The sequence below is a fragment of the Amylibacter marinus genome (assembly GCF_030160015.1).
Classification (GTDB): Bacteria; Pseudomonadota; Alphaproteobacteria; order Rhodobacterales; family Rhodobacteraceae; genus Amylibacter; species Amylibacter marinus.
Genome location: NZ_BSNN01000002.1, coordinates 115,344 through 173,014 on the forward strand (window position 1 = coordinate 115,344; position 57,671 = coordinate 173,014).

Annotated in this window: 52 protein-coding genes (2 of these 52 cut by a window edge); 35 read left to right on the top strand and 17 right to left on the bottom strand. The window is 51.4% G+C overall.

What is annotated here, in order from left to right; genetic code table 11:
* The 6 genes from QQL62_RS01340 to QQL62_RS01365 all read left to right on the top strand — a co-directional run.
* Positions 1–604: the 3' portion of a CmpA/NrtA family ABC transporter substrate-binding protein gene (locus tag QQL62_RS01340; RefSeq protein WP_284375421.1), read on the top strand. 506 nt of this gene lie to the left of the window's left edge; only the last 604 of its 1,110 coding nucleotides appear in the window; its start codon lies beyond the left edge, outside the window; its stop codon occupies positions 602–604.
* Between the two features lie 204 nt (positions 605–808).
* On the top strand, positions 809–2,149 hold the full coding sequence (locus tag QQL62_RS01345; RefSeq protein WP_284375423.1) for a CmpA/NrtA family ABC transporter substrate-binding protein: 1,341 nt from the start codon (positions 809–811) through the stop codon (positions 2,147–2,149).
* A gap of 55 nt (positions 2,150–2,204) precedes the next feature.
* On the top strand, positions 2,205–3,278 hold the full coding sequence (locus tag QQL62_RS01350; protein WP_284375425.1) for an ABC transporter permease: 1,074 nt from the start codon (positions 2,205–2,207) through the stop codon (positions 3,276–3,278).
* A 5-nt stretch (positions 3,279–3,283) separates the two neighbouring features.
* Positions 3,284–5,002 (top strand): ABC transporter ATP-binding protein, encoded by a 1,719-nt coding sequence (locus QQL62_RS01355; RefSeq protein ID WP_284375427.1) that lies wholly within the window; start codon positions 3,284–3,286, stop codon positions 5,000–5,002.
* The gene (locus tag QQL62_RS01360) at positions 5,002–6,393 is read left to right on the top strand and encodes an NAD(P)/FAD-dependent oxidoreductase (protein ID WP_431355737.1); all 1,392 of its coding nucleotides are present in this window, start codon (positions 5,002–5,004) and stop codon (positions 6,391–6,393) included. The genes QQL62_RS01355 and QQL62_RS01360 overlap by 1 nt, the downstream gene beginning before the upstream one ends.
* Entirely contained in the window at positions 6,386–9,019 is a 2,634-nt protein-coding gene (locus QQL62_RS01365) for a nitrate reductase (protein ID WP_284375429.1), read from the top strand. The genes QQL62_RS01360 and QQL62_RS01365 overlap by 8 nt, the downstream gene beginning before the upstream one ends.
* A gap of 19 nt (positions 9,020–9,038) precedes the next feature.
* Here QQL62_RS01365 and uxuA read toward each other — a convergent pair whose 3' ends face one another.
* Genes uxuA through uxaC form a run of 6 tightly spaced genes read right to left on the bottom strand, consistent with a single transcriptional unit; the run spans position 9,039 to position 14,451 of the window.
* Complete coding sequence (uxuA, locus tag QQL62_RS01370; protein WP_284375431.1) at positions 9,039–10,208, bottom strand: mannonate dehydratase; 1,170 nt, start codon at positions 10,206–10,208, stop codon at positions 9,039–9,041.
* Positions 10,201–11,646 (bottom strand): mannitol dehydrogenase family protein, encoded by a 1,446-nt coding sequence (locus QQL62_RS01375; protein ID WP_284375433.1) that lies wholly within the window; start codon positions 11,644–11,646, stop codon positions 10,201–10,203. Before QQL62_RS01375 ends, uxuA begins: the two co-directional genes overlap by 8 nt.
* Before the next feature lies 1 nt (position 11,647).
* Positions 11,648–11,842 (bottom strand): Rossmann-fold NAD(P)-binding domain-containing protein, encoded by a 195-nt coding sequence (locus QQL62_RS01380; protein WP_284375435.1) that lies wholly within the window; start codon positions 11,840–11,842, stop codon positions 11,648–11,650.
* The gene (kduI, locus tag QQL62_RS01385) at positions 11,839–12,663 is read right to left on the bottom strand and encodes a 5-dehydro-4-deoxy-D-glucuronate isomerase (protein ID WP_284375438.1); all 825 of its coding nucleotides are present in this window, start codon (positions 12,661–12,663) and stop codon (positions 11,839–11,841) included. Before kduI ends, QQL62_RS01380 begins: the two co-directional genes overlap by 4 nt.
* 9 nt (positions 12,664–12,672) lie before the next feature.
* On the bottom strand, positions 12,673–12,984 hold the full coding sequence (locus QQL62_RS01390; RefSeq protein ID WP_284375441.1) for a cupin domain-containing protein: 312 nt from the start codon (positions 12,982–12,984) through the stop codon (positions 12,673–12,675).
* Between the two features lie 60 nt (positions 12,985–13,044).
* The gene (uxaC, locus tag QQL62_RS01395; protein WP_284375443.1) at positions 13,045–14,451 is read right to left on the bottom strand and encodes a glucuronate isomerase; all 1,407 of its coding nucleotides are present in this window, start codon (positions 14,449–14,451) and stop codon (positions 13,045–13,047) included.
* Between the two features lie 81 nt (positions 14,452–14,532).
* On the opposite strand from uxaC, the gene QQL62_RS01400 reads away from it, so the two are divergent.
* Positions 14,533–15,225 (top strand): GntR family transcriptional regulator, encoded by a 693-nt coding sequence (locus QQL62_RS01400; protein WP_284375445.1) that lies wholly within the window; start codon positions 14,533–14,535, stop codon positions 15,223–15,225.
* A 2-nt stretch (positions 15,226–15,227) separates the two neighbouring features.
* A complete protein-coding gene (locus QQL62_RS01405) occupies positions 15,228–16,139 on the top strand; it encodes a sugar kinase (RefSeq protein ID WP_284375447.1) in 912 nt (303 codons plus the stop codon).
* On the opposite strand, the gene QQL62_RS01410 is transcribed toward QQL62_RS01405, so the two are convergent.
* Both QQL62_RS01410 and QQL62_RS01415 read right to left on the bottom strand, forming a co-directional pair.
* Positions 16,136–17,470, bottom strand: a complete 1,335-nt coding sequence (locus tag QQL62_RS01410) for a GH1 family beta-glucosidase (protein WP_284375449.1) — start codon at positions 17,468–17,470, stop codon at positions 16,136–16,138. The genes QQL62_RS01405 and QQL62_RS01410 overlap by 4 nt on opposite strands.
* 15 nt (positions 17,471–17,485) lie before the next feature.
* Complete coding sequence (locus tag QQL62_RS01415; RefSeq protein WP_284375454.1) at positions 17,486–18,532, bottom strand: substrate-binding domain-containing protein; 1,047 nt, start codon at positions 18,530–18,532, stop codon at positions 17,486–17,488.
* A gap of 255 nt (positions 18,533–18,787) precedes the next feature.
* Between QQL62_RS01415 and QQL62_RS01420 the strand changes: the two genes are divergently transcribed.
* The 5 genes from QQL62_RS01420 to QQL62_RS01440 all read left to right on the top strand — a co-directional run bounded on the left by QQL62_RS01420 (position 18,788) and on the right by QQL62_RS01440 (position 25,186).
* Positions 18,788–20,143, top strand: a complete 1,356-nt coding sequence (locus QQL62_RS01420; RefSeq protein WP_284375456.1) for an ABC transporter substrate-binding protein — start codon at positions 18,788–18,790, stop codon at positions 20,141–20,143.
* A gap of 102 nt (positions 20,144–20,245) precedes the next feature.
* The gene (locus QQL62_RS01425; protein WP_284375458.1) at positions 20,246–21,247 is read left to right on the top strand and encodes a carbohydrate ABC transporter permease; all 1,002 of its coding nucleotides are present in this window, start codon (positions 20,246–20,248) and stop codon (positions 21,245–21,247) included.
* Positions 21,247–22,401, top strand: coding sequence for a carbohydrate ABC transporter permease (locus tag QQL62_RS01430; protein ID WP_284375459.1), 1,155 nt, complete (start codon positions 21,247–21,249; stop codon positions 22,399–22,401). Before QQL62_RS01425 ends, QQL62_RS01430 begins: the two co-directional genes overlap by 1 nt.
* Before the next feature lie 46 nt (positions 22,402–22,447).
* Positions 22,448–24,088 carry an alpha-glucosidase gene (locus tag QQL62_RS01435; RefSeq protein WP_284375461.1) on the top strand — a complete coding sequence of 547 codons (1,641 nt, stop codon included), beginning with the start codon at positions 22,448–22,450 and terminating at the stop codon, positions 24,086–24,088.
* Positions 24,089–24,091: 3 nt separating this feature from the next.
* Positions 24,092–25,186, top strand: coding sequence for an ABC transporter ATP-binding protein (locus tag QQL62_RS01440; protein ID WP_284375463.1), 1,095 nt, complete (start codon positions 24,092–24,094; stop codon positions 25,184–25,186).
* A gap of 45 nt (positions 25,187–25,231) precedes the next feature.
* Here the strand turns inward: QQL62_RS01440 and QQL62_RS01445 are convergent, their stop codons facing one another.
* The 3 genes from QQL62_RS01445 to QQL62_RS01455 form a co-directional block, all read right to left on the bottom strand.
* Entirely contained in the window at positions 25,232–26,278 is a 1,047-nt protein-coding gene (locus tag QQL62_RS01445; protein ID WP_284375465.1) for a hypothetical protein, read from the bottom strand.
* Complete coding sequence (locus tag QQL62_RS01450) at positions 26,271–26,582, bottom strand: hypothetical protein (protein WP_284375467.1); 312 nt, start codon at positions 26,580–26,582, stop codon at positions 26,271–26,273. The genes QQL62_RS01445 and QQL62_RS01450 overlap by 8 nt, the downstream gene beginning before the upstream one ends.
* An 85-nt stretch (positions 26,583–26,667) precedes the next feature.
* Positions 26,668–27,339, bottom strand: coding sequence for a sugar transferase (locus QQL62_RS01455; RefSeq protein WP_284375469.1), 672 nt, complete (start codon positions 27,337–27,339; stop codon positions 26,668–26,670).
* A 298-nt stretch (positions 27,340–27,637) separates the two neighbouring features.
* Here QQL62_RS01455 and QQL62_RS01460 point away from each other — a divergent pair, with 298 nt between their 5' ends.
* From QQL62_RS01460 to QQL62_RS01525, 14 genes are all read left to right on the top strand, one after another.
* Positions 27,638–29,635, top strand: coding sequence for a GumC family protein (locus QQL62_RS01460; protein WP_284375471.1), 1,998 nt, complete (start codon positions 27,638–27,640; stop codon positions 29,633–29,635).
* Positions 29,636–29,637: 2 nt separating this feature from the next.
* Positions 29,638–31,686, top strand: a complete 2,049-nt coding sequence (locus QQL62_RS01465; protein WP_284375473.1) for a YjbH domain-containing protein — start codon at positions 29,638–29,640, stop codon at positions 31,684–31,686.
* Complete coding sequence (locus tag QQL62_RS01470; RefSeq protein WP_284375475.1) at positions 31,683–32,228, top strand: YjbF family lipoprotein; 546 nt, start codon at positions 31,683–31,685, stop codon at positions 32,226–32,228. Before QQL62_RS01465 ends, QQL62_RS01470 begins: the two co-directional genes overlap by 4 nt.
* Positions 32,229–32,359: 131 nt before the next feature.
* Positions 32,360–32,848: a hypothetical protein gene (locus QQL62_RS01475; RefSeq protein WP_284375477.1), complete on the top strand. Its 489-nt coding sequence runs from the start codon at positions 32,360–32,362 to the stop codon at positions 32,846–32,848.
* A gap of 121 nt (positions 32,849–32,969) precedes the next feature.
* The gene (locus QQL62_RS01480) at positions 32,970–33,392 is read left to right on the top strand and encodes a hypothetical protein (RefSeq protein WP_284375480.1); all 423 of its coding nucleotides are present in this window, start codon (positions 32,970–32,972) and stop codon (positions 33,390–33,392) included.
* Positions 33,393–33,509: 117 nt separating this feature from the next.
* Positions 33,510–34,940, top strand: coding sequence for a mannose-1-phosphate guanylyltransferase/mannose-6-phosphate isomerase (locus QQL62_RS01485; protein WP_284375482.1), 1,431 nt, complete (start codon positions 33,510–33,512; stop codon positions 34,938–34,940).
* A 30-nt stretch (positions 34,941–34,970) separates the two neighbouring features.
* On the top strand, positions 34,971–36,203 hold the full coding sequence (locus QQL62_RS01490) for a WcaI family glycosyltransferase (RefSeq protein ID WP_284375484.1): 1,233 nt from the start codon (positions 34,971–34,973) through the stop codon (positions 36,201–36,203).
* 39 nt (positions 36,204–36,242) lie between these two features.
* Positions 36,243–37,313, top strand: coding sequence for a GDP-mannose 4,6-dehydratase (gene gmd / locus QQL62_RS01495; RefSeq protein WP_284375486.1), 1,071 nt, complete (start codon positions 36,243–36,245; stop codon positions 37,311–37,313).
* Entirely contained in the window at positions 37,310–38,251 is a 942-nt protein-coding gene (fcl, locus tag QQL62_RS01500; RefSeq protein ID WP_284375488.1) for a GDP-L-fucose synthase, read from the top strand. Before gmd ends, fcl begins: the two co-directional genes overlap by 4 nt.
* Positions 38,252–38,362: 111 nt before the next feature.
* Positions 38,363–39,325, top strand: a complete 963-nt coding sequence (locus QQL62_RS01505) for a sulfotransferase domain-containing protein (RefSeq protein WP_284375491.1) — start codon at positions 38,363–38,365, stop codon at positions 39,323–39,325.
* 2 nt (positions 39,326–39,327) lie between these two features.
* A complete protein-coding gene (locus QQL62_RS01510) occupies positions 39,328–40,224 on the top strand; it encodes a sulfotransferase (RefSeq protein WP_284375493.1) in 897 nt (298 codons plus the stop codon).
* A 250-nt stretch (positions 40,225–40,474) separates the two neighbouring features.
* The gene (locus QQL62_RS01515; RefSeq protein WP_284375496.1) at positions 40,475–41,566 is read left to right on the top strand and encodes a hypothetical protein; all 1,092 of its coding nucleotides are present in this window, start codon (positions 40,475–40,477) and stop codon (positions 41,564–41,566) included.
* A complete protein-coding gene (locus QQL62_RS01520) occupies positions 41,559–42,674 on the top strand; it encodes a glycosyltransferase (RefSeq protein ID WP_284375498.1) in 1,116 nt (371 codons plus the stop codon). The genes QQL62_RS01515 and QQL62_RS01520 overlap by 8 nt, the downstream gene beginning before the upstream one ends.
* Complete coding sequence (locus QQL62_RS01525) at positions 42,671–43,822, top strand: glycosyltransferase family protein (RefSeq protein ID WP_284375500.1); 1,152 nt, start codon at positions 42,671–42,673, stop codon at positions 43,820–43,822. The genes QQL62_RS01520 and QQL62_RS01525 overlap by 4 nt, the downstream gene beginning before the upstream one ends.
* Here the strand turns inward: QQL62_RS01525 and QQL62_RS01530 are convergent.
* Both QQL62_RS01530 and QQL62_RS01535 read right to left on the bottom strand, forming a co-directional pair.
* Positions 43,819–45,354 carry a trimethylamine methyltransferase family protein gene (locus tag QQL62_RS01530; protein WP_284375502.1) on the bottom strand — a complete coding sequence of 512 codons (1,536 nt, stop codon included), beginning with the start codon at positions 45,352–45,354 and terminating at the stop codon, positions 43,819–43,821. The genes QQL62_RS01525 and QQL62_RS01530 overlap by 4 nt on opposite strands.
* A gap of 165 nt (positions 45,355–45,519) precedes the next feature.
* On the bottom strand, positions 45,520–46,446 hold the full coding sequence (locus QQL62_RS01535; protein WP_284375504.1) for a TPM domain-containing protein: 927 nt from the start codon (positions 46,444–46,446) through the stop codon (positions 45,520–45,522).
* A 246-nt stretch (positions 46,447–46,692) separates the two neighbouring features.
* Here QQL62_RS01535 and cysS point away from each other — a divergent pair, with 246 nt between their 5' ends.
* From cysS to QQL62_RS01550, 3 genes are read left to right on the top strand one after another with little or no spacing between them, the layout of a single operon-like run.
* Positions 46,693–48,066, top strand: a complete 1,374-nt coding sequence (gene cysS / locus QQL62_RS01540; RefSeq protein WP_284375507.1) for a cysteine--tRNA ligase — start codon at positions 46,693–46,695, stop codon at positions 48,064–48,066.
* Positions 48,063–49,685, top strand: coding sequence for a citramalate synthase (cimA, locus tag QQL62_RS01545; protein ID WP_284375509.1), 1,623 nt, complete (start codon positions 48,063–48,065; stop codon positions 49,683–49,685). The genes cysS and cimA overlap by 4 nt, the downstream gene beginning before the upstream one ends.
* Positions 49,685–50,449 (top strand): phytoene/squalene synthase family protein, encoded by a 765-nt coding sequence (locus tag QQL62_RS01550; RefSeq protein WP_284375512.1) that lies wholly within the window; start codon positions 49,685–49,687, stop codon positions 50,447–50,449. The genes cimA and QQL62_RS01550 overlap by 1 nt, the downstream gene beginning before the upstream one ends.
* Before the next feature lie 3 nt (positions 50,450–50,452).
* Here the strand turns inward: QQL62_RS01550 and QQL62_RS01555 are convergent, their stop codons facing one another.
* Genes QQL62_RS01555 through cobA form a run of 3 tightly spaced genes read right to left on the bottom strand, consistent with a single transcriptional unit; the run spans position 50,453 to position 53,785 of the window.
* Positions 50,453–51,664: an MFS transporter gene (locus QQL62_RS01555; protein WP_284375514.1), complete on the bottom strand. Its 1,212-nt coding sequence runs from the start codon at positions 51,662–51,664 to the stop codon at positions 50,453–50,455.
* Positions 51,639–52,934: a cobyrinic acid a,c-diamide synthase CobB gene (locus QQL62_RS01560; protein ID WP_284375516.1), complete on the bottom strand. Its 1,296-nt coding sequence runs from the start codon at positions 52,932–52,934 to the stop codon at positions 51,639–51,641. Before QQL62_RS01560 ends, QQL62_RS01555 begins: the two co-directional genes overlap by 26 nt.
* A complete protein-coding gene (cobA, locus tag QQL62_RS01565) occupies positions 52,931–53,785 on the bottom strand; it encodes a uroporphyrinogen-III C-methyltransferase (RefSeq protein ID WP_284375519.1) in 855 nt (284 codons plus the stop codon). The genes QQL62_RS01560 and cobA overlap by 4 nt, the downstream gene beginning before the upstream one ends.
* 96 nt (positions 53,786–53,881) lie before the next feature.
* Here cobA and QQL62_RS01570 point away from each other — a divergent pair, with 96 nt between their 5' ends.
* The 5 genes from QQL62_RS01570 to QQL62_RS01590 all read left to right on the top strand — a co-directional run bounded on the left by QQL62_RS01570 (position 53,882) and on the right by QQL62_RS01590 (position 57,658).
* Positions 53,882–54,931 (top strand): cobalt-precorrin-5B (C(1))-methyltransferase, encoded by a 1,050-nt coding sequence (locus QQL62_RS01570; RefSeq protein ID WP_284377170.1) that lies wholly within the window; start codon positions 53,882–53,884, stop codon positions 54,929–54,931.
* Positions 54,924–55,679: a cobalt-precorrin-6A reductase gene (locus tag QQL62_RS01575; RefSeq protein ID WP_284375522.1), complete on the top strand. Its 756-nt coding sequence runs from the start codon at positions 54,924–54,926 to the stop codon at positions 55,677–55,679. The genes QQL62_RS01570 and QQL62_RS01575 overlap by 8 nt, the downstream gene beginning before the upstream one ends.
* Positions 55,672–56,298: a DNA-3-methyladenine glycosylase family protein gene (locus QQL62_RS01580; protein WP_284375524.1), complete on the top strand. Its 627-nt coding sequence runs from the start codon at positions 55,672–55,674 to the stop codon at positions 56,296–56,298. The genes QQL62_RS01575 and QQL62_RS01580 overlap by 8 nt, the downstream gene beginning before the upstream one ends.
* A gap of 2 nt (positions 56,299–56,300) precedes the next feature.
* Entirely contained in the window at positions 56,301–56,951 is a 651-nt protein-coding gene (locus QQL62_RS01585; RefSeq protein WP_284375526.1) for an alpha/beta hydrolase, read from the top strand.
* Between the two features lie 122 nt (positions 56,952–57,073).
* Positions 57,074–57,658, top strand: coding sequence for an HNH endonuclease (locus QQL62_RS01590; RefSeq protein WP_284375528.1), 585 nt, complete (start codon positions 57,074–57,076; stop codon positions 57,656–57,658).
* Here the strand turns inward: QQL62_RS01590 and QQL62_RS01595 are convergent.
* Positions 57,655–57,671, bottom strand: partial view of a disulfide bond formation protein B gene (locus tag QQL62_RS01595; protein WP_284375530.1) — the final stretch only. Its footprint extends 448 nt past the window's final position; 17 of the gene's 465 nt are visible here — the last part of the coding sequence; its start codon lies off the right edge, out of view — the gene reads right to left on this strand; it ends in the stop codon at positions 57,655–57,657. The genes QQL62_RS01590 and QQL62_RS01595 overlap by 4 nt on opposite strands.

Consider the following 57,671-nt stretch of genomic DNA (forward strand, 5'->3'; position numbering starts at 1 on the left):
TTTCATGGTTGGTGAACCCTGGGGGTCGCTAGCTGTGGCGCAGGGGCTGGGGCAGATTTTTCTAACCAGCAGTGCTGTATGGCAAGGGGCGCCAGAAAAGGTTTTGGCGATTTCGCCCAATGTGCTGAATATGAAATCATCCCAGATATTTGCCTTGATGCGGGCCTGTGCGCGGGCAGGGCGCTGGTTGTCAGAAAATCGTGATCCGGGTGCGGTGGCCGAGTTATTGGCCAAACCCGATCATTTAGATTGTGCAGCGGAGCTATTGGAGCATTCTCTAAGTGGTCGTTTCATCTTAAATGAACAAGGGCACTATGGCATCGACAAGCGCGCGCTTGTTTTTGGCGGCCCAGAGGTTAGTTTTCCGTGGGTTTCACAATCAGCGTGGATCGCTCAAGAGATGCAGATAGATTTGGCGCAATCGCATGTAGGGTTTCGCCCCGACCTCTATCGGGCAGCCTTGGAATCACTTGGCGGGGCTATGCCTGCTGCCAGTTCAAAATTAGAAGGCGCGCTGTGTCACCCGCGCGCGGTTAGCGCGAACAAAGATTTGGTTTTGGGGCCGGATGCCTTTTTTGATGGCCAAATTTTCGACCCTGATTAAAATTTAGGCACAAGTTTTGCGACAGCTTTGTTGACCTTTGTGCTGTTACAGATATCATTCAGACAACAGCACACAACGACGTGTTCTGCTTTCACCCAAATGTTGGGTTCCTTCCACCAAGCAACGCCGCTTGATCACAGTATGGTTCTGTTTTTGCAGAGCTGTGTTTTGGTCAGGCGGCTTTTTTTATTTGGAGACAAAAAAATGAAGAAACAGTTACTGACGCTTTCTGCGGTTATTGCTGGATTTCTGGCAATGCCTGTACAGGCCGAGATGTTAGATGTTGAAAAAGATGAACTGAAAATTGGTTTCATCAAGCTGACCGATATGGCGCCTTTGGCGATTGCCTATGAAAAAGGTTTTTTCGAGGACGAGGGGCTGTATGTAACACTTGAGGCACAAGCCAATTGGAAGGTTCTGTTGGATGGTGTAATTGATGGCACACTGGACGGGGCGCATATGCTGGCGGGTCAGCCATTGGCCGCGACCATAGGTTTTGGCACCAAGGCCGATATTGTGACACCCTTTTCTATGGATCTAAACGGGAACGGAATTACAGTTTCCAATGAAATCTGGGACGAGATGAAGCAATACGTTCCCAAAGATGCCGAAGGAAAGCCAATCCACCCGATTTCTGCCGCAGCGCTAAAGCCAGTGGTTGATCGTTACAAGGATGAGGGCAAGCCCTTTAATATGGGCATGGTGTTCCCTGTATCCACTCATAACTACGAGTTGCGCTACTGGCTTGCTGCCGGTGGCATTCACCCTGGATTTTATACCGCAGACAACATCAGCGGCCAAGTTGATGCAGACGTATTGCTATCCGTAACCCCCCCACCACAGATGCCAGCCACGCTAGAGGCTGGAACCATCCTTGGGTATTGTGTGGGCGAGCCATGGAACCAAGCGGCCGTGGCCAAGGGTATTGGTGTGCCGGTAATTACCGATTACGAAATCTGGAAGAACAACCCAGAGAAAGTCTTCGGCATGAGCAAGTCCTTTACCGAAGAGAACCCTCAGACCACCTTGGCGCTGACCAAGGCCTTGATCCGTGCCGCAAAATGGTTGGATCAAAGCAATGAGAACCGCAACGAAGCCGTGAAGATTCTAAGCCAGCCAGAATATGTAGGTGCTAATCCAGAAGTTATTGCCGCATCTATGACCGGTACATTTGAATATGAAAAAGGTGATGTTCGTTCGGTGCCTGATTTCAACGTGTTTTTCCGCTACTTTGCCAACTATCCGTACTATTCTGATGCGACATGGTATCTAACACAAATGCGCCGTTGGGGCCAAATTACCGATGCGAAACCTGCTGAATGGTACGAGCAAGTTTCCAAGGATGTGTACAAGCCAGCAATCTATCTAGAGGCTGCGAAACTGCTGATCGACGAGGGCCATCTATTAGAATCCGAGGTCCCCTTTGGGACAGATGGTTACAAGCCCGCAACATCTGATTTTCTGGACGGCGTTACCTATGACGGCAAGGCACCTCTCGCCTATCTGGATGCGCTGAATATTGGTCTGAAAGACCAATCCAACTAACCACCCCAAAGTTTTTCGCATCCCCGTGCGAAATAGGAAGTGAAAGGCAAGAGCAATGACATCAATCACAGATCCACAAGTGGACAAAGAAGCCCGTAGAGAGCGCATCTTTGGTCGCATTAATAAGGCCGATAGATACCTTGGTATACTTGGATTAGCATGGCTAACCCCAGTGTTGAAGGTCTGCGCCGGGGATGACTTTGGCCGCAATCTAAAAGACATCTGGCGGTTGTTGGGTGTTCCGGTTCTGGCGATTGTATTGTTCTTGCTTGCTTGGGGGGCGTTGGCCCCCAAGGTTACCACATCTCTTGGCGCTGTTCCGGGGCCTGTTCAGGTCTGGGAACAGTTCAAGACGTTGAATGCAGATCATGACCGCCAAAGGGACAAGGCCGCGGCCTTTTACGAGCGCCAAGATGCGCGTAATGCCAAGCTGATCGCGGCTGGGCGCGAAGATAGAGTGAAAGAACGTGCCTTCACCGGTGCGCCAACATTTTACGACCAAATCTGGACGTCTCTTGGTACCGTGTTCTTTGGGTTCCTGATTGCGACAGTTATCGCCATTCCCTTGGGGATTGCAGGCGGCCTGTCGCCGTTGGTCGGGGCTGGGATGAACCCAATTATTCAAATTTTTAAGCCAGTATCGCCCCTGGCATGGTTGCCAATTGTCACAATGGTTGTATCGGCCACTGTTTCCTCTGCAGACCCTCTGTTTGCTAAATCGTTTCTGGTTTCTGCAATCACTGTAACGTTGTGCTCGATCTGGCCAACATTGATCAATACCACCCTTGGTGTGGCGTCAATTGATCGGGATTTGATCAATGTAAGTAAGGTCTTGAAGTTGGGCACATGGACAAAAATCACCAAGCTGGTTCTACCCTCGGCACTTCCGCTTATCTTTACGGGTCTGCGCCTATCGCTTGGCGTGGGATGGATGGTTTTGATCGCCGCGGAAATGCTGGCTCAGAACCCGGGTCTTGGAAAATTCGTTTGGGATGAATTCCAAAATGGATCTAGCCAATCCTTGGCCAAGATTATGGTCGCAGTACTGACCATTGGATTGATTGGGTATATGCTGGATCGCCTGATGTATGCGTTGCAGTCCATGATGACATTCTCGATCGACAGGTAATCAACATGAGCATTTTATCCTTTAAAAACGTATCAAAATCCTTTGGCGATGCCAAAATCCTTAAAGACATTACCCTAGACGTCGCGGAGGGAGAGTTTATTGCTATTCTTGGGTTCTCTGGTTCCGGCAAAAGTACCCTGATGAATTTGATGACCGGGTTAATTACGCCTGATACCGGAACTGCCACGTTCCGAGGGGCGCCAATTGTCGAGCCCGGCCCAGAACGCGGGCTGGTTTTCCAAAGCTATTCTTTGATGCCTTGGTTGACGGTGAATGGCAATGTGGCCCTTGCGGTGGATGCGGTGCATGCGCATATGCCAAAGGCGGATCGCGCCGCTCTGGTAAAGAAGTATGTGGATATGGTTGGCCTGTCACATGCCACCGATCGTCGCCCGTCCGAGCTCTCTGGCGGGATGCGGCAACGGGTTTCTGTGGCGCGCGCGCTGGCGATGCAACCCGAAGTTCTGCTGTTGGATGAGCCTCTGTCTGCTTTGGATGCCTTGACGCGCGCCAATCTGCAAGACGAGATCGAAACCATCAGCCAGAAGGAAAAGAAAACCATCGTCTTGATCACCAATGATGTAGACGAGGCGATCCTGCTGGCGGATCGCATTGTGACCCTGAAACCGGGCCCAGAGGCAACGCTGGGGCCTGATTTCCAGGTCAACATCCCACGCCCACGTGATCGCACGAAGATGAATGATGATCCGGCGTTTATTAAGCTGCGTGCTGATGTGACAAAATATTTGATGGATATCGGGTTTTCTGCGGCGGCCGAACAAACGCGCAGCATGCCAGATGTTCAGGCCGTTCACCAAATGGCGCCATCTGCGCTGCGCGAAGCAGGGAAATCAGAGGGTTTTAACGACGAGCGTTATCTACAATTTTCCATGGTTCACAAAGTTTATCCCACGCCCAAGGGGCCGCTAACGGTGGTCGAGGACTTCGACATGACCCTGCAAAAAGGCGAATTCGTATCGGTGATCGGGCACTCGGGTTGTGGGAAATCCACCGCCCTAACAATGGCCGCAGGGCTGAACCCGATTTCTAAGGGTGGTATTATCCTAGACGGTAAACACGTCGAGGGCGCTGACCCAGAACGCGCGGTGGTGTTTCAATCACCCAGCCTGTTCCCTTGGTTAACCGCCAAACAAAACGTCGCCATCGGTGTAGACAAGGTCTATCCCAACGCCAGCCAGATAGAGCGCCAAGAGGTGGTGGAATATTACCTAGAACGCGTCGGGCTGGCCGATAGCATGGATCGAAATGCGGTTGATTTGTCCAATGGAATGCAACAGCGCGTTGGGATCGCAAGAGCCTTTGCATTATCTCCTAAGTTGTTGTTACTAGATGAACCTTTCGGAATGTTAGACAGCTTGACTCGTTGGGAGTTACAAGAGGTTCTGATGGATGTTTGGTCTAAAACCAAGGTAACAACAATTTGTGTTACCCATGATGTGGACGAGGCGGTTTTGTTATCTGACAGGATTTGCATGATGACCAATGGGCCGCGCGCAACCATTGGCAAAATGCTATCGGTAGATCTGCCGCGCCCACGCACCCGCAAGGCGCTGATGGAGCACTCCGACTATTATCGCTACCGCGCCGAAGTTTTGCAATTTTTAGAAGACTACGAGCATGGAGACCCAGATACCGTTGTTGAAGAGAGCGCAGCGCAGGATTCCCACGAAACCGCGGCCGCTACAACAGGCGAGGCTGCGTAATGGCGCAGAACCTTGTGATTATCGGGGCGGGTATGGCCTCTGGGCGGTTGATAGAAAATCTGCTGGAGCAAGATCCACAAGCCTATAAAATTACGTTGTTCAATGCCGAACCGCGTGGCAATTACAATCGATTGATGTTGTCACCGGTGCTCAGCGGTGAAAAAAACTACGAAGAAATCATCACCCATAGTGATGCATGGTATGAAGATCGGGGGATTACCACCTATTTTGGTGAACCGGTTCTAGAGATTGATCAGGCCGCCAAATTCATTCGCAGTGCATCCAACTGTGCACCCTATGACAAGCTGGTGATTGCTACTGGATCTGCACCTGTTATGATTCCATTTCCAGGCATAAACCTAGAAGGTGTGTTGCCTTATCGCGATTTGGACAATGTCAATCTGATGCTGGATGTCGCGCAAAAGCCCCAGAGCAAGGCTGTGGTCATTGGTGGCGGAGTGTTGGGGCTAGAAGCTGCAGCAGGGTTAAATGCACGAGGTATGGATGTTACGGTTATTCATATTTCGGATCACCTGATGGAACGCCAGCTGGATTCAACGGCCGCAGGGCTGTTGCAAAAGTCACTAGAGGCGCGGGGCATCACTGTGCACACTCAGGGGGCCACCAAGGAGATCGTTGGGGCAGAGCGTGTTGAGGCGGTGAAGCTAGAGGATGGCACGATTTACCCCGCGGACATCGTGGTGATGGCCGTGGGTATTCGCCCAGAAACGCGCCTTGCAAAAGAGGCTGGTATTGCTACCGCGCGGGGCATTATTGTTGACGATGCGCTGCGCACAGAGGCCTCAGATATCTATGCGCTAGGTGAATGTGTAGAACACAGCGGCCAGCTGTTTGGCCTTGTGGCACCGCTTTATGAGCAGGCGAAGGTTTTGGCGAATGATTTGCTGGGGCATAGGGCCGTGTTTACCCCCATTGAGCTGTCAACCAAGCTGAAGGTCACGGGGTGCGATTTATTCTCGGCGGGGGATTTTGCGCGCGGTGCCGATCGCGATGAAATAGTCTATTTCGATCCCATCTCTGGGATCTATAAGCGCCTGAACGTACAGGATAATAAATTAATCGGGGTCGTTATGTATGGCGATACCGTTGATGGGGCGTGGTTCCTGCAAAAGATTAAATCAGGTGAGGATATCTCCCCTATACGCGAGACCCTGATTTTTGGCCCTAACTTCACTTTGGATGCGCCGCCGGACCCGCTGGTAGCCGTTGTAGCCTTGCCGCTTGATTGCACAATCAACAGCTACGACGGCCCATACTTCGGCAAATATGTAAGTAACCAGCTAGGCGGAGATCAGATCGCCTACGGCAAATACGTGAACCCAAAGTTTGGCAAATGCTCAGACATGGCAGGAGCAGTTATCAATGAGTGATGTGCGAACAACATGCGCCTATTGTGGTGTCGGATGCGGGATTATTGCGACACCAGATGGCAGCGGCGGTGCAGTGATCGTGGGTGATGCAAAGCACCCGGCAAATTTCGGGCGCCTGTGTACCAAGGGCACGACGCTGGGCCACACACTCTCGCTTGAGGATCGATTGTTGAACCCGATGATTGGCGGGGTACAGGCCACGTGGAATGAGGCCACGGATCTGGTGGCCAAGAAATTCAAGGAGACCATTGAAGAACACGGGCCTGACAGTGTTGCGTTTTATGTATCCGGGCAATTGCTGACCGAGGATTACTATGTGGCCAACAAGTTGATGAAGGGCTTTATCGGTTCCGCCAATATCGACACGAACTCTCGCCTTTGCATGGCCTCGTCGGTTGCAGGGCATAAACGCGCCTTTGGCACAGATACTGTTCCGGGCACATATGCTGATCTAGACGAGGCCGACCTGATTGTCTTGGTAGGTTCAAATCTGGCATGGTGCCATCCAGTTCTGCATCAGCGTATCATCGCAGCCCAAGAGCAGCGTGGCCTGAAAATTGTAAACATTGACCCGCGGCGCACCGCCACATCGGATATGGCTGATATGCATCTGGGTATTGCACCCGGTGGCGATGTGGCGTTGTTCAATGGCTTGCTGAAATATCTTGGGGATGCTGGGAAAATTGATGCTGAGTATATCGCCAAGCATGTGAACGGGTTCGCAGATGCGATGGCGGCCGTTACGCCATATTCCCTTGGCCATGTTTCAAGCCTGACTGGTTTAACGCCACAAGAGCTAGAAGAGTTCTATTGCACCTACGCCAAGACCGAGCGTGTTGTTACGATCTATAGTCAGGGTGTGAACCAAGCCAGCGATGGCACCGACAAGGTCAACGCCATCATCAATTGCCATTTGGCTACGGGGCGCATTGGGGGAGCAGGGCAGGGGCCATTTTCCGTGACAGGCCAGCCCAATGCCATGGGCGGGCGCGAGGTCGGTGGGCTGGCGAATATGCTGGCGGCTCATTTAGATATCGAAAACCCTGACCACCGAGACATGGTACAGGATTTCTGGAACTCGCCAACCCTGCCCACCCAAGCAGGGCTAAAGGCTGTGGATATGTTCAAAGCATGCGCCAGCGGCAAAATAAAAGCCTTGTGGGTGATGTGCACGAACCCTGCCGTCAGCATGCCACGCGCCGATGATGTGGCGGCGGCGATTGAGGTGGTAGATTTTGTTGTGGTCTCTGACATCGTAGAAGAAACAGATACCACTGTTTTGGCCGATGTTCTGTTGCCAGCGGCGGGATGGGGCGAAAAGGATGGCACTGTTACCAATTCGGAGCGCCGGATTTCACGGCAGCGGGCGTTTTTGCCACTGCCCGAGCAGGCCCGACCTGATTGGAAAATCATCTGTGATGTGGCTAAGAAAATGGGCTGGGGCGCCGATTTCAGTTATCAAGGCCCACATGAAATATTTAAAGAATGGGCTTCGCAGACTTATCTGTCAGTTCTGGCAGGAAAGGATCTGGATTTAACGGCCCTATCAGAAATATCTGTTGATAGATATGAGGGGCTAGAGCCAGTGCAATGGCCGGTTAGGCCCGATGGTGGCGATACGAGGTTTTTTGAAAACGGTGGATTTTTCACCTCAGATGCCAAGGCCAGAATGCTGGCCGTCCATGCACAAGCAAACTCCGCTATTTGCGATTTGAAGTACCCATATATATTGAATACAGGGCGGGTACGTGATCATTGGCACACACTGACACGCACGGCGAAATCTGCGGTATTAAGCCAACATATATCAGAACCTTTCTTGCAGATAAATGCGGCCGACGCCGCGGATATTGGGGTAGAGACGGCCGATCTGGTGCAGGTAAATAGCCCTTATGGTACGGCGGTTTTGCGCGCACAGGTCTCTGACAGGCAACAGGTGGGGCAGGTTTTCGCACCCCTGCATTGGACAGGCCAATTTAGCGCCAAAGGGCGTATCGATGTGGTCGTGCCGGATCTGGTTGATCCTGTTTCTGGGCAACCAGAACTAAAGCGCACCGCGGTCGGGATCTCTAAATTTCACGCCCGCTGGTTTGGGTTTGGAATTTGTCTCAATCGCCCCTCTATAGACAGCTACTACTGGGCCAGCTCGCGGGTGAAAAATGGCTGGCGGATAGAGATCGCCGACAGCAATGCACCCGAGAGTTTTGAAGGCTATGTGCGAGAGACACTAAACTGTCCGCAGGGACAGGCCGTATCCTACCAAGACCCCGCCTCAGGACAACAGCGCCTTGTGATTGTGGATCGGGGGGTGGTTATTGGTGCGTTTTTTGCGGGGCCCAGCCCGGTTTACGCGGCGCGCGGCTTTGTATCTGATGCATTGGGTCAAAAAGATTATAAAAACCTGTTGGCAGGTGCTAGCGGTGCAGATGCCCCAGATATCGGTCCGGTGATCTGCAATTGTTTTAATGTTGGTGTAAATCAGATAACAAATGCAGTGCTATCCGGCCAAGCCAGGGATCTTGGCGATATTGGCCGATTGCTACAGGCGGGTACCAATTGTGGATCGTGCCGCCCGGAAATCAGCAATTTGATTGCCAACTATAGACCCAAGATCGCCGCTGAATGAGCCGCGGCGGTCGTGACGGTTAATGTGACAATGCCTTTATGACGCCGCGCAGCTCTGCCAAGCCGCGCAAACGTCCAATCATCGGATAACCCGGAAAGGTGCCTTGATCCACATCACCAAGCAACTCGTGCCCGTGATCAGGGCGAAACGGGATTAGCGCATCTGCGCGGCCCTGTTCTTGGCGGCGGGTTTGTTCGGTCAGCAAGACCTGAATAAGCGCAACCATATCCGTATCACCCGATAGATGTGCGGCCTCTTCAAATGATCCATCAGGATCTTTTGACACATTCCGTAGATGCGCAAAATGAATGCGATCGGCAAATTGGCTGGCGATTGTGGTTACATCATTGGCGGGGTTTGCGCCCAATGATCCCGAACATAGGGTTAATCCATTTTCTAGCGTGGGCTCTGCATTCAGAACCCACTCGATGTCCTCCCGGGTCGAAACAATTCGCGGAAGGCCTAATATATCACGTGGGGGATCGTCGGGGTGTACGCATAGCTTTATGCCAAGATCAACCGCTGTGGGGATGATTTCCTGTAAAAACCGTGCGTAATTGGCCCGAAGCGTGGCTCGATCAATACCGCGGTATCTTTGCAAGGCCATGCGAAGCCCAGCGATATCATAACGATCGAAGGCGCCGGGCAGGCCGGACATAATAGAATGCAATAGGGCATCTTGGTCTGCCTTGGAGGAGCGATTGTACCACGCTTGTGCCTGATCAAGCACGCCGCCGGGGTAGGTCTCTTGGGCTTCCGTACGCCCAAGCATGTGAATCTCGAATGCGGCCATTCGGTGCGCCTCGAAACGCAGGCAGGTGCCGCCGCGCGCAACAGGGGCCGCCAGATCGGTGCGTGTCCAATCTAACAGCGGCATGAAATTATAACAGATGGTGCTGATGCCTTGATCGGCCAAGTTCGCCATCGATTGGCGGTAATTTGCAAAAAGGCTCTCTAGGTTTCCCTCGCCGCGCTTGATATCTTCGTGAATTGGTAGGCTTTCGACCACGGCCCATGAAAATCCGGCATCAACTATCTGCTTGGCGCGCTGTTCAATAGCACCGCTTTGCCAGACCTCACCGTAGGGCACCTCGTGCAGAGCATTGACGATGGCCTTTGCCCCTGTTTGGGCGATTTCTGGTAGAGTGATTTTATCAAGCGGCCCGTACCAACGCCAAGCTTCAAGCATATAATTCTCTTTCAATTGTTTTTAATGTGCCGTGTTCCAAAAGCGAAATATAAGCGGTAGTAACCGATGCCTCGAATTTAGGATTTTGTGCTAACTCAGGATCGAATATCGCCTCGATTCCCAAGAGCGCTTGAACGGCCTCTTCTGGTCGCGTGCTTTTGATCACGGCGTTGCGCAATTGTTGCGCCATGGGATCTTGGACATCAATTTCTTGCCCCAATTCGTCAGTGCCGCCAACGTAACGCATCCATCCAGCTACGGCTAAACAGAGCAGGGGGGCAGAGTTTCCCATTTTCAGATTGTCAGAGATCGCACCCAGCAAGCGCTGAGGCAGTTTCTGCGAGCCATCCATGGCGATTTGAGATGTTTTGTGGTGGATGGATGGATTTTTATAGCGCTCTTGCAATGCGTGGCAATAGGCGTGAAGATCCTCGCCCTCTGGGGTGGGGATTGTGGGGATAATTTCGCGCGCCCACAGGCGGGTTAATAAATCTGCAAACCGCGTGTCGCACATCGCCGCCGCAATTGTCTTATAGCCGGCCAAATAGCCAAGGTATGCCAGCGTGGAATGTGATCCGTTCAGGCACCGCAATTTCATCAGTTCAAAGGCGTCAACGCTGGTCACCATTTGCGCCCCTGCGGCGGCCCAGTTTGGATGGTCATCCTTCACAAAATCATCTTCAATCACCCATTGACGGAAGGGTTCATGCACCACGCATCCGCTGTCATCAATGCCAATTGCCTGCCTGAGATTTTCGATATCCCGTGCTGTGGTTGCAGGGGTTATTCGATCCACCATTGTCGAAGGGAAACGCGCCTCTGCGCCGATCCAATCAGCCAAGCTGGGGTCAACGGCGTGCGCCAGTTCCAGCACCATCCGGCGCACCAACGCGCCATTACTTGGCAGATTATCGCATGATAGAACCGTAAACGGGGGCAAGCCGGCTGCGCGGCGTTGCGCCAACCCATAGACCAAAAAACCGATGGCTGTTCTGGGCGTTTCTGGATGGTCTAGATCATGCATGATGTCAGGGTTATTGTGATCCAAACCGTTGGTTGCGGGATCAAAGCAATAGCCTTTTTCAGTGATTGTTAGGGATACAATCCTAATGTTAGCCTCGCAAAGCGCTGCGAGCACGGCCTGAGGGTTTTCTGGGGCGACCAAAATGCTGTCGATCACATCGACCTGGGTATATTCGATGCCATCTGGCATGAGCATTGCTGCGGTGTAGATATAGTGTTGGGCCGCTAGGGTGTCACGGATGCCAGCGCTGCGCAGACTAACCGCCCGTATGCCCCAGTTACCACCGGAATGGGCCATCGCCTCGGCTGTATATATGGCGTTAAAGGCGCGAAAAAACGCACCCGGTCCAAAATGTAGAATACCCGCTTTTGGTCTCTCGGTAGGGGGGGATGTTAATGGTGAATTTTCGCGCAAGCTAACCTCCATCGATGCCTAATGCGGTGATCTGAAAGCTGGCGTCAGCCTTTGATGTGCTCGATACTGCTCGGTCAGAAATTTCTTGGCCATAGTACCAATAGGCGCCTAGAATGCGCGCGATGGCCAGACCAATGCCAGTGTTCGCACCCGCTTCCAATGCGTGCTTTCCCCTTAGGCCAAAGCGATCACTCATCGCAGGTTTTCCATTGCAACCACGTCAACATCCGTAAAATCGACATTGTCACCAGCCATCGCCCAGCAGAAAGAATAAGACCCCGTGCCAGAACCACAATGGATCGACCAAGGCGGCGAGATGACCGCCTCTTCGTTGGCAATAACCATATGGCGGGTTTCAGTTGGCTCGCCCATAAAATGGAAAATGCGATGCTCTGGGGCCAGATCAAAATACATATATGCCTCGCTTCGACGATCATGGGTATGGGCAGGCATAGAGTTCCAAACGGAGCCCGGTGAAAACTGTGTATAGCCCATCACTAGCTGACAACTAGGGGCAACGTCTGGGTGCAAAAACTGCAGAATGACCCGTTCATTCGCTGTTTCTGGTGCACCTAATTCCAACCGCTTTGCATCGGTCAACTTGATTAATCTGGTTGGATGGGTTTTATGCGCAGGGGCGGATAGTATATAGAAACGACCCAGGCCCGAAAACTCTACAGCGCCGGCGCCCATTCCAATATACAGAACCTCGCCCTGTTTCACCTCGTAGGTATTGCCCTCAACACGCACCAGCCCTGTGTCGCCAATATTCAAAATGCCCATTTCGCGGCGATCTAGAATATTACTGGTGCCAGTTTCTGGCACGTGATCCAAGATAAGAGGGGCATCCGTGGGAACGGCGCTACCTAAAATAAGACGGTCGTAGTGGCTGTAGGTCAGAGAGATTTCATTCTGCGCGAACAATCCGCCAACATGGAAATGATCGCGCAATTGTTGCGTGTTCAGTGTTTTAACCGTGGCGGGGTCTATCGCATAGCGCGTTTTTGATTGAAACATTTGGGAACCCTATAGAAAATCGTCTCGGCGCGGAGTGAAGGTATCAATCAATCGACCACCCTTCACACAGCGACAGGCATGGATGGCATTGGTAGGGATGGCAACGCTGTCGTTGGCGGTAGGATTAAATTCAGTGCCATTGACATTAAGTACAAACGCGCCGGATTCAACATATGTTGACTGAATGTGCGGCTGATTAGGTAATGCGGCTTCGCCACTGGATTCACAGGTGAAGGCCACGGCCATTAGTTCGGGGCCATCTGCTAAAACCTGTCGTGACACATGTTTGCTCACCATAACTTTCTGGAGTGTTGTCTTCATCGTTACCTCTATGATTGGCGCATTAAATGCATCAAGTTTTCAAAAGAATTGAACCAAAGTTCAGAGTCGATAGGCACTTTTGGCTAGCCCATAGGCAAGATCATAGGCGACCTCGTGGGCGTCGTTTACATCTAGGCGCGCGGTGCTGACCAGATGCGCTAGATAGGCGCAATCTGAACGGCGGGCCACATCATGGCGCGCAGAGATTGAACAAAAGGCGCGCGTATCATCATTAAAGCCGACGGTATTGTAAAAGCCACAGGTCTCGGTGGTGCTCTCGCGAAAACGGCGAATACCTTCTGGACTATCGAAGAACCACCATGGCGGGCCAAGTTTTAGGGCAGGGTAGACCCCCGCCATGGGTGCCAATTCGCGCCCATATGCGCTTTCGTTTAGGGTAAAGATGATCACCGTCAAATCTGGTTCCATCCCCACCGCATCTAATAAGGGCCGAAGTGCCGTTGCAAAATCGGTGCGCTGCGCAATATCAAACCCTTTGTCGCGCCCATGGGATTGAAAAATCTGCGATGAATGATTGCGTATAGAGCCTGGATGAATTTGAAGAACTAGCCCATCTTCAAGGCTCATTTTTGCCATTTCAGTCAGCATCTGACCCCGGAATATTTCCGCATCATCCGCAGTAAAATCGCCAGAGCAAATCTTGGTGAACAGCTGCTCTGCCTGTCGCGGGGATAAGTCTGCGGTACATGCACTGGGGTGGCCATGATCCGATGCGGTGGCGCCGTGATTTTTGAAAAATACGCGGCGCGCTTTATGGGCGGCTAGATAGCCCTGCCAGTTTTGAGTGTCTTGCCCAGTGATGGCTCCAAATGCCTGAAGGTTATCGGAGAACCCTTCGAAATCTGGGTCCACCACTGAATCGGGGCGATAGGTCGTGATAACGCGACCAGACCAATCGCTGTCTTGAATGGCTGCGTGGTGCTCTAGGGTATCAAGCGCCGACTCGGTGGTGGCCAACAGTTCGATATTCTGACGCTCAAATAGCGCGCGGGGGCGATATGCATCTTGCCCTAAACAGTGCTCAATATGCGAATAATATAAATCTGCGGTACTTGAATTAAGAGGCTCGTCAATGCCGAAAATGTTTTCAAAAGCATAGTCCAGCCACATTTGCGAAGGTGTGGCGCGAAAGAGATGGTAGTTATCAGCAAATAGGCGCCAAATCTTTCTGGGGTCTGTTTCTGCTGTGGTATTATCTGCGCGCGCGACACCCAGCTGATCCAAAGTCAGGCCCTGTGAAACCAGCATGCGGTAAACATAGTGATCCGGCGTCACAAACAATTGTGCGGGATCGATAAAGCGCTGGTTATTCGAGAACCAACTTGGATCGCAATGCCCGTGAGGGCTGATAATTGGCAGCTCGGCGATGCTTTGGTAGAGCGCGCGTGCGACTGCGCGGGTTGTTGGATCCGCCGGGAATAATCTGTCTGGGTGTAGTTTCGGCATTTGGTGGGGTGTTGCTTTTTATGTTGCTAGTAAACTAATATGCTAGTAATGATTGCACGTCAATTCGCAATGTGAGCCTCAATGCCTATCGCCAATCTCTCATCTCTACCTGTGCCAAAACCGGTAACGGCAACTGATCAGGTTTTTGACGCACTCTATGCGGCCTTGGTTTCTTTAGAACTTCCACCCGGTGCTAAAATATCAGAGGTCGAAATCAGTAAACAAATGGGGGTATCGCGCCAGCCCGTACGCGATGCGTTTTACCGATTGTCTGAGCTTGGATTTATCAAAATACGCCCGCAGCGCGCGACAATGGTTACTGGCATTTCAGCAAAGGCTGTAGAGGATGCACGCTTTATTCGCACAGGGATCGAGGTGGAATGCCTGCGCGTTGCAATCGAACGCATCAACGAGTCTCAGATTGCTGAACTGACACAAATTATAAGACATCAAGAGCAAGCGGTGGCAAGTTCGGAAAAATTGGTCTTCCACGAGCTTGACGATCAATTCCATCAAACCATCTGCAGGATTGCTGGCCATGCGGGGGCATGGAATATCATTCGAGATCAGAAAATTCACATGGAACGATTGCGCTTTTTATCTCTGGAATCGCATGCGCCGTCAGCATTAGCCGACCACCAGAAAATTCTTAAATTTATCCAACAACGAGACTGTGTGGGGGCGGAAAAAATGCTGCGGGTTCACTTGATGCGCATCATCCCTTTTTTGAAAGAGGTGCAGATATCTCATGCGCAACATTTTGAAAGTGAATAACAATGTCTAGAACTTTTTTGGCCATCGGAGAATGTATGGTCGAACTGGCCCCGGCTCAGAGCAATGCTTATGCACTGGGTTTTGCAGGGGATACCTACAATACCGCATGGTATCTTAACGCAATCGCAGGATCATCTGTTCAGGTTAGTTATCTGACCGCTATTGGCAATGATGCGATATCGGAAAAATTTATCAACTTTACCCAAGATGCAGGGATTGCACCAAAATTTCATCAGGTTGATGGGAAAACCTTGGGCTTGTATTTGATCGAGCTAAATAAAGGAGAACGCAGTTTCCATTATTGGCGTAGTACGTCTGCGGCACGGGATTTGGCATCAGAGCTTGGGGCGGTTGATGAATTGGTCTCTGGTGATATTGCCTACTTTTCGGGGATCACCTTAGCGATTTTGGATGAGGTCAGCAGGGTAAAATTAATCAAACATCTCGCCCAAGCGCGCCTGCGCGGTGCTTTTGTGGCTTTCGATTCCAATTTACGTTCGAAACTATGGGAGTCCAATGCGGAAATGTGTGCGTGGACGATGCGGGCCGCGGAGGTGGCGGATTTTGCATTTCCATCGTTTGAAGACGAAGAGATGTATTTTGCCGATGCTGACAAACTGGCCACAGCCCAGCGGTATCGTGATGCTGGGGTTTCCACAGTCGTCGTAAAGGATGGGCCAAACTCTGTTCATATTCTAGCGCCGGACAATTGTACCCATAGTGTTGCACCCAACATCAGCGACAGCCCCGTGGATACCACCGCCGCGGGGGATTCATTTAACGGCGCATTTTTGGCCGCCTATTTTGATGCGCAACCCCTGGTCACCTGTGCTAAGCGGGGGTGCGAGACTGCGCATTTTGTGGTGAATAACCAAGGGGCTCTTGTGCAACTACCCAGAAATCTGCGCGCCTAGCTACCCTCAGGTTTAAGGGAGGCTTTGATCTCGTGATAAGAGGCCTTGGGGGTACGTTTTTGGGTGTTAAAATCCACATGTACCAGCCCAAAGCGTTTTTCGTACCCATAGGCCCACTCATAGTTGTCCAGCAACGACCAATAGAAGAATCCCTGCAAGTTCACACCCTCCGCGATGGCCTGTTGCGCGGCTTGGAAATGCGCCTCTACAAAGGCGCTGCGCCTTGGATCATATATCGAGCCGTTTTCGATAGTATCATCTAGGGGGATGCCATTTTCGGTGACAAAGACTGGCAAGGATCCGATGTAGTCGCGCGATATTCTGGTTAGGAAGTAGTGCAGACCCTCGGGATAAATCTCCCAATCCATCGAATTTTTGTCCAATGTCCCCGCCACCTCTTGGATATGTGGCCATGGTTGCGCGGAGTCATAGGCAAGGTTTTTTCGGGTGTAGTAATTCACCCCTAGCCAGTCAATTTTCTGGCTAATTTCGACCATATCATCCTGCCAGTTTTCGGGCAAATGCGAGGCAAAGCCCTCTAGAGCTTCTGCGGGATAGCTGCCCTTGGTAATGGCTTCGATGAACCATTTGTTGTAAATGGCGTCATGGGTAGATGCGGCTGTCTTGGCCTTATCGCTGTTATCCGCAGGGTTTGCATATTCAAAGTTTAGCACAATTCCCAGATTATCCTGCCCCATTTGGCGTAGGCGGGTCATGGCTGCACCATGGGCTTTGTTTACGTGGTGCATCGCGCGGGCGGTGGCGCGAATGTCGCGCAATCCCGGTGCGTGATGTCCAAGGAAATGCGATAAATAGGCCACGCACCAAGGCTCGTTTAACGTTGCAATACTGGTAACGCGATCGCCGATCCGATCTGTGATAACTTCAGCATAATCTGCAAACCATTTGGAAATATCTGGATTGCGCCAGCCGCCCATATCCGCCAATGCAGATGGCAATTCCCAGTGGTAAAGAGTTTGATGGAGGGTAAGATCTCGTGCGAGTGCGGCATCCACCAATCGCTCGTAGAAATCCAACCCCTCTTGGTTTGGCGTGCCGCGCCCCTCGGGCAACACGCGTGCCCATGATGTGGAAAACCGGTAAGCATCCAGCCCAGCATCGGCCACCAAGTCCAGATCTGTTTGATAGCGATGGTAGTGATCACAGGCCAGCGCACCATTCTCTGCGCGCACCACATTTCCGGGTGTTGCGGCAAAACTATCCCAATGGGTAGAGCCCGCCCCCCCAAATTGATGTCCCTCGATTTGATAGGCGGCAGTGGCTGTTCCAAATTGGAACCCCTTGGGGAAGTCTGATCTGTTAAAGGCCATGGTGGGGCTTTCGCTTTAGGTATGTGTTTTGCGGAGAGGGGGGCGCATGGGGCCGGTGGAATTCCCGACCACCAGCTGTGCCTCTAGTAGCGCGGTTTTGATCTGCGTTTCTGTGCCAGACACCTTTGCGATCAGCATTTCAGCCAGCTGGCGGCCGGCATCGCGTACAGACGATCGCACAGCAGTGAAAATTGGAACGCTTGATCCGTTTTCCAGATACGACAGGGCATCATCATGGGTCACAATTGAAACATCACGTCCCATTTTTAGCCCGCGTTCTTCGATGGCGCGCCGTGCGCCGATTGCGGAGATCATGGATGAGATAAGGAAGCCTGTTGGTGGGGTGTCCATCGACAACATTTCGCTGGCAGCGCGATAGCCGTAGCCCTCGGTCATTTCCCCAGAATAAAGTAGGGCCGGGTCTAACGCCAATGCGTGGTCTTTGTGTGCATCTTCAAAACCGTCTCGGCGTCGGGCGGCAAAATCCATGGCCTCTAGACCATTTATCAAACCCAAGCGTTGATGCCCAAGATCAAGCAAGAAGCTGGTGGCGCGCCTAAAGGAGCTGCGATTATTGACATCTAGCCACGTATAGGGGCCAGAATGTCCGGAAGAGCGGCCGTGTACAGCATAGGGCAGGCCAAGCTCATTTAGCAGATCAATCCGAGGTTCTTGTATAAGGGGGCCGTGAACGATTACCCCATCAACGGTGCCGCGTCTCTTGTGGTTGCGGTAAACTTCCTCTTCGGTGTTGTCATAGACCACCGAAAGGATCATTTCATAACCGTGACGGGCGTAGACATCGCCCGCACCGGCAATGAAATCCCCAAAAACGGGATTCATCATCTCGTGAGTTTGAGATACGGAAACCACATGCCCAATGGCCAATGAGCGCCCCGTAGCGAGGCCCTTGGCGCGGACATTGGGGCTGTAGCCAAATTTGCGCGCGGCATCTTGTACGCGGTTGCGCGTTGCTAGGCTGACCTCTGGGTAGCCGTTAATTGCACGGCTAACCGTTGTTTGGCTCAGCCCCAGCTGTTTTGACAATTCCTTTAGATTCATTCTTTTTTACCAAAGCGCTTTCAATTAGCCTGCTTCTTAATGACATTTTTCCGATACGTCAAAGTACATCTGTAAAAATAATTTGTTCTTGTGGCGCTTAACGTTCTTAAATTAGGCGGATTTTCAATTTACCTTGACTTTTTGACAGGGTTGTCAAATGTTGCGTTAATTCAAAGCGCTTTGGTAAATGATTCTGAGCGTCAAATTTCGTCGCCAAGGTATTCCTGCCAACCGCGATTACATGGGAGAAAAGTAATGAGGAAAACATTTTATAGCTCTGTGGCTATTCTGGCGTTAGGGACTGGTATGGTGCAGGCGGATGATCACTTGCTATTTGTGCCAGGAGAGGGTGGATTCAATTGGGATAGCTATAACGCCTTTGCTGCTGCGCATGATTTTGCTGGGCAAAAGGTGACCATTGCTGGGCCGTGGTTGTCGCCAGAATCTGGCTATTTCGACAATCTGTTGGCCTATTTTGAGAAGGCCACTGGCGCGGATGCCACCTACACTGGTTCTGATAGCTTTGAGCAGCAAATTGTAATTGATGCGGAGGCAGGTTCGGCCCCCAATATTGCTGTTTTCCCTCAGCCCGGTTTAATGGGTGTTATGGCCGGAAGTGGTTTACTAACCCCTCTTGGCGATGAGTTGGCCGCTTGGACAACGGCGAATTTTGCGGCGGGGCAGTCTTGGGTCGATTTGGGAACATTTGCTGATAAAGAAGGCAATGAGCAATTCTTTGGCATGTTCTTTAATGTCAATGTAAAGTCACTGGTTTGGTATGTGCCAGAAAATTTTGAAGACGCTGGGTATGATGTGCCAAACAGCATGGAAGAGCTAAAGGCGCTGACGGATCAAATCGTGGCCGATGGTGGAACGCCGTGGTGTATTGGGCTGGGTTCAGGTGCCGCGACCGGTTGGCCGGCCACAGATTGGGTTGAGGATCTGCTGTTACGCACACAAACACCGGATGTGTATGATGCATGGGTGAAAAACGAAATTCCCTTTAATGATCCACGAATTGTAGCCGCGATCGATGAATTCGGGGCCTTCGCCCGCAAGGATGAATATGTGGTTGGTGGGGCGGGTGCTGTTGCCACTACAGATTTCCGCGATAGTCCTGTTGGTATGTTCTCGGCACCTCCAGCCTGTTATATGCATCGTCAGGCGTCCTTTATTCCTGCGTTTTTCCCCGAAGGCACCGAAGTAGGCGAAGACGCTGATTTCTTTTACTTCCCAAGCTACGAGAACAAAGCGCTGGGCAATCCAGTGTTGGGTGGTGGTACATCGCTTGCCATTACGAATGCCTCAGATGCGACCGCCGGTTTCATCGAGTTTTTGAAAACCCCATTTGCGCATGAAATTATGATGGCTCAAGGTGGGTTTCTGACGCCCCATTCTGGTGTGAATGCTGATACCTATCAAACGGAAACGCTGAAAGGTCTGGGAGACATTCTTCTGGGGGCCACAACTTTTCGTTTCGATGGCTCTGATCTGATGCCTGGCGGTGTTGGGGCAGGAACCTTCTGGACTGGCATGGTGGATTACACTGGTGGTGCCAGCGCCTCCGATGTGGCGGACAGCATTCAGAAAAGCTGGGAAGCCTTGAAATAACCGATTAATTTCAATGTTCTGGCAATCTGGTATCTGCTGGGTTGCCAATTTATTTGTTTTGGATAACATCACAAAATTCATCAGCACCATTGGGAGGAACCTATGAATCCTGCACTTCAGGGATTGCTAACAATCATCATCGGTGTTGGTGGCTGTGTGTCTTATTTTTACCTTTCTAATCAATTTTTGGACAAAGTGCTTTATCCGCCAACGGGGGAAAATGCCGGGCGCAATATCAATCGCGCCAATACCCTACGCCCCTGGTTGTTTTTGGCGCCGGCGATTTGTGCGCTGGGCATTTATTTGGCCTATCCGGTTATAGAAACATTGCGTCTGTCGGTGACCGACCGCGCCCAGGATGGGGCCTTTGTTGGCGGGGCAAACTATGCGCGGATGTTTGACGACGATAAATTCTGGGAGGCGGTTCAGAATAATTTCTTATGGTTGTTGGTTGTTCCAGCGCTATCGACGGCCTTTGGGTTGTTGGCGGCGCAGCTTACCGACCGTATCAGTTGGGGGCCTATCGCCAAAGCATTTATTTTTATGCCAATGGCGATTTCATTCGTGGGGGCGGCGGTGATATTCCGCCTGATTTACGATATGCGCCCAATTGATCAAAACCAAATTGGCATTTTAAACGCGCTGTATTTGCATTTTGGTGGCGATGCGCCCATTGTTTGGTTGACCATTCCGTTTTGGAATAATCTATTTTTGATGATCGTATTGGTATGGATTCAAACAGGTTTTGCTATGGTAATCCTATCCGCGGCCCTGCGCGGGATACCAGAAGAGACCGTAGAGGCCGCGATTATTGATGGGGCCAACCCCTTTCAAATATTCTTTAAGATCAAAATACCACAGATATCTGGAACCATTGTGGTTGTTTGGACAACCATCACCATAGTGGTGCTGAAGGTTTTCGATATCGTCTTTGCTATGACCAATGGACAATGGGAAACTCAGGTTTTGGCCAATTATATGTACGACAAGCTGTTCCGCGCCAATGATTGGGGGGGCGGGTCGGCAGCGGCAATGATTATCATGTTGATGGTAACCCCGATATTGATTTGGAATATCCACAATGCCCGCAAGGAGATGAAGTAATGGATAATATCGCGGGCAAGAAGTCATCCCTTACTTGGGCTGTTCATATTTCAGTGGTGGCACTGGTATTGTTATGGGTTTTCCCCACGGCCGGGTTGCTGGTATCTTCGTTTCGAACCTCAGAACAAATCATCAGCTCTGGTTGGTGGCAATCCTTAACTCCATCAGAGATCAGCGCACAGCACCGTGCCGTTGATCCAGATGATCACCGCATTTCCGACGGCGCTGGCTACCGTGTCGAGGGCGCTATTTTTGCAAAAAAATCCAAAATCCCAGAAATTATTTCATGGGGCACTTCATCGCGCGCGATAGATGCCTATCGCGTTGGTGAAGTTGCAGACCTAGGTGAGGGGGAGACCTTTAGCATCGCTGCAGATGGGTCATATGTATGGCGGGGAAATGATAAACAGATTTCTGGCCGAGGACAGCGGTTTTTCATAACCGCGCTAGTGCCGCCAGAATTCACAACCGACAATTATCATTTCGTTTTGTTTGATGAAAACAACAGACAAGGCATGACCAAGGCGTTTTTTAACACCTTAACGGTTACGATTCCTGCAACGATCATTCCCATTCTCATCGCCGCATTTGCCGCATATGCCTTGTCATGGATGGAATTTCCGGGCCGCTCGTTGCTGATTGCCGCGGTGGTTGGGCTGCTGGTGGTACCTCTGCAATTGGCTCTGATCCCATTGCTAAAGTTGCACAATGATATCGGCATCGGCAAAGGCTATCTGGGCGCATGGCTGGCGCATACGGGGTTTGGCCTTCCGATGGCGATCTATTTGTTGCGAAACTATATGGTTGGATTGCCACGCGATATCATAGAAAATGCCAAGGTGGATGGGGCGACTGATTTTCAGATTTTTGTAAAAATCATCCTGCCACTGTCTTTCCCTGCGCTTGCGTCTTTTGCCATCTTCCAGTTCTTGTGGACATGGAATGATCTATTGGTTGCAATGGTGTTTTTGATCGACAGCTCTGGCGAAACCACGGTGATGACCCGCCAGATTGTAGAGTTGCTGGGCACATTTGGCGGCGATTGGGAGGTTCTATCAACGGCGGCATTTGTGTCAATTTCGGTACCCTTGGTGGTCTTCTTTGCTATGCAAAAATATCTGGTGCGCGGGTTGTTATCTGGCTCGGTTAAATAGGGGTAGCTTCATGAATAAAATAGAAAAACAACCCTTGGGGCCGAGAATGACTGATGATCCTGAATGGTGGCGCGGTGCCGTAATTTACCAAATTTACCCGCGTAGCTTCCAAGATAGTAATGGTGATGGGATCGGAGACTTGGCGGGGATTGCTGCGCGTCTTCCCTATATTTCAAGCCTTGGGATCGATGCTATTTGGATATCCCCGTTCTTCACCTCTCCGATGAAGGATTTCGGCTATGATGTTGCCGATTATTGCGACGTTGACCCAATGTTTGGTACTTTGGGCGATTTTGATCAGGTGATTGAAACTGCCCATGAGCTGGGGCTAAAGGTTATGATCGATTTGGTGATGTCTCATACCAGCGATCAGCATCCATGGTTTTCCAACAGCCGCAAATCACGCGATGAGGAAAGATCAAATTGGTATGTCTGGGCTGACCCCAAGCCGGATGGAACGCCGCCTAACAACTGGCTGTCGATATTTGGGGGCTCTGCGTGGCAATGGGATGCGCGCCGCGAGCAATACTATCTGCATAACTTCCTGACCAGCCAGCCTGATTTAAACTTTCACGAACCTGCGGTACAAGAGGCGCTATTGGATGTTGCACGGTTCTGGCTAGAGCGAGGCGTAGATGGCTTCCGCCTAGACACCATCAATTTCTATACCCATGATGCGCAATTGCGCGATAACCCCGCCCTTGCGCCGGAAAAGCGTAACGCCACCATTGCACCCTCGGTTAATCCCTATAATCATCAGGAGCATCTGTATTCTAAAAACCGCCCAGAGAATCTGGCGTTTTTGCGAAAACTACGCGCCGTGATGGAACCCTACGGTGCGGCGGCAGTGGGCGAAGTGGGCGATGCCCAACGCGGCTTGGAGATCATGGGCCAATACACGGCCGGAACTGATCTAATGCAGATGTGCTATGCCTTTGAGTTCCTATGTGCAGTGCAGCCCACGGCCACACGCATTGCCGAGGTTTTGCAGACCGTTGATGAACTGGCAGCGGATGGCTGGGCGTGCTGGGCATTTTCAAACCATGACGTGATGCGCCATGCCAGCCGGTGGAACCTATCGGATGCCGCCCAGAGGGTTTTTGCAACGCTTCTGATGTGCCTGCGCGGATCGGTCTGTATATATCAAGGAGAAGAGCTGGGCCTGCCTGAGGCCGATGTGCCCTTCAGCGCCTTGCAAGATCCCTATGGGATAGAATTTTGGCCAGAATTTAAGGGCCGCGATGGTTGTCGCACCCCGATGGTCTGGGATCAAAGTGGCGAAAATGCAGGGTTCTCTACGTCGAATACCCCGTGGTTACCTGTTTCCAAAGAGCATCTGAAAAGCTCTGTTGCAGCCCAAGAAGATGCACCAGATGCCGTGTTACATCATTACCGGCGCGCAATTGCACTGCGCTCTGAGCACCCAGCATTGGCGAAGGGTAAACATGCGGATATCCAAGTAAATGGGACAGTGCTGTCGTTCATTCGCACCTATGAAGATGTGGCGATATTCTGTGCTTTCAATCTGGGGGAGGAGCCCGCGGAGGTTAATCAGCCGGCGGGTACATGGCGGAAATTGAGCCCTGATCAGCCGCTCGGCCCTATAGCTGGTGCAGAGATCAGCCGATTAGAGGCGTGGCAATCCTGCCTCTTGATCCGCGAACCGCAGCTTACAAAGGGAACATAAGTCATGGCGAATTTGAGATTATCGAACGTTGCAAAAACCTATGGGGGCAAGGTCGAGGTGTTGAAGAACATTAACCTTGATATCCAGCAAGGCGAGTTGATCGTGTTTGTTGGCCCTTCGGGTTGTGGAAAATCCACTCTGTTGCGTATGGTTGCGGGCCTAGAAAAAATCACCGATGGCGTATTGGAAATCGATGGTATGGTGGTAAACGATGTGCCCCCATCACAACGCGGCATTGCTATGGTTTTTCAATCCTACGCACTGTATCCGCATATGACGGTACGCGAGAACATGAGCTTTGCTTTGAAGTTGGCAAAAAAATCCCGTAGTGAAATAGACCAAGCGGTCATGCATGCTGCAAAAATCTTACAGCTAGAAGACTATCTGGATCGATTACCAAAGGCGCTATCGGGGGGGCAACGTCAGCGAGTGGCCATTGGGCGAAGTATTGTGCGTGACCCCAAGGTATACCTGTTTGACGAGCCGCTCTCTAATTTGGATGCCTCGTTGCGTGTTGCTACCCGCCTAGAGATCGCCCAGCTTAAGGAAACGATGCCGGATTCTACAATGATTTATGTGACACATGATCAGGTTGAGGCAATGACCTTGGCCAGCCGGATCGTGGTTTTGGCCAACAAAGGTATTGCACAGGTTGGCACCCCGATCGAGCTATACGAGCGTCCTGAAAACGAATTTGTCGCCCAGTTTATCGGCTCGCCTGCAATGAATTTGCGCGCAGGCGTGATCGTTGGTGCAGGTAAGCAAACGGTGGTGGATCTGGACGGTGGCGGGCAAGTTGTTTCTGATGCGCCATCCCGCGAGGCCGATCTGGGGGCAAAGGTGAATGTAGGCATTCGTCCCGAGGATTTCCAACCTACCGACGCAGACAGTTATGCCTATCAGGGCAGGGTGGCGATAACCGAAGATTTAGGCGAGGTTACCCTACTATATTTCGAGGCACCAATAGGTGAACCGGCAGTGATCTGTAAAATCCAAGGCAGCCATCCGGATATGCGTGGCAAATCCCAGAAATTGATGGCTGATCCCAGCAAGGTACAGGTGTTCCTAGAGGGAAGATCACTACACTATCAAAACTAGTGCGATGGACAGGGTATTTTGTCCAACAAAAGTGTTTGGCATTCCCTAATAGAGATGGTTGGCACCCCAGAAAAACCCAAAGGCAATTACCGGGGCTGAGATCAGCGCGGCAAGGGCCAAAAGTTTCAGGGCTGAAAAGGGGCGTTCACCAAATGTGCGTCCCTTTAGGCCGCATGTGACGATTTTATAGGCCTTGGACTGATACTGATAGTGCTGGATCCAGACCGGCAGTAGAATGCGCCGGTAATGGATGCCACTTGTATCCGTAACATAGCTGATATTCACAATATTTGACTTCTTTGAGTGCGACTTTATGCGATTTCGTAAAAGAAGACCTTTGTCGGATTCATTCAGCTTCAACCCCTTGCGCACCGAGTGATGATGGCGTTCTGCGGCAAATCCAGCGATATAGGCGGCGTCAAAAGGGCGGAGATCTGCAGGATCAAAATCATGCAGTATCCCATCGCGGATCAGGGGGGTGATATGTTCCGACGCAGGCATCAACAAATCGTCAAATTGAGTGCGCATCTCGCCCTTGGTTCGGCGGAGTTTTGACTTTTTACCACGATAAACACGGTATGTTATCGTGTAGTTGACGAGCTCGGTGCTGTCGAATGTCCAAAATGGTACATAGATACCTACCACACGCCCCTGCGCCGCCGTTTCTGCCAAATCCGCAGGTGCGGCCCAGCGTTTAGAGATCCAGTTATGGCAGCTCTGTTGAGCCTGTTCAGCACCAACCGCGAAAGGGATCATGCCTAAAATCGCATAGCTTTCGTCCATTGCCGACTTGACCAAGGCACCATTGCAATAGGGGCACTGTTGAGATAGGGCGTGCCCCTTGAAAACAACTTCGCCCCCACAGGTTTGGCATTGATAGGGGCGGTCTTGGGTAAAACGCGGCTGTTCAGTATGTGGTAGTTCGGGATCGTAGTGCTGCTCGATACTGGGGTCTTTCTCGGCGTCCACTTTGATGCGATGGGCGGTGCCACAACTTTGACATGTAAGGGCGCCGGTTGTCGGGGTATAGGCGCATTGGCCGGCGCAATTGGTGCATAGCAAATCTGATTGCGCAATCTTTGTGCTAGTCATTGCCAAGGGCCTGTAGAATGCTTAACAGAATTTCCAATCGTTTAAAGCTGCGCTCGATGGCGCCATCCAAATCTCCGGTGATCCACCAGTCACCGCAAATGGTGGCGAAATACCAAGATGCGAACAGCCATAGTACGATGATCATCCAACCAGAGATACTTCGGATAAACCCAGCCGATCCCTGTTTTAGCTCATGTTTGGCCTCATAAACCTTGATCAGCTTCTTGATGGGGAAAACCCCAATACTTGTGGCCGTGCATAAAACAAGAAATGTGGCCAGAAGGGCGGCAGTCGAAGAGAGCATTTTATCTATCGCACAGTTGGAATGTGCAATTTCTATCCTATGGATGGCGGCGCGTACAGGATTAGATTACCGCGCCAACCTAGGCCTAATGTCCTGTCCCGTTGAAAATTACGCCAACCGTCCGTATCATTAACCATATGTCGCTCAAGGCGCTGGCCTTGCCACGGTAGGAGACATCCAATCTAACCCGTGATTGATAACTTATATCATTGCGCCCATTCACCTGCCACAAACCGGTGATCCCCGGTCGAAGAGTTAAATAAGATGTCAGGTCTTTGCCATAATGCTCGACCTCTTCCAATGTAATGGGACGCGGGCCAACGAAGCTCATATCCCCCTTGATTACATTGAATATTTGCGGGAGCTCATCTAGGCTGGTCTTGCGTAAAAAACGACCAATCTTGGTGATGCGGGGATCGTTTTTCAGCTTGTGAGTCTGCGCCCACTCGCGCCGCGCATCAGGGTCGTTTTGCAATGCCTCGAGCAGTTTTTGATCGGCATCCATTACCATCGTGCGCAGCTTGTAGCAGAAAAACTCTTGTCCCATTCTGCCAAGGCGTCGATGCCCAAATAGTGCGCGCCGAGGATTGGGAGATATACAGAGGGCCAAGCCAAATATAATAGGCAGCAGCAGCGGCAAAAGTGCTAGGGCAAGTATCAGATCTAGCAAGCGTTTTCCCCCCTTGAGATAGAGCGTCTGCGGGCGCTCTTTGGTCTGTGTGTCTGGGTGAACGAGGTCAAACTGAATAAAACTCATTTGATATTTTACCTAAATCGTTTACATAAAATTTCGCCGTAATCGACGCAATTTACGCCGACACGTTTACTGTTCCTTAATCTGGGCGCGGTTAGGTTAACAAATGATTAGGAAGTGTGGGTCTCCGCGAGTAAAATTTGCAAAAGGCTATTAAATCAATGGTTTACAGGGTGATCTGCTCGATCTTTGAGATTTCTGCGCCGCTGAGGGGCGTTGATGGAGTGTTGCTCTTGGCACAGGAAGTTCTGGAGATTGGTCGTATTTAATATTTTTTTTAAATACATTGGATGGAAAAAATATGTCTCAAAATAAGGTTGATGAAACGGGTACCTTACAACTGGCCCAGTTTTTAGAATTGCTCTGGCGGCGCAAATGGTTGTTGATTTTCACCAGCGTGATTTTGGGGGCGGTGGCATTGGTTTTTACCAAAACCGCAATTCCCCCGACCTATCGCTCTACGGCCACAGTTATGCTGGAAACGCGCGAGCAACAGGTCACAGATTTTCAATCAGTAATGTCGGGTTTATCTGGGGATACCAGCATCGTTAATACCGAGGTGGAAATTCTCAAATCCCGCTCATTACTTGAACAGGTTGTGCGCGAAATGGATTTGGTTTCTGATCCTGAATTCAATGCACAGCTTCGCGTGATGAAACCGCATAAGCGACTGTTGAAAACCGTAATTGATTGGGGGAAGGACAGGCTTGGCTGGCCATCCGCACCACAATTGATTATTAGCGAACAAGCCCAAGTTGATGCCAGCGTGAAGGCACTGATGGGGCAGATGAGCGTGCGCAATATACCTCTTAGCTTGGTTTTTGCAATCACGGTTGAGACTGGTTCGCCGAAGAAATCTGCGCGCATCGCCAACCATTTAGCGGCAACCTATATCCAAGACCAGCTAGATGCGAAACAGTCGGCTACCGAACAGGCCTCGGGGTGGCTAGGGGATCAGGTTTCAGAGCTGAAAACCAAGCTGCAAGACATCGAAGCAGAGGCAAAGCGGTTTGATTTATCGACTAAATTGTTATCGGTAGAGGCATTGCAGTTGAAAAATATCAAACTGAAGGAAATGCGAGATCGCATTGCCAAATTAGAGCGTTTGCACGCGCAGGCACCGCAAAATTCCGCGCTACAGTCAGCGGATTTTTCCGGTCAGGCTGATGCGGATTTTGTAAATGCTAAATTGGGGGTCGCGACATCTGTAAGCCGTGCGCAATTGGTGCAATTGATTGCCTCTAGCGTGCAATTGCAGGCTGAAATCGACATCGAATCAAATGATTTGTTAAAACTACAGGAGCTCCAGCGCGAGGTAGAAGCCTCGCGGGCGATTTACGAGTATTTTCTTGGACGTTTGAAGGAAATTTCGGTGCAACAGGGGACACAGAAACCCGATAGTAGGTTGCTGTCTCGTGCGGTTGTGCCTCTGCATACTGCTACGCCAAACGTGGGCTTGATTGTCAGTATCGCCATGGTGTTCGGTGGCGCATTGGGAACCGGCATCGCCCTTGGCGGTGATCAGAAAACCGCAACGATCCAGCATGCCAAAGATGCTGAGGAGGCCACAGGTATTACAGTGATGGGATCTATTCCCTTAGTAAAAGGTAAAACACGCCAAGCGGTATTGAAACAGGTCGTTGAAAATCCAAATTTGCGCCCCAGTGAATCTGTACGAAATCTACGGACATCAATTCTATTGTCGGATCGGTTAAACCAACCCCAAGTGGTTATGATTACATCCTCTTTACCAGGCGAAGGCAAAACCACCCAAGCCATTTTATTCGCCCATAGTTTAGCGCAGGCCGAAAAGAAGGTTTTGCTAATTGATACAGATTATCGGAAAAATACATTGGCCGAAGTATTTGACGCACCACAACCCACAGGCTTGTTGGATGTTTTGGCGCAACGCGCGGGCCTGAAAGATGCGATTATTCAAACATCCTTTGTGAATGTGGATGTCTTGACCGCCGGATCAGCGATTGATGACGACAAAGAGGGGCTCTCGTTACCACGGCTTGCTAATTTGTTGGCAGAGCTTCGGGGGCAATATGACTATATCGTTATGGATACAGCGCCTGTTTTGGCCATACCAGATGCGCGGGCGTTGTCGAAATTTTCGGATGCGAATATTTTCATCGTGAAATGCGCAAAAACCACAGTGGAAAACCTGCGCCAAGGGCTGCGGGCCTTCTCGTCCATTGGCGCCGAGGTTCACGGGCTATCATTGACGCAGCAAGGCGGCGGATATGCTAATGAAGCCGCCGAACGCGACGTCCAAGGCTATTTTAAGGCATGAGTATGCGCTGTTTCCTACCTTCCTCACTCCTTGCCTCGGCGATTACTGTCCTAGCCTCCGCTGGGCAGGCAAAACCGGGGGTTAATATTTATGGTGTTTCTGGGGTGATCGATATGCCCTCTGCCCACATGCGCCCTGATGGCGAAATCACCACTACGATGGCGCGCTTTGACACAGGTCTGCGCACAACGCTTAGCTTTCAGGCAGGGCCGCGCTTATCTGTTAGTTTTCGGTATTCGGTGTTGCGAGATTTCCCCACAGCCCAGAGCGATACCCTATATGACCGCAGCTTTGATCTACGCTACCAGTTTCTACAGGAGCGAAGGTTTCGCCCGGCCCTAACTATTGGCATTCAAGACTTAGCAGGTACAGGGATCTATGCGGCGGAATATCTGGTGGCCAGCAAAACCCTAAACAATTTCGCCATTACCGTCGGGTTGGGCTGGGGGCGATTTGGCAGCTATAAAGGCTTTGAAAATCCCCTAGGAGTGGTCGCGCCCGATTGGCGCAAACGCCCAGAGTCAGAAGGCGGAATTTCTACAACGGGGCAATTGGATATCGGACAATGGTTCAAGGGTGATGCGGCCCTTTTTGCGGGGGTAACTTGGGACACCCCGATCGAGGGCTTGGTGGCAAAAGTTGAATATTCCTCTGATGCCTATCTGCAAGAGGCCAACAAAAGCGGATTTAAGCGTCGCTCCCCTGTGAATTTTGGTTTGGAATACGGATTTAAATCTGGTGCGCATCTTGGGATATATTCCCTGTATGGCTCGGAAATTGCCATTCAGTTTAGGACATCTATCAACCCCAAGACCCCTATTTCCCACCCCAGAGACCCTGTGCCGGCGCCGATCACCGACGGAATACAGAGGGTGGATATTGCACAGGCGTTATCGGTGCAAAACATTTGGCTCCATTCAAAACATAATCGATCAAACGGTCTATGGGTTTGGGTTGAAAACAGAGGTTTCGGTGCGCCTGCTCAGGCAATTGGGCGTGTTGCCCGCGTATTATCGACCCATGCTGATCCGTCTGTCGAACAGTTTCATGTGGTTTTGATGGAGAAGGGGATGGCGGTCACCACCGTGACAGTAGATCGCAAGGTGTTTCGAACGCTTGAGTTTGACCCAGACCGGATACCAAGAACCCGCGACAGATTCATGCTGCGCGCAGGGGCAGCCCCGTCACAGACTTGGCAAAATATCTACCCATCGATCGATCAGCGTTTTGGATTATACGGGGCGATTAGCATGTTCGACCCCGACGCGCCATTGCGCTTTGATTTCGGGCTAAAGGCCCGCGCTAGGGTCTATTTTAATCCACATATATCGCTTAGTGCGGTGGTGAAAAAACGTCTGGCGGGAAATATATCAAAGACAACAAGAGTGTCGGATTCGATCTTGCCACATGTGCGCACAGACGTTTCAAAATATAATAAAACCAAAGGGATAACATTGGAGCGCATGACCTTTGATGGGCATTACCGCTTGGGTACAGATATCTATGGCCGTGCCAGTATTGGATATCTTGAGCCAATGTATGCAGGTCTATCAGCAGAGGTTCTCTGGAAGCCACACTCGCGACCATTTGCGTTGGGTGTAGAGCTAAACTTTGTAAAACAACGCGCCTTTGATCAACAGTTTGATTTGCGCAACTATAGGACTGTTACAGGGCATGTTTCAGCCTACTGGCAAATGCGCAATGGGTATCATTTGCAATTAGATGTGGGGCGATACCTTGCCAAAGATATAGGGGCGACCATTACTGTAGAGCGTGTGTTTAAAAACGGCTGGCGGGTTGGTGGTTATTTTACGCTAACCGATGTGTCTTTTGATGATTTTGGTGAGGGTAGTTTTGACAAAGGGTTGATAGCCCGTATCCCAATCCGCTGGATTACTGGCCGCAGTAAAAAGCGTAATTTTGATCTGAAAATCCAACCGGTATTGCGGGATGGTGGGGCGCGGTTGCACATTGCAAACAGATTGTACCCAACCCTTTCCCAAAGTGATGCACAAAGATTGAATGATAGCTGGGCGAGATTATACCGATGAAGATTCCTTTTATTTCAATGGGCGCAATTGTTTTGATATCTGGCTGCACAGAGCTGATCGAACCGCGCGCGAGCGATGCATCGCAATCTGGCATGGAACAGGTCGGGGCCCGTTTTCAGGTTCTGCGTCAGAATACCGATGCCGTGGCGAATTATAACCTATTGCAAAGCCGCGGAGAAATAAAAGTTCTGCGCGCGGATGACAGCAGCCTTCTGATAATGAATGGTGTACGGCTCATTCAAACAGTGGGGCTAGGATTGGATCTACACAGCTATCATGCGAACGTGCCCGCGGCTCAGGTACAGGCCCGTTTCGAGGCGCACTACAGGCATGTGAAATTCCAAGATCAAGTTGGACAGCTGACATTGATCTGTGGGTCACAGGTGTCGCAGGCCCAGCCCCGCATTATTGACGAAACCTGCCTTGGAGAAGATTTAAAGATCGAGAATAGCTTTTGGTTTTCTCACGATGGGCGCAGAATAACTAAGTCCCGCCAGTGGGTTTCTGATGAAATTGGTTATTTGGTTATCCTACACCCATAGGTGGGTGTTCAAAGGTGAATGGAAAAATGTCTTAAAATGCGCTTAAAATCCACGATTGAATAGCGCGCGGGTTTAATCAATTCATCACTGCAATTCGATAGCTCTCCCTTGTTAAAACGAGGGGTCGTTCAATGAGCAAACTGAATTTTGGTGGTATGGTGGGAATTGGCGCCGTTTTGGGACTAGCCGCACTGCCTGCATGTACAACAACACGGTCGGAAATTTCTAGAAATGCGGTCTATGTTTCCTCTGGCATGGGTGGCGCGGTAGAGCAAACACTGAAAAAGTACCAACATTGGCAAGATTTGGGGTATCAGATTGTGATAGACGGCCCTGTAGTTTCTGCCGATGCCTTTGCCGCCTTTGGTGCGCAAAATGCCTGTTATACGGAAAATGCGGTGTTTATGCCCCATGCAGCCAGTTTTGCGGGTATCGTGCCCGATTACCGTGCGACGGATTGGTTGACCAGCGATTTACCCGCCCCTTTGGCACGCTATTTTAGAGCATCGCCACACTATTATAACTGGATCACAGCGGCGCGATTGGATTTTCGGGATTTGTTTGAAATTTGGCCAGAAGGTGCGTGTCAACGCGATGCACTACTGCGTCGAGATCGTTGACCCACCATCCGACCCGCTAAGTGCGCCAATCGCAGAAAGCAGGCCCCCAACCGCTAGTAAAGGCGTTGCGGTCGTCAAGCTGCCTACGCCACGCGGGGTGCAGGGGGTTAGGGATACCACAATGGTGCGATTACGTGCAGTTGCACCCTGTGCTGCAAGGGTTGGTAATGACCTATTTACGGCAATCTTTACTCTGCCAGAGCTGGGCAATTCCGCGGTTAAAAAGCTTGATATTTCATCCATACGTGTTTTGGTGATCCTCTCTGGTGCCTTGGAAGGGGGGGAGAGTTCGATTAGGCTATCCGAGACTTGGGATTTCATAAGACGATTGAGCTTAGACTTTGCCAGCGCGTTAAGCGTGGATTTACCCTGTGCAAAGGTGATCTCTGCAAAGCAATTGGCTGACGCACCTTGGGACAGGGCGAAAAAACAAGCGGTAGCGAGTGAGAAAAAACTAACTTTGGCGCATTTGGATATAATTAACACAAATTTATCACAATCTATTGGTATATGGCGTGAACGGATATTGTGGCGATATGTTTAACAAACTCCTAACGGGCGATTGCGCGGCGGAGGTTTGGTATTTGGTTAATTAGGGCTGTGCAAAGGCGCGATATTCGCTACAAGAAACAGTGAATTGAACACGGGTAGGGAATTTTTGATGACAACAGTTTATCCAGTTATTTTATGTGGCGGCTCTGGCACCCGCCTGTGGCCGTTATCGCGTAAAAGCTATCCAAAACAATTCGCCAGCTTGGTTGGCGACACCACCCTGTTTCAGGCATCGGCTCAGCGTCTTGCGGGGAATAGGGCAGGGCTTGAATTCGCCGCACCCTTGATCCTAACAAATTCCGATTTTCGTTTTATCGTGACTGAGCAATTGGCCGAGGTGGGCATTGATCCAGGTGCGATCCTGATCGAACCCGAGGGGCGTAACACCGCGCCTGCGATCCTAGCGGCGGCACAACATCTACATGCCCAAGATCCTAATGCGATCATGTTAGTGGCCCCCTCGGATCACGTGGTTCCCGATGCTGATGCTTTTTCAGGGGCTATTGCAACTGGCTTGAAGTCAGTGAACGGCGGGGATATGGTCACCTTCGGTATTACGCCCGAGCGGCCAGAGACTGGCTATGGCTATCTTGAGTTGCCCGAAAAACCAGATGGAAGCGCTTGTAAATTAATGCGCTTTGTTGAGAAGCCCGATGCGGACACTGCTGAAAAGATGGTGCAATCGGGGCGCTATCTATGGAATGCAGGAATATTCCTGTTTTCGGTAAAAACCATTTTAGAGGCATTTGAGACACATGCACCAGATCTTGTGAACCCAGTAGCCCAAGCGGTAAATGCAGCTGAGATCGACTTGGGGTTCATCCGATTAGATCCAGAGGCATGGGCGCAAGCCAGCGATATTTCGATCGACTATGCGGTTATGGAAAAGGCTCAGAACCTATCTGTGGTGCCGTTTTCTGCAGGATGGTCAGATTTGGGGGGGTGGGATGCTGTCTGGAGAGAGGCAGATCTAAGCGTGAGCGGGGTCGCCACCAGCGGTGCCGCCACGGCGATTGAGTGCAAGGATACCCTACTGAGGTCAGAAAATTCAACATTAGAAATCGTGGGCATTGGATTGGAAAACGTGATCGCGGTTGCGATGAATGACGCCGTATTGGTGGCCGATATGACCAAGGCCCAAGATGTGAAGAAGGCTGTTAGCGCCCTAAAACAAAAGCAGGCAAAACAGGCCACAGCCTTCCCCAAGGATCATCGCCCATGGGGTTGGTTCGAAAGCTTGGTCATTGGTGATCGGTTTCAGGTGAAACGGATCGTCGTGCATCCTGGTGCAGCCCTTAGCCTGCAAAGCCATGTTCATCGCTCTGAGCACTGGATCGTTGTAGAGGGAACCGCCAAGGTAACAGTGGATGAAGAGGTGAAACTGGTTGGCGAAAATCAATCAGTCTATATCCCGTTGGGGGCGGTGCATCGTATGGAAAATCCCGGCAAGGTGCCGATGGTTTTGATCGAAGTGCAAACAGGTAGCTATTTGGGTGAAGATGACATCGTGCGATACGAAGATGTCTATGCTCGCAATTAAGCATTAGATAACAATTGGATAGGTCTATCTATGCGCGTATTGATCTTGGGGATAAACTATGATCCAGAGCTGATCAGTACAGCATTGTACACCGCCGGGATGGCGCGTTTTTTGGGCGATCAAGGCGCAGATGTGCGCGTGATTACCGCGCATCCCTATTACCCAGATTGGAAAATTTTCGCTCACTTTAAATGGTGGCGATACCACAATCGGCGCGAAGGTTCTGATATTGCGATCACCCATTGTCCGCATTACGTGCCAAAAAATCCCTCTGGAGTGAAGCGCTTGATCCATCAGATCAGCTTTGCGCTAACCGCTCTGCCTGTTGCGCTAATTTATGGTGTATCGAAACGGCCCGATGTTGTGATTGCGATTGCGCCCTCTCTTCTTTCTACACCTGTTGCATGGCTGGCGGCCAAGTTGGGGGGTGCAAAAACTTGGCTGCATATCCAAGATTTCGAGGCCGAAGCCGCCGTTGCAACGGGGCTTTTTCGCAGAGGCGGGCGTTTGGCCTCGGCTGCGCTCAGTTTCGAGCGGTGGATTATCCGCCGGTTTGATCGGATAAGCTCTATATCATGCGGTATGGTTGCGAAGCTGGATGAAAAAGGGATTGCCGCGGATAAAACCTATGAATTTCGCAATTGGGCCAATCTGACCCATATTTCGCCTCTACCACGATCCAAGGAGGCCAAAGCGGCCCTTGGAATTACGGCTGACCAAGTTGTCCTATACTCTGGAAACATAGCTAATAAGCAGGGGCTAGAGGTGGTGCCGCGCATTGCACAGAACATGGCAGATAGGGCAGATCTTTGCTTTGTTATTTGTGGGGATGGCCCCTTTTTACCTAAATTAAAACAGCTGTGTGCTGATCTAACGAATGTGGTTTTTCTACCCCTTCAACCACTAGAGCAGTTTAATCAGCTACTTGCGATGGCTGATATTCATCTCTTGCCCCAAATCGCCGGTACTGGTGATTTGGTTCTGCCCAGTAAATTGACCAATATCTTGGCTTCTGGCAGGCCGGTTGTGGCCAACAGTGCACCAACAGATCCCCTGGCAATTGAAATAAGGGGCTGTGGAACGGCCGTTGCCGTAGGTGATGATCAGGCCATGGCGGATGCCATAAGCCAATTACTGGATGATCCTCGGCTGTGGGAAAATTATGCTAATTCTGCGCGTGAAAGAGCACTTGAAAATTGGGATGAAAACCAAATATTAAGAAGGTTCTACGATGCGTTATTAGAACTGGCTGAAAAGCCCTAACAACAATTATCTTGTCGACATAAAACTGTAAGGATTACCATGAGCCAGAAACGCGCACTGATTACCGGAGTAACAGGACAAGACGGGGCATATCTGTCAGAATTACTGTTGAAAAAAGGATATGAGGTTCACGGCCTAAAGAGGCGCGCCTCTTCGTTTAATTCTTCGCGCATTGACCACCTGTATCAGGATCCCCACGAACAGGATGTTAAATTCAAGCTCCATTATGGCGACATGACGGATTCTACCAATTTGATCCGCCTGATCCAAGAGGTGCAACCTGACGAAATCTACAATCTAGCGGCGCAATCCCACGTACAGGTGTCATTTGAAACCCCTGAGTACACCGCAAATGCCGATGGCATCGGGACATTGCGCCTGCTTGAGGCTATTCGTATTTTGGGAATGGAAAAAACCGCGCGGTTCTATCAGGCATCAACCTCGGAACTCTATGGTTTAGTGCAGGCCGTCCCCCAAAAGGAAGACACCCCGTTTTATCCGCGTAGCCCCTATGCGGCGGCGAAACTATACGCTTATTGGATCACCGTGAATTATCGTGAAGCTTACGGCATGCATGCATCCAACGGTATTTTGTTTAATCACGAGAGCCCATTGCGCGGCGAAACCTTCGTAACCCGTAAAATCACCCGCGCCGCCGCGGCCTATCATCTGGGTCTGCAGGACAAGTTGTATTTGGGCAATTTGGACGCAAAACGAGATTGGGGGCACGCCCGCGATTACGTAGAGGGTATGTGGCGCATTGTTCAGCACGATGTTGGCGATGATTTCGTACTGGCCACAGGTGAAACACACACTGTGCGCAGCTTTGTTGATGCAGCGTTTAAGGCGGTGGGTGTTGACATGAAATGGAGCGGCACCGGTGTGGATGAAAAGGGTATAAATGCCGCCACAGGAAAGGTCATTGTAGAGGTTGATCCGCGCTATTTCCGCCCAACAGAGGTGGATTTGTTGATCGGTGATCCAAGTAAGGCGCGAGATGCACTAGGTTGGGAGGCCACGACGACGCTCTCCGATATGGTTGCAGAGATGGTGCAATCAGACCTAGATGTGGTGAAAAGCGAAAGTGATCGCAAGGATCGCCACGGATGAGCTTTGATTTAACCTCAAAGAGGGTTTGGGTTGCTGGTCATCGCGGGATGGTTGGTGGGGCATTGGTACGCCGATTAGGCCAAGAAAATTGCGAGCTGATTATGGCCGGGCGCGATGTTGTGGATCTGACGGATCAGGCCGCAGTCAGCACGTGGATGGCGCAGGAAAAACCCGATGTGGTTGTTCTGGCCGCGGCCAAGGTTGGGGGCATTCACGCCAATAACACCATGCCTGCCGAGTTTTTACGCGACAATTTGGTGATGGAAACCAATGTCATCCATGCGGCCTATGAAAATGATGTGCAAAAGCTGTTGTTTCTGGGGTCATCTTGCATTTATCCAAAATTGGCCCCACAACCGATAAAAGAAGAACACCTGCTCACTGGCCCCTTAGAGGCGACCAATGAATGGTATGCCATCGCCAAGATCGCTGGCATCAAAATGTGTCAGGCCTACCGCGCGCAATACGGGGTGGATTTTATCTCTGCTCAGCCAACCAACCTATATGGCCCAGGGGATAATTATCACCCTGAGAATTCGCATGTCTTGCCTGCACTTTTGCGTAAATTTCATGTGGCGAAACAGGCGGGGGATGGCGCGGTTACGCTTTGGGGATCTGGGACACCACTGCGTGAATTTTTACATGTGGATGATTTGGCCGATGCGCTGGTGCATCTATTGAAAACATATTCCGGCCCTGTGCCAGTGAATGTTGGCTCAGGCTCTGAGGTCAGCATTCGCGGGTTGGCCGAGACCATTGCAGATGTAGTCGGCTATGAAGCAAAGCTGGAGTTTGACGCAACAAAACCAGATGGAACACCAAGAAAGCTGATGGACAGCGGGGTATTACATGCCATGGGTTGGAATAAAGCACGTAGTCTTCATCAAGGTGTCAGCGACACCTATGCGGATCTATTGAAGCAGGGAATAGATTGGTGAGATCGGAGTTTTTGACGCATTAGGAAAATGAATCTGGGGCTGTTAGCAATTCATTAACCTTCTTTCGTCCAGTGTTTTGGCAATTGCCATTTACCGTGGACGGATAACCCAATGCTTACCCGCGCATCCAGCACTCTAAAACCAATCCTATGGCAGTGCTTTAATCGCCACCAGCAGGGGGCGTTGCCAAACATCGCATTGGTGGGATCACGGCGCAGTGGTTCGACACTGTTGATGCAGATGATCGCACAGAATGCAGGTGTGAAATACGTCGACCAACCGTTCTCTCCTTTTGTTGTGTTAGATCAGGCACGCCGCCGCCATCCCGTATTGGCGAATGGCCCAATGATTGCCCCAAATGCAAGTCAGCAGGAAAATCTAGACCAATACATCAAGGATATTATCGAAGGATTCCATGTAAACGAACCTTGGAAGTTATGGAGCAAGGAGTTTAAATTTCGCTCTGATCGATTGGTTTTCAAAACAACAGCGGCGCAATTTTTGCTGGATCTACTGGTGCAGAACCAGTTTCAAGTGATTTTATATTTTCGCCACCCTATTGCACAGGCCCTCTCATGTATGCGCAATGATTGGGGGGATAAGCTGCAATATTTTCAATCCTCTGACAGATTCAAGCAAGAGTTTCTAACGCGGGAACAGGGTTTGCTATTACAAGAAATATGCAGATCTGGATCTGATCTACAGAAATATGTGCTGTCATGGTGTTGTGAAAATCTACCCCTATGGGATGAGCAACATGCAAATACCCCCAGTATTTTTTACGAAGATTTGGTTGCTGAGCGGGCGAAAATTGTCAAGTTACTCGCCGTGGAATGCCAGCTTGCACAGGTTGACGAGATGTATATCGCGGCAGGGCAGGCCAGTGCCTCGGTCAAATCCCTAAGCGCGAAGGGAACGCGGTCTCTGATATCTCAGGGGAATGCTGAGAAATTGATTTATGGGTGGCAACAGAGCGTTACAGGTGAGGCATCTGTTCAGGTACAAAATATCTTGGATCATTTTCCCGGTTGTCCGTATCGGGCAGGCGATGCTTTGCCTAGAAAAGGAGACTAGACATGCAGAAACGTGGGTTCATTTGCGGGGCGCATCGCTCTGGTACAACTTGGTTGGGAAAAATATTGGAAACCTGTACGGATTGTTCGGTGCTCCACGAACCTTTCAACTATGCGTATGGGGTTGAATCCGTCCCGTGCTGGTATCCAGACGCCAAGGTCCACAACGCGGTTTTGACGGGCCTGTTGGCGGATATTTTCGCAGGGAGAGCGCGGTTTAAAACCCAGCGCGATAGCGATGTGAAATGGAAGGCCGTGATGCGATCTATTACCGGCGGGCCCGATAATATACACTACCGTCGCAAGCTGCGCGCAAATCCCAAAACACTTATCCTCAAGGATCCTTTCGTCTCTCGCATGGCCGCAATGCTATGTAATCAGCATGATATGTACGGGGTTGCAATGGTTCGCCATCCCGGTGCCTATCTGAATGCCCTAAAGAGGATGGGGTGGGGGGTGCCTGAACTTGGGGTTGATGATTGCTCTTTGCGCCAAATGCGTGGGGATGATGCCGAGGAATTTGCCGCGCGAGTCGGGAGATTTTGGGCACAGTTGAATGGCGATATCCTAGATCAGGTTATCAGCAGTCAGGGCCGAATTCAGTTGCTACGCCACGAAGATTTGTGTGAGAATCCCCTGCGTGAAAGCCAAAAAATAATTGCACATTTCGGCATGCAGGCAACGGCAGGCACCACCAGTTTCTTGCGTCAATCCACCACCGGTACCACGGCGCGGGCAAGGCCAGGTGAGCTTCATCAATTTGTTCGAAAAACCCGAGATATTCCGCACAGTTGGCGTAGTAATCTAAGCGATGGTGAATATGGGGCAATCATGGCGGAATGCAAAGAGATTTATGGCCGCATATATGTTTCGGACGATCTGATGCTGGCATCGGTTTAAGGTTTGTTAACATCTCTTAATTACTGATTAACCAAAGGAGTTGGACTAATTGGATCAGGTACATCATTCAAATTTTGAAACCGATCCGCGTGCTGGCTTTTATCTAATAGCAGGTAATCTACTAAGGGTATGCATGATCGTGGCCTGCATTGGGCTGTACACGCAGATCAGCTGGAAATTTCTACCCTTTGCTTTGTTTTTAATCGCAGGTTGGGTTTTGTATCTTTCTCTCCCCAAGGATCGAAACTGTATGATTTTTCTGATCGTTCTGTTTATTATTTCGCTGATTTCTTTGATGCCCGTGCTATTGGATAGCACGCGAAAATATTATTTCGCCGAACAGTTCAACTCGTTGATTTTCATATGCTTGACGGGTGTTGCCTCGGTTGGGTTTGCGCGGGCGCTACTGAATATACGCCCTGATCATTTCACACGCATTTTATACCTTGCCCTGTGCCTGATAATCACTGGTGCATTGGCGGAGGTTTTGGGGGTGTTGCGCCCACTCAGCGATGCCGTAAGAGCGCTGCTGTATGATCCACAATTCATATATCAAAACGATACGCGTGATATCCATGGCTACGGGTTCATCCGACCAAAGCTGTTCACATCAGAGCCGTCGCATCTTGGAAAATACTGTGCAATTATTTTATGCGCATTGATCATCTTGGAGCAGGATATTCGCAAGGTCTGGGGGATCATTGCATTGGCCATTTTGGCGTTCTCGATTGTACGCAGCCCTGTGATTTTAATTTCATTGATCCTCGCCTTGGTTCGCATATTTCAAATTTTTGGGCTTACGACAATCCTGCGTCATCGAGGCATGGTCTTAATGTTTCTCGTTGCGGTAGGGGTGATTACGGGGATTTTCGCTCTGCAATTCAACCAGAGAATGGCGCAGGGAATTGATCCGAGTTTTTACATTAGAGTCATACGTCCGCTATTGGTTACCCAAGAGGTTTTGACCCAGCATCCTCTCCTTGGCATGGGTATTGGCGCGCGCGATGCCTTGCGCGAAATCTACACAGCCCAAAGCATGCAGGTCTTAGCACCGATATACGTGCGACAAAGCTTGGCAGACATGAACATCGTATTTGGGAACGTTCACTGTGCGGTTTTTATTCATTTTGGCCTGTTGGGTGGGATGGCTTGGTTCGGGACGCTTATGTTATTTTCTCGGGCGATAATTGGGCATAGTCCGCTCGTTTTCTGGGTGTTTTACGCGGGGTATGGAATATTTTTAGGCGGCGAGAATACCCCCCTATTGTGGGGCGCGCTTGGCGTAATTTTGGCGGCAACTGGGCAGGCCGATCGTTTTAAACGGAGGGGTGCGCTTGCGTGAATTTATCTATTTCGAACCCCGCAGCGATGGGCACAGCGCCTTTTTCGCCGATATGATACTAGCGTCGGCCATGCGAGATCCGCGTGTTGATCGCGTGCGGTTGATCTGTGCGCCTGATCTGGCTGATCGCATTGCAACCAAGGATGTTGATACCACAGTTTTAGACCCGCGAAACCTTAGGTGGCTTCAACATCGATCCGCTGTTGTGGCTGGTCTTGCTCAATGGCGCGCTGCGTGCCGTTATGTGCGTGGTAATAGGCAGGCCGTTTGTTTTCTGCCGTTTTTTGATCACGCAATTTTGGGCGCGGCCTTGGATTTTAAACGCGCAGCAGGGCAGGTTAGTGGGATACTGTTTCGTGTTCCAAACGGTTATGGCCAAGTAAGCAATTGGCGGAGCCGCTTGAAAAACCTGTGTAAGAGAACGTTGTATCGATGCTCTGATCGGCGCGATGTGCGCCGGATTTTTCGATTTGACCCGTTCTTCCCTGTTGGATTGGGGCGCCAGATGGAGGTTATTCCTGATCCCGCACCTCGGATTGATATACAAACTTTGGGGGGGCAGAGATCAGGTTCCAAGACCTGTTTTCTGATGTTTGGCGCGATCGCGCGCCGCAAGGGGATTTTCGTACTGTTAGAGGCCCTTGCGCATCTTTCCCCAGTAATATTATCAAGAATGGAGCTGCGTATTGTCGGGCGAATAGATCGCATGGAATACCAAGAGATCGACGAAGCTCTAGCTCAGGCCAAACAGGCCTGTCCAGATTTAGAACTGCATGTGAGTGATGCCTTTGCCAGTGACACACACTTGCGCCAAGAGATAGCAGGGGCGGACGTTATTCTGGCCCCCTATCAAGATCATGTGGGATCATCTGGTGTTTTGTTCTGGGCGGCGGCGGCAGGAAAACCGGTGATCGCGCAATGTCAGGGACTGATGGGGCAGTGGGTGCACCAATACTCTTTGGGCGCGGGCATCAACAGTACTGACCCCATGGCGCTGGCCGAGGCTCTGGGTAATCCCGTAGAGATGTGCCCACAAAACGCGCAGAGGTTTGTGCAAGAACATCAGCAGGAGCGCTTTGCGCAGGGTATTCTGGATGGTTTGTTATGAACGCGAAATTACAGATATCGTTTTTCGCGCCCGATGGTGCGGATGCGGCGGTTGCGCGGCGGGCAATTGGCCTTGGAAAATACGGCCCCATGCCTCGCGTATTTGCATTTCAAAGATCGGATCACATCCAGTGCGGGCAGATGCCCTATCAAAGATTAGCGATGCTGAAGGAGGGCGTTCTGGGGCGGTTTGGGGCGCTGATTAAAGGGCTGTTGATATTGCGCCAACGGGCCCATGAAATTTCGGAAACGGATGTTTTTTATTGTCGAAATTTAGATTTACTGCTGTTGGGGGCTATTGCCCGCCACCTATATGCCAAAGACGCACAATTGGTTTACGAGGTCTTGGATATTCATCCCCTGACCTTGCGCAGCGGCATGCTGGGCGCGGTTTTCAGAGGGCTAGAGCGCGTGTTACTGCGCAGGGTCGATCTGTTGGTGCTTAGTTCTCGTCGGTTTCACTGCGATTATTTCGCCAAGAAGCAACGGTTTGACGGCAAATGGTACCTTTTAGAAAACAAAGTCCCTCGTTTTGACTTTTTACGAGATGCGAACGCGCGCAGGGGTTCAAAAATCTCCATCGGCTATGTGGGAAAGTTTCGATGTGCAACCAGCCTTGAATTATTGGAACGCCTCGCACGCGAGTATAGTGACCAAATTGAATTGGTTTTAGCTGGCCATGCCAATGCGCCGCTGAAGAAGCGGTTAGAGAAATTGTGCAACTTGGCAAATGTGAAACACCTTGGGCCCTATCGTTACCCTGAAGGGCTGGTTGATATTTATCCAAGGATAGATTTGAATTGGGGTCTGGATATCGATGGTGGCGAAAATGCCCAGATGTTGATGCCCAACCGGATCTATGAAGGGGGGCTGTTTGGAGTACCTGTTTTGGCCTTACGAGGAACAGAAACCGCGGATTATGCAGCAAAGAATAATCTGGGATGGGTATTGGATCGGCCAGATTGGCCCAGCCTTGAGAACTTTATCGAGACTATCACCCCGGCGGCGCTTGCGGATAAATCATCTGCGATCCGCCGCATGCCACGCGGGGCCTTTATGGAAGAGGATGCGCACGAGTGTCTGCTACAAGAGATTGCCAGCAGGCGCGCAGATAACATATCAATTGAATGCGCGCCCCAGCGTGGTTAATCTAGATGAATTTTTACCATTTTTCGCAGTGCGGCATCTAACTCGGGCGGGAATTCGGCGCTGGATTGATTAGAAAGGATGCGGCGCTTGGCCTTGATCGCTTGCGTTAGCAATAATGGCTTTTGGTTTTCCATCCACTCTTTCGGGCTGGATCGATCGGCGATCTCTGGATAGACATATTCAGTCTGCATCAGGTTTAATGTTTGCTCTGATCCTAAATAATGCCCAGGGCCGTCCTCGCAGACGCTTCGCATGGTCTCTATGGATAGGTTATCCTCGCTGACATCAATGCCGCGCACCGCGCGCAGGGCCTGACCCAACATATCATTTCCGATGATCATACTCTCTAAGCAAAATCCTAGCAAAGAGGCATGCATACCTACGGATTCATAAACCATATTTAATCCAGCAAGACCTGCCATAACATTGGATTGTGCCTGTTCGTACCCCGCCTGCATATCAGGCAGTTTAGAATCGGCAATGCCCGCCGCAGCCCCCCCTGGAATTCCGTAATATTTGTGCATCTGAGCACAACCAGCCGTAAGCAAAGCTTGCTCGCCACTACCCCCGGACATCGCTCCTGTGCGCAAATCAGAAACAAATGGCCAGGTTCCAAAAATGGCAGGGTGTCCCGGTGCGATGGAATTCACATAAACAATCCCCGCAAGGCATTCCGCGACGGCTTGAACAATAGCACCCGCAATCGATGCAGGAGCCGTTGCCCCCGATTGACCGGCTGATAACAGCAGGATCGGCATGCCACCATGAATGCATTTTTCCATTGCTTCACTGCTTTCTGTCGCGAATTTCATCGGCGGAACAACGAAGCAATTGGTATTTGAAATAAAGGGGCGTGCGCGGAATTTGTCTTCGCCGCCCGCAATCTCGTAGACAAATTTTAGAGCGCCATCCACATAGCTGGGGTCGCTGAAACTTGTGCCGATATGTTTGGTGGTGCCGCGAGCGCAGGCATAAATGGTGTTTAGGTCCATCTCATAGTTATCAACAATATCACGACAGACCATGGGCCGCTGAAAAAAATGCACGTTATCAAGGGTGTTTGCGATTTTGGCAGCGTCGAATAAATCTTGGACAGTGCAATCGCGATAGTCGTTATGTTCGGGATCTACCAGATGCACCGCAGCGCCAGCCGTACCATAATGCACGCGGTTTCCGCTGAGCTCTAGGTCATTTTTACCATCACGACTGAACAGCGTGATCTCCTTGGCCGCGAGGTCTAGCATATCCTCGACTAAGGCGCGCGGAAACCGCAAGCGCCCATCATCGCCAAGGGTTGCACCGGCCTTGGTCATTGCATCAATCCCGCTTTGGGGGGCATCGGCCAGCCCGATTTGCTCTAGCGCATCAAGGGCTGCGCGGTGTATGCGCAGCACATCGATATCACTGAGCGGTTTATAGGTGCCACCAGCTAGGCCGGCACGTATTGGGCGAAGATCTTGGGCTAGGGGCGCACGACGCAGGGCGCGCCGCGCATCGCGACCACCAGAGCGGCGCGTGACAGGCTTGTTCATATGGATATCCTTTTGGTTAAACGTTTCGGTTTAAACCCCAAAAGGAGAGCCGCGGGCAGCGCGGCCACGATCCGCACCTATGGTGCGTGAATTCAATTCATTCAGGCGGTCCAGATAGATCATACGATGATGCTACCCAAGATTTACGTTCTGTAAAGAAAAAAATTACCAGCGTCCCGTAGCGCCACCGCCGCTAGAAGAGCCACCCCCAAAGCCGCCACCGCCGCCAGAAGAGCCGCCACTTGGGCCGTCGTTCGTGGTTTTATGCGCTAAATTTGGGATAGAGCGGTGCTCTTCGGCACTATAATCACAGCTGGTGCAATAGGTTTCCACCAGCTCTTCGCCGCGTTTGCTTTCGGTAGGGGGGGTGATTACGCGATGGCGATTGCGCAGTTGGCGTTGCTGGCAATTAGGGCAGGGACGTAGCCCGACGAGAATCGAGCGCATCTTGGTCTCGAACACCAAAAACAGCGCGATTACCGCGAAAATCGCCAACCCGAAATAACCTTCAACTGAGCGCCATAGGGGCGTGCGCTTAAAGGCGATCCAGAGCGAGGGTTTTTCCAACGAGTTGGGAGCGGCAATATCATAGGTAGGTTGCAAACGTTTGATGGTCTCTAGAGTTCCTGCCTCTATGCCTCGGCTGTACTCATCCCGCAGGAAATATGGCAAAAAGTGATGATCGATGACCAAACTCATACGATCATCATAGATTTTACCATAGCTTTCCCCAAGTTCGATGCGGATTTCACGATCGATAAAAGAGATCAGGATCAATACGCCATCATTGCGCGCCGTGCTACCAATCCCCCAAGTATTAAACATGTTTTTCGAAAAGCTCTCCATAGAAGCGCTTTCACCGTATTCGGCGCGGGAATCTATGGTGACCAACGCCAATTCCAAATCCAGCTCTTGGCGCAGTTTCACCAAATCTTTGGTAATGCGTGCCTCGGTCTCTGGATCCAAAAGATTAGCGTAATCGCTGATGTAGGGGGTAATGGGATCGGGGAAATCCTCGGCCATGGCGGGCTTTGTCGCAAATTGCCCCAAAAACAGGCAGATCGTTAAGACAAGTGTTTTTATAAAATACATAGGGCCCCCTTGCTTGCTTATATCTATAGCAATGTAGCCAAATTCAAGCCCCCGCACAGGGGTTTTTCTATCTGTGGCCTTTGTGCAGTCTTGTCTTGTGCTGGGGGAATGTTTAGGAATTACCTATGAACCGAACAAATTGCACAATTTGCATCATTTTAGCCTGCTGATAGCATCGCGGGCGGTTCTTTTATTTCCAAAACAAATAAACAGTGCTAGGCCCGCGGGGAAACGCGCGAGAGAGCCATGACAGAGATAAAGCTATATAACACCAAGTCCCGCTCTAAGGAGGTTTTTACCCCTTTGGATCAAAACGACGTGCGTATGTATGTTTGTGGGCCCACGGTTTACGATCGCGCACATATTGGCAATGCGCGCCCTGTTGTGGTGTTTGATTTACTATACCGTCTGTTGCGCCATGTGTATGGGGGGGATCAGGTAACCTATGCACGCAATTTCACCGATGTGGACGATAAAATCAACAAGCGCGCCACCGAAACAGGCCGCGCAATTCGCGATATCACAGATGAGACCATTCAGTGGTATTTGGATGATATGGGGGCCTTGGGCGCGCTAGAGCCAGACCATGCCCCGCGTGCCACCGATTACATCACGCAGATGATTGATATGATCGCCGAGCTGATTGACAAGGGTCATGCCTATGCTGCCGAAGGGCATGTATTGTTTCGTGTACGCGCGTATGAAAACTACGGGTCTCTGTCTGGGCGTTCGGTTGACGATATGATCGCAGGTGCACGCGTCGAGGTGGCCCCCTACAAAGAAGATCCGATGGATTTCGTCTTGTGGAAACCATCGGGCAAGGGTGACCCCAGCTGGGATAGCCCATGGGGCAGTGGGCGCCCTGGCTGGCACATCGAGTGTTCCGCGATGGCGCGCGATATCTTGGGCGCGCGGTTTGATATCCATGGTGGGGGCTTGGATTTGCAATTTCCCCATCATGAGAATGAAATTGCCCAGTCCAAGGCCTGCTGTGGTGAAGACAGTTTCGCACAAGTCTGGATGCACAACGAAATGCTACAGGTCGAGGGCAAAAAAATGTCCAAATCTCTGGGCAACTTCTTCACCGTGCGCGATCTATTGGATCAGGGGGTGCCGGGCGAGGTAATCCGCTTTGTTTTCCTTGGTACGCATTATTCCAAACCTATGGATTGGACGGAAAGAAAACGCCAAGAGGCCGAGGCGACCCTGCGTAAATGGCGTGCGCTGTGTGATGGGGCCAAGGCTTCGGCAGAGATTGCGCCTTCGGTTCTGTCTGCGATGGCAGATGATCTAAATACACCCGGTGCGATTGCGGCCTTGCACGAGCTGGCAAAGCGGGGGGATATTGAGGGGCTTAGGGCCTCGGCGTCTTTGCTGGGATTACTTGCCCCATCTATGGGCGACTGGGTTGATACTGGTGGTGATGTGGATTTATCTGCCTATGTGGCCTTGATTTCTGATGCCAGAACCAGCGCAATGCAGACCAAGGATTTTTCCGAAGTAGATCGCCTAAAGCAAGCCTATATAACCGCCGGATTAGAGGTTCAGATGAGCAAGGCAGGGGTTGAATTGGTGCCCACTGCAGGCTTCAATGTTGAATTATTGGAGGGCCTATTATGACCCGTGAACGTATCTACCTCTACGATACCACGCTGCGTGATGGGCAACAGACCCAAGGGGTTGATTTCTCGGCGGCGGATAAAACACGCATTGCCAAGGCATTGGATGCGCTGGGCATAGATTATGTCGAGGGCGGTTGGCCCGGAGCAAACCCAACGGACAGTGATTTTTTTGACGCCGCGCCTAACCTAAGCGCCACCTTCACGGCCTTTGGCATGACCAAGCGGGCAGGGCGATCTGCCGAGAACGACGATGTCTTGGCCGCGGTTCTGAATGCCAAAACACCTGCGGTATGTTTGGTGGGAAAATCCCATGACTACCATGTGACAAAGGCGCTGAACATAACGCTGGATGAAAACCTAGAGAACATCCGCGCCAGCATTCAGCATATTGTGGCACAGGGCCGTGAGGCGCTGTTTGACTGTGAGCATTTCTTTGATGGGTATCGGGCCAATCCCGATTATGCATTGAAAACCGCAAAGGCGGCCTATGAGGCGGGTGCGCGTTGGGTTGTTCTGTGTGATACCAATGGCGGGGCTTTGCCTGATGCAGTGAAAGAGGCGACCCTAGCCGCCATTGGCGCCGGCATCCCAGGGGATCATTTGGGCATCCATACCCATAACGACACAGAGCATGCGGTGGCAAATTCACTGGCGGCAATCGATGCTGGTGCGCGCCAAATCCAAGGCACGCTGAATGGGTTAGGAGAGCGCTGCGGCAACGCTAATCTGGTGACCCTTATCCCTACCTTGCTACTGAAACAGCCCTATGCAGAAAAGTATTGCTGTGGCGTTACCTCTGATAAACTGGATCAACTGACCAGCCTGTCCAGAATGTTGGATGATATTCTAAATCGCGTGCCAAATAAAACAGCGGCCTATGTAGGCGGGTCGGCCTTCGCACATAAGGCGGGCCTGCATGCATCGGCAATTCTGAAAGACCCCAGCACATACGAACATGTGGATCCCGCGCTGGTGGGAAATGCGCGTATAATTCCGATGTCGAACCAAGCAGGACAGAGCAACCTGCGAAAGCGTCTGGCCGACGCGGGGCTTAGCGTGGAAAAAGGCGATCCTCGGTTGGCGGAAATTCTAACGCAGATCAAGGAACGCGAAGACCAAGGCTATGCCTATGATAGTGCACAGGCCTCCTTTGAAATCTTGGCGCGCAAAATTCTGGGGCAGATGCCGAACTTTTTCGAGGTAAAGCGGTATCGGGTAACCGTAGAGCGGCGCAAAAACAAATATGACAAGATGGTTTCGGTTTCCGAGGCCGTGGTCGTGGCCAAAATCGGCAAAGAGAAACTGTTGTCCGTATCAGAAAGCATGGATCAGGAGGCAGGCGACCAAGGGCCAGTGAATGCACTGAGTCGCGCCCTGGCCAAGGACTTAGGCCCGTATCAACAATATATAGACGACATGCGGTTGGTGGATTTTAAGGTACGCATAACCGGCAGTGGTACAGATGCGGTAACCCGCGTGGTTATCGACAGCCAAGATAGCGCTGGGCAGCGTTGGTCAACTGTGGGGGTCTCGGCCAATATCGTGGATGCCAGTTTCGAGGCCCTGTTGGATGCCATCTATTGGAAGCTGATCCGTGATGGCGCCATGGCTGTTTGATGCCAGAATTGGTTCAAGCCTGCGCCGCTGCGGTACAACGCGGAGATCCGGATCGTTTTCTCTCTGCGATGAGCGCACCTGTCGACCAGCGGGGATCTTTGCTTGTTCTGTATGCCTTTAATCTAGAAATCGTGCGTGCACCTTGGGTTACCAAAGAGGCATTAATTGCAGAAATGCGTCTGCAATGGTGGCTGGATGCAATCGACGAGATTTACGCAGGCCAAATACCTAAAGGGCATCAGGTGGTCACCCCATTGGCGGATGTGATCAAGCAACATTCCTTGCCGAAAGAGCTGTTTCAGCAATTAATCTCTGCGCGCAAGTGGGATATATATGCTGACCCCCATGCTGATGCCTTTGCGTTTGAGGATTATATGCGCGCAACGGCGGGCAACTTGATGGCGCTATGCGCCTGCACGCTTGGCGGATGCGATTTAGATAAGGCCATAGAGTTCGGCTATGGAGACGGTATTGCGCGGCTATTTCGTGCGATACCGGCGCTGGAGAATGCGCAGAAAACCCCGCTGATTGATGGGCGTGGGGTGGCCATCGCGCGCTTGGCCAAGCGTGCGTTGGGGGCGCTGGACGCAGGCGCAAGCCGTGACAGGCGGGTATTCCCCGCCTATCGTGCGGCATGGATGGCGCGCCCGGTTCTGCGGCGTGTGTTAAAAGACCCCGCATCTGTATCCACAGATGATTTACACTTCTCGCCCTTTGGGACAAAAATGCGCCTGATAAGCAAGGTGTTCTTGGGGCGCTATTAACGCCTAGGTGCTGGGCTGTGCCGCATTAATCCGCGATAGCCAGAACAAGGCGCCAGAGGCGATCAATATAAACGGGATCATCGCAAGGTTAACCGCTGTCCAACCCTCGATTGGTGTGCCACCCGAACAATTCATCAATCCCCCAGAGGCAAGTGACGCAAGGGTTACAAAGCCAAAGACAAAGAAGTCATTCATCCCTTGCACAGCCCCTTGTTCTTCGGGGCGGTGGGCGCTGGCCAGCATCGATGTGGCGCCAATAAATCCAAAATTCCACCCGATGCCCAGCAAGATGAGCCCTGTATAAAAATTAGCAAGGGCAACGCCCGCTAGATCGGCAACACCGGCTAGGGCCAAGATCATCAACCCCAAAAACACGATGCGTTCTGATCCATATCTGGCAATCAAGTGACCGGTGAAAAAGCTGGGGACAAACATGCCAAGAACATGGGCCATCACCACATCCGCCGCGTGATTTTGCGTGTATCCACAGCCGACTACGGCCAAAGGCGTTGATGTCATCACCAAATTCATCAGGGCATACGAGACCATGCCACAAATTATGGCCACTGCAATGCGTGGAGTTTTCAATAGCTCTAGGCGAGATCGGCTGGGTAGGGCATCGTGTTTTGGTGCCGCAGGTCGCGGGATATCAAGAAGCATAAACAGACCAGCCCCCAAAAGATTGATCATAACAACTGCCAAATAAACCCCCAGAAACGGGACAACAAACATTTCTGCTGTCAGCTTGACAAGTTGAGGCCCAAATACCGCTGAAATCAGCCCCCCCGCCATCACATAAGAGATGGCCTTGGGACGAAAGGATTCTGTGACGCTGTCAACGGCGGCAAATCGGAAAAAACCTTGTGCCGACATATAGATACCGGTGAAGTATGACCCCAGTAAAAACAGGCTAAATGAATTGATATGCAGTGCATAGGCGCAGAGAATGGCCCCGATCACGCCCCCCAATGCGCCAATTAAAAAACCAGCCTTCCGACCCAATTTTTGCATGACATTGGCCAACCATGGTGCGGTGGTCATCGATCCAAATACAATCAGTGAAATCGGCAAGGTCGCCCAGCAAATATTGGATGCCATCGATTGCCCTGCAAGACCCGCCACCACAAATATCATGGGCATTTGCGCCCCAAGAAAGGCCTGAGCGCAGACCAATAGAATAAGGTTTCGTTTAGCGGTTGGTGTCAGTGCTGTCATGGGATTGCCTGTCGATTATGTGGGCGAAACTGCCTGCATAATGTCCGTTTATCAAGCCAATATCGCCCAAACTTGAATTTTCTGCATCTTTGGCCGCAAACAGCGGCTGACCGCGGGCGCGCAGGGTTGTTGCATAATGGAACTCGTGCCCCATCAAATCACCTTGCCAAAACCCATATGGTGATAATCTGCGATACCCTAGATGTAGTTTTCTTGTTTCGAAGCTGGTTTCTAGATCAAGCAGGCCAAGCATCTGATGGCGGGTTCCATCCGCATCGATCAAACCCTGCCCCATAGCCATATAGCCCCCGCATTCGCCATAAACGGAGGCAGCGTTACGTACGCCACTTAGGAAGGCAGAATTGCTGGCAAGGCGCGCCGCATGCAATTCAGGATAACCACCGGGTAAAAAGACAAGGTCTGCATCCGGAACCGGTGCTTGATCCGCCAATGGGGAAAAAAACGAAAGAGTGGCGCCAGCGTCGCGCCAATCACGCAAGATATGCGGGTAGGCAAAGGCAAAGGCCGCATCTGATGCCACCGCAATATTTTGCGCTGGGGGCGCAAGGGGGGGCTGCGCAACATCTGCGCATTTGGTAGGCTGCATCAGGGCCATAAGCGCGTCTAAATCAACTGCATCAGACACCAAACGCGCCGCCTGATTTAAAAACAAATCGAGGTCAGCGTGTTCCGCCGCCTGTACCAAACCTAAATGGCGCGAAGGCATATTCAGAGTCTTCGTACGATAAAGAGCGCCCAAAACTGGAATTTCCAGAGGTTCAAGCGCGCGACGTAGCATTGTCTCGTGTCGAGGGCTACCGACCTTGTTGAGAATAAGCCCTGCTATTTTCACCGCCGGATCATGATTGGCAAAGCCCGCGGCAACGGCCGCCACCGATTGCGCTTGTGACGCCACATCCAACACCAAGACCACCGGTAGGTTTAAAATTCGGGCCAAGTTTGCGGTTGAACCTTGACCAATTGGCGGGGCACCATCAAACAAGCCCATCGCACCTTCGACAATTAGGGGAACATTTCCTTGGGCTAGGGATTGGATGCGGGGGGGGCTCATGGCCCATGCATCCAGATTTATACATGTACCATCAGAAGCGGCCATGTGAAACCTTGGGTCAATGTAATCTGGGCCGCTTTTGGCGGATCGCACTCTCTGGCCGCGAATGTTGAGCGCGCGCAACAGGCCAAGCGTCACAGTTGTTTTGCCGCTAGCTGATGATGGTGCGGATATGATTATGCCGCTGGTCTGGCTCACGTCGCCTCTGCGGGGCGGCCACGGCCCAAGGGGTCAAGATTGCGCGGAGGGGTGCCGATGATCATACCTTGCCAATCGAGCACTTGGCGCATGAGAACCGAACGCCCGACACAGATGATTGCAGGGGGTTCAAAGGCTGATTTCTCGACATCTGTCTCTAGCGTGCCCAGGGTTGTTTCTAGGACCTGTTGATCTGGGGTTGTGGCGTTACTGACAAGGGCAACGGGCTCGTCTGCCGCGCGTCCTGCCGCCAATAGGGCATCTGCGATACGCGATATATGTTTGATGCCCATATAGATAACCAAAACTTGGCTACCTTGGGAAATTGCTGACCAATTTAACGAGCTGGGGGTATTGCCGTTCTGATCATGGCCCGTCACGAAAGTAACCGATTGGTTTACGTCGCGGTGGGTAACCGGAATGCCAGCATAGGCCAATCCGCCAATTCCAGCCGAGATGCCGGGAATAATACGGATGGGAATGCCATGCTGTACCAATGTTTGCGCCTCTTCGCCGCCACGCCCAAAAACGAATGGGTCGCCCCCCTTTAGGCGCAGAACGCGACGACCCGCCTGAGCCAAATCCACCAATTGCAGGGATATATCGCGCTGTTTTGCGGACGGTTTACCCCCGCGTTTCCCAGCATAAATCAGTTCCGCGCTGTCAGAGGCCCATTCTAATATCTTAGGGCCAACCAATGCATCATAGACGATAACATCTGCTTGGCGAAGGGCGTTTAGGGCGTGCAGGGTCAGCAACCCGGGATCACCAGGGCCTGCGCCGCACAGCCAAACCCAACCCTGATCAAGCGTGGGCCATTCATGAGCGGGGAGAAGATTCGTATGTTCCATATCTGTGTTATGCAGGATGTCGGGCAGAATGGCGAGCCAGAAGCGTCGAAAATATCACCGTTGGCGTCAGAGAAAATCATCCCTATAGTCTGTCGCATGACACGCAAACCAACAGGGGAATTGCGCCGTGGCTGGACCACAGGCGCCTGCGCAACAGCGGCAACCAAGGCCGCCTTGCAGGCGCTGTGGGGTGGGGAAACCCCCAAAACCGTAACCATAGAATTGCCACGTGGGGAATGCCCGAAATTCGATGTTGCACACAGCGCATATGGGAAGGGTTGGGCCGAGGTTGGAATCATAAAAGACGCAGGGGATGATCCGGATGTTACCCATGGCGCATTGATTATTTCGCGCGTTTGCATGGGGGATGATGGGATTGAATTTCGGGCGGGTGAGGGCGTGGGGACGGTTACCAAGGCTGGATTGCCATTGGCAATTGGCGAGGCGGCGATCAACCCAAAGCCGCGAGAAATGATGAGAAATATTGTTTTAGAACAATGCTCTGCATTTAATACTTCACCTAATGTTCAGATTGAAATTTCCATCCCAAATGGCGCTGAGATTGCCAAGAAAACGTGGAATGGACGATTGGGAATCATTGGCGGTCTATCGGTTCTGGGAACCACAGGAATTGTACGCCCCTTTAGCTGTGCCGCTTGGATCGCCTCTATTCATCGTGGCATAGACGTGGCCCGCGCCGAGGGCGTGGTGCATGTGGCCGGATGTACGGGTGCCACCTCGGAAAAGGTGGTTCAAGAGCTATATGGATTACCGGAATTTGCAATGCTGGATATGGGCGATTTCGCAGGTGGGATGCTAAAATACTTGCGCAAGAACCCGATCGCCAACGTCACCATTGGCGGTGGAATTGGAAAGATGGCGAAATTGGCGCAGGGTGCCGTTGATTTGCATTCCGCGCGTAGTCAGGTGGATTTCGCGCATTTGAATCAATGGTGCCCTGTGGATGTATCACAGGCGAATACCACATTAGAAGCCTATCAACTGGCAGGGCCCGAACTAGCACAGGCTATCGCAGATCATGCTAGACAGGCTGTTGAGAGACAGTTGGGTGGTGCGCAGATTGCCATCGATACGGTGGTGATTGATCGGGCGGGCACTGTTTTGGCACGGTCTGCTGATGAATAGGGACATGGGCGCAGGTCTGGTTCTGGCCGGTACGTCAGAGGCACGCGAGATTTGCCATTTGTTGGCGTCGCAGGAGATCAGGGCAATCGCGTCTATGGCAGGGGTTACGCGCCGCCCACAAACGCTGCATTTACCCACACGCACCGGTGGCTTTGGCGGTGCGGCGGGGTTTAAGGCCTATCTGAGCGCGCAAAAGATATCTTGGGTATTAGATGCCACGCATCCCTTTGCGGTACAGATGAGCCAAACAGCGGCAAGCCTGTGCAGCGAGCAAAATATTCCCTACCTGATGTTACAGCGCGCACCGTGGACAGCACAAAGCCAAGACCAGTGGCACATGATTGACGATGTTTCAGAGTTACCTGCCTTGATCCCCGAGGGACATGTGGTGTTCTTGGGCACGGGGCGGCAAACCTTGATGGATTACCATATTTTGCAGGGGCGACGGCTAATATGCCGTGTGATCGATGGGCCAATTGGTCCTTTCCCTTTTGAAAATGGCAAATATGCCATTGGCACCCCGCCTTTTAGTCTGGAGGAAGAGGTTGATTTTCTACGGCGGGAGAATGTGGATTGGCTGGTGGTTAAAAATGCTGGTGGCGATGGGGGGCGGGCAAAATTGGATGCGGCACGTCAGCTGAACCTGCCTGTCGCGATGTATCGCCGCAAGAGCATACCATCGGTAAGAACCGTATCAACGGTACGCGCGGCATTGGGGTGGATCAAGGAGCAAGGGTCGAATGGATGAACGCTGTATCACCTCGCAGGGCTGTATCGCCGAGGGCGCGGGGTACCTCTGCGCCAATCATCCTGAATTCCAGGAAGTAGTGCCTCAACTAGATGAAATCCCCTTGCGATTGCGCGGCGATGGCTTCGAAGCGGTGCTCAAAGCGATTGTAGGGCAACAAGTATCACTGGCCTCAGCACAAAGCATCTGGGCGCGATTAGAAGGTGCGGGCCTTTCTACACAGGGGGGCGTGGCGCGAGCCAGCGAAGCAGAGTTGCGGGCCTGTGGCCTATCACGGCCTAAGGTGCGCTATGCAATTGGCTTAGCGGATAGCGATATTGATTATGGCGCGCTGCGCTCTCTACCCAGCACGGATGTGATCGCGCGGTTGATAGAAATCAAAGGTATCGGAACGTGGAGCGCCGAAATCTATGCGATGTTTTCACTTGGGCGTGCGGATGTTTTTGCCCATGGGGATCTGGCGTTACAGGAGGCAACGCGCCATATGTATGGTTTGAATGCGCGCCCCAGCGAGAGGCAAATGCGCGAACTGGCCCTAAAATGGTCTCCGTGGCGCGGCGTTGCGGCGCGCATTCTTTGGGCCTATTACAAACAGATCAAATCACGCGAAGGAATTTAAGCATGACACTCACCTCGTATCGAAAAGAACCGAAATCAGGCACAGCCGATAGCTTGGTTGTTTTTCTGCATGGGTTTGGCGCAGATGGCAAAGATTTGTTGGGCTTGGCTGATCCGTTGGCGGATTACCTGCCCAATACGGTGTTTGTATCCCCTGATGCGCCCAGCAGATGTTCCGTCAATCCGATGGGGTATCAGTGGTTTCCGATTCCGCGAATGGATGGATCCAGCGAAGAGGCGGCGATCGCGGGGATGCAGACCGCTGTTGGTGCACTCGATGAATTTTTGGATGAATTGGCCGAAAGTACCAAGATAGCACCGCAGCGCACCGTCTTGGTTGGATTTTCTCAAGGCACAATGATGAGCCTGCATGTGGCACCGCGCCGCGCAGAGGCCTTGGCGGGGGTGGTCGGATTCTCGGGATTGTTGCGCAACCCTCAAGATTTGGAACAAGAGATCAAGCATAGATCGCCTGTGTTATTAGTGCATGGAGATGCCGATGATGTGGTGCCCTACGCCGAGATGGCCAAGGCTGCGGATGTGTTGGCGGCGCTGGATGTGCCCACCTATACCCATACTTCCCCCAATACTGCGCATGGGATTGCGCCCGATGGGCTAAGCCAAGCTCTGGCCTTTATAAAGCAGGTTTTGTAACGAAAATATAACTCTATCTAGGGGGTTGTTTGTTTTTGTAGTCTATATATAGTTTTTGGTGATTGGGACGGGATGTTCCCGTTCCGGTGATTTAAATCGTCAGAACAGGAATAGAGTGCACCATGAACACCGAATTCTCTGATAACTTTGTCAGATCGCCAAGCCGCCTTAAACAAAATCCGGCCCTTGTCCTGAATGCGGATTATCGTCCGTTGTCCTATTTTCCGCTATCGCTTTGGTCTTGGCAAGATGCGGTAAAGGCGGCCTATCTAGGGCGTGTGGATGTGGTATCGGAATACGATACCGTTGTGCATTCGCCCTCGACTGAAATTAGAATCCCCTCGGTTATTGTATTGCGGGACTTTGTGAAGATGGAAAAATCAGCGGCCTTCACGCGGTTTAATCTGTTTTTACGCGATGAGTTTACCTGTCAGTATTGTGGTTGCTCTGGCGAGATGACCTTTGATCATGTTGTGCCACGCGCACGGGGGGGCAAAACCACATGGCAGAATGTTGTAGCCTCTTGTAGCCCCTGTAATCTGCGCAAAGGTTCAAGATCTGTGCGCCAAGCGGGCATGCAATTGATGCGCCCTGCTAAACAGCCAAGCCCAAACGAGCTGATGAATGCGGGGCGCAAATTCCCGCCCAACTATATGCACGAAAGCTGGACGGATTTTCTGTACTGGGATGCTGAACTAGAGGCCTAGGTTGGGCGTTTGA

What these genes read in the sequence shown, in the direction of transcription:
- QQL62_RS01345 (WP_284375423.1), top strand. Translation starts at nt 809, where the DNA reads ATGAAGAAACAGTTACTGACGCTTTCTGCGGTTATTGCTGGATTTCTG.
- QQL62_RS01350 (WP_284375425.1), top strand. Translation starts at nt 2,205, where the DNA reads ATGACATCAATCACAGATCCACAAGTGGACAAAGAAGCCCGTAGAGAG.
- QQL62_RS01355 (WP_284375427.1), top strand. Translation starts at nt 3,284, where the DNA reads ATGAGCATTTTATCCTTTAAAAACGTATCAAAATCCTTTGGCGATGCC.
- QQL62_RS01360 (WP_431355737.1), top strand. Translation starts at nt 5,002, where the DNA reads ATGGCGCAGAACCTTGTGATTATCGGGGCGGGTATGGCCTCTGGGCGG.
- QQL62_RS01365 (WP_284375429.1), top strand. Translation starts at nt 6,386, where the DNA reads ATGAGTGATGTGCGAACAACATGCGCCTATTGTGGTGTCGGATGCGGG.
- uxuA (WP_284375431.1), bottom strand. Translation starts at nt 10,208, where the DNA reads ATGCTTGAAGCTTGGCGTTGGTACGGGCCGCTTGATAAAATCACTCTA.
- QQL62_RS01380 (WP_284375435.1), bottom strand. Translation starts at nt 11,842, where the DNA reads ATGAGTGATCGCTTTGGCCTAAGGGGAAAGCACGCATTGGAAGCGGGT.
- kduI (WP_284375438.1), bottom strand. Translation starts at nt 12,663, where the DNA reads ATGTTTCAATCAAAAACGCGCTATGCGATAGACCCCGCCACGGTTAAA.
- QQL62_RS01390 (WP_284375441.1), bottom strand. Translation starts at nt 12,984, where the DNA reads ATGAAGACAACACTCCAGAAAGTTATGGTGAGCAAACATGTGTCACGA.
- uxaC (WP_284375443.1), bottom strand. Translation starts at nt 14,451, where the DNA reads ATGCCGAAACTACACCCAGACAGATTATTCCCGGCGGATCCAACAACC.
- QQL62_RS01400 (WP_284375445.1), top strand. Translation starts at nt 14,533, where the DNA reads ATGCCTATCGCCAATCTCTCATCTCTACCTGTGCCAAAACCGGTAACG.
- QQL62_RS01405 (WP_284375447.1), top strand. Translation starts at nt 15,228, where the DNA reads ATGTCTAGAACTTTTTTGGCCATCGGAGAATGTATGGTCGAACTGGCC.
- QQL62_RS01410 (WP_284375449.1), bottom strand. Translation starts at nt 17,470, where the DNA reads ATGGCCTTTAACAGATCAGACTTCCCCAAGGGGTTCCAATTTGGAACA.
- QQL62_RS01415 (WP_284375454.1), bottom strand. Translation starts at nt 18,532, where the DNA reads ATGAATCTAAAGGAATTGTCAAAACAGCTGGGGCTGAGCCAAACAACG.
- QQL62_RS01420 (WP_284375456.1), top strand. Translation starts at nt 18,788, where the DNA reads ATGAGGAAAACATTTTATAGCTCTGTGGCTATTCTGGCGTTAGGGACT.
- QQL62_RS01425 (WP_284375458.1), top strand. Translation starts at nt 20,246, where the DNA reads ATGAATCCTGCACTTCAGGGATTGCTAACAATCATCATCGGTGTTGGT.
- QQL62_RS01430 (WP_284375459.1), top strand. Translation starts at nt 21,247, where the DNA reads ATGGATAATATCGCGGGCAAGAAGTCATCCCTTACTTGGGCTGTTCAT.
- QQL62_RS01435 (WP_284375461.1), top strand. Translation starts at nt 22,448, where the DNA reads ATGACTGATGATCCTGAATGGTGGCGCGGTGCCGTAATTTACCAAATT.
- QQL62_RS01440 (WP_284375463.1), top strand. Translation starts at nt 24,092, where the DNA reads ATGGCGAATTTGAGATTATCGAACGTTGCAAAAACCTATGGGGGCAAG.
- QQL62_RS01445 (WP_284375465.1), bottom strand. Translation starts at nt 26,278, where the DNA reads ATGACTAGCACAAAGATTGCGCAATCAGATTTGCTATGCACCAATTGC.
- QQL62_RS01450 (WP_284375467.1), bottom strand. Translation starts at nt 26,582, where the DNA reads ATGCTCTCTTCGACTGCCGCCCTTCTGGCCACATTTCTTGTTTTATGC.
- QQL62_RS01455 (WP_284375469.1), bottom strand. Translation starts at nt 27,339, where the DNA reads ATGAGTTTTATTCAGTTTGACCTCGTTCACCCAGACACACAGACCAAA.
- QQL62_RS01460 (WP_284375471.1), top strand. Translation starts at nt 27,638, where the DNA reads ATGTCTCAAAATAAGGTTGATGAAACGGGTACCTTACAACTGGCCCAG.
- QQL62_RS01465 (WP_284375473.1), top strand. Translation starts at nt 29,638, where the DNA reads ATGCGCTGTTTCCTACCTTCCTCACTCCTTGCCTCGGCGATTACTGTC.
- QQL62_RS01470 (WP_284375475.1), top strand. Translation starts at nt 31,683, where the DNA reads ATGAAGATTCCTTTTATTTCAATGGGCGCAATTGTTTTGATATCTGGC.
- QQL62_RS01475 (WP_284375477.1), top strand. Translation starts at nt 32,360, where the DNA reads ATGAGCAAACTGAATTTTGGTGGTATGGTGGGAATTGGCGCCGTTTTG.
- QQL62_RS01480 (WP_284375480.1), top strand. Translation starts at nt 32,970, where the DNA reads ATGGTGCGATTACGTGCAGTTGCACCCTGTGCTGCAAGGGTTGGTAAT.
- QQL62_RS01485 (WP_284375482.1), top strand. Translation starts at nt 33,510, where the DNA reads ATGACAACAGTTTATCCAGTTATTTTATGTGGCGGCTCTGGCACCCGC.
- QQL62_RS01490 (WP_284375484.1), top strand. Translation starts at nt 34,971, where the DNA reads ATGCGCGTATTGATCTTGGGGATAAACTATGATCCAGAGCTGATCAGT.
- gmd (WP_284375486.1), top strand. Translation starts at nt 36,243, where the DNA reads ATGAGCCAGAAACGCGCACTGATTACCGGAGTAACAGGACAAGACGGG.
- fcl (WP_284375488.1), top strand. Translation starts at nt 37,310, where the DNA reads ATGAGCTTTGATTTAACCTCAAAGAGGGTTTGGGTTGCTGGTCATCGC.
- QQL62_RS01505 (WP_284375491.1), top strand. Translation starts at nt 38,363, where the DNA reads ATGCTTACCCGCGCATCCAGCACTCTAAAACCAATCCTATGGCAGTGC.
- QQL62_RS01510 (WP_284375493.1), top strand. Translation starts at nt 39,328, where the DNA reads ATGCAGAAACGTGGGTTCATTTGCGGGGCGCATCGCTCTGGTACAACT.
- QQL62_RS01515 (WP_284375496.1), top strand. Translation starts at nt 40,475, where the DNA reads ATGATTTTTCTGATCGTTCTGTTTATTATTTCGCTGATTTCTTTGATG.
- QQL62_RS01525 (WP_284375500.1), top strand. Translation starts at nt 42,671, where the DNA reads ATGAACGCGAAATTACAGATATCGTTTTTCGCGCCCGATGGTGCGGAT.
- QQL62_RS01530 (WP_284375502.1), bottom strand. Translation starts at nt 45,354, where the DNA reads ATGAACAAGCCTGTCACGCGCCGCTCTGGTGGTCGCGATGCGCGGCGC.
- QQL62_RS01535 (WP_284375504.1), bottom strand. Translation starts at nt 46,446, where the DNA reads ATGTATTTTATAAAAACACTTGTCTTAACGATCTGCCTGTTTTTGGGG.
- cysS (WP_284375507.1), top strand. Translation starts at nt 46,693, where the DNA reads ATGACAGAGATAAAGCTATATAACACCAAGTCCCGCTCTAAGGAGGTT.
- cimA (WP_284375509.1), top strand. Translation starts at nt 48,063, where the DNA reads ATGACCCGTGAACGTATCTACCTCTACGATACCACGCTGCGTGATGGG.
- QQL62_RS01550 (WP_284375512.1), top strand. Translation starts at nt 49,685, where the DNA reads ATGCCAGAATTGGTTCAAGCCTGCGCCGCTGCGGTACAACGCGGAGAT.
- QQL62_RS01555 (WP_284375514.1), bottom strand. Translation starts at nt 51,664, where the DNA reads ATGACAGCACTGACACCAACCGCTAAACGAAACCTTATTCTATTGGTC.
- cobA (WP_284375519.1), bottom strand. Translation starts at nt 53,785, where the DNA reads ATGGAACATACGAATCTTCTCCCCGCTCATGAATGGCCCACGCTTGAT.
- QQL62_RS01570 (WP_284377170.1), top strand. Translation starts at nt 53,882, where the DNA reads ATGACACGCAAACCAACAGGGGAATTGCGCCGTGGCTGGACCACAGGC.
- QQL62_RS01575 (WP_284375522.1), top strand. Translation starts at nt 54,924, where the DNA reads ATGAATAGGGACATGGGCGCAGGTCTGGTTCTGGCCGGTACGTCAGAG.
- QQL62_RS01580 (WP_284375524.1), top strand. Translation starts at nt 55,672, where the DNA reads ATGGATGAACGCTGTATCACCTCGCAGGGCTGTATCGCCGAGGGCGCG.
- QQL62_RS01585 (WP_284375526.1), top strand. Translation starts at nt 56,301, where the DNA reads ATGACACTCACCTCGTATCGAAAAGAACCGAAATCAGGCACAGCCGAT.
- QQL62_RS01590 (WP_284375528.1), top strand. Translation starts at nt 57,074, where the DNA reads ATGAACACCGAATTCTCTGATAACTTTGTCAGATCGCCAAGCCGCCTT.